At 43.2% G+C, this 57,671-nt stretch carries 47 protein-coding genes and 3 tRNA genes (1 of these 50 running past the window's edge); 16 read left to right on the forward strand and 34 right to left on the reverse strand.

Features of this window, described 5'->3' with window-relative positions; all coding sequences use genetic code 11:
• Nucleotides 1-77: 77 nt before the first annotated feature.
• Together ACRD7A_RS15775 and ACRD7A_RS15780 are read left to right on the forward strand one after the other, a co-directional pair.
• Nucleotides 78-1,241 (forward strand): RagB/SusD family nutrient uptake outer membrane protein, encoded by a 1,164-nt coding sequence (locus ACRD7A_RS15775; protein WP_430812232.1) that lies wholly within the window; start codon nucleotides 78-80, stop codon nucleotides 1,239-1,241.
• A gap of 205 nt (nucleotides 1,242-1,446) precedes the next feature.
• Nucleotides 1,447-2,577 (forward strand): Sb-PDE family phosphodiesterase, encoded by a 1,131-nt coding sequence (locus ACRD7A_RS15780; RefSeq protein WP_430812231.1) that lies wholly within the window; start codon nucleotides 1,447-1,449, stop codon nucleotides 2,575-2,577.
• 316 nt (nucleotides 2,578-2,893) lie between these two features.
• Here ACRD7A_RS15780 and ACRD7A_RS15785 read toward each other — a convergent pair whose 3' ends face one another.
• The 4 genes from ACRD7A_RS15785 to ACRD7A_RS15800 form a co-directional block, all read right to left on the reverse strand.
• Complete coding sequence (locus tag ACRD7A_RS15785) at nucleotides 2,894-3,148, reverse strand: IS66 family transposase (protein WP_430812230.1); 255 nt, start codon at nucleotides 3,146-3,148, stop codon at nucleotides 2,894-2,896.
• Nucleotides 3,149-3,166: 18 nt separating this feature from the next.
• Nucleotides 3,167-3,589 carry a hypothetical protein gene (locus tag ACRD7A_RS15790; protein ID WP_430812229.1) on the reverse strand — a complete coding sequence of 141 codons (423 nt, stop codon included), beginning with the start codon at nucleotides 3,587-3,589 and terminating at the stop codon, nucleotides 3,167-3,169.
• A 74-nt stretch (nucleotides 3,590-3,663) separates the two neighbouring features.
• A complete protein-coding gene (gene tnpB, locus ACRD7A_RS15795; RefSeq protein ID WP_430812228.1) occupies nucleotides 3,664-4,026 on the reverse strand; it encodes an IS66 family insertion sequence element accessory protein TnpB in 363 nt (120 codons plus the stop codon).
• A 246-nt stretch (nucleotides 4,027-4,272) separates the two neighbouring features.
• Nucleotides 4,273-4,632, reverse strand: coding sequence for a hypothetical protein (locus ACRD7A_RS15800; protein ID WP_430812227.1), 360 nt, complete (start codon nucleotides 4,630-4,632; stop codon nucleotides 4,273-4,275).
• Nucleotides 4,633-5,163: 531 nt separating this feature from the next.
• Here ACRD7A_RS15800 and ACRD7A_RS15805 point away from each other — a divergent pair.
• Both ACRD7A_RS15805 and ACRD7A_RS15810 read left to right on the forward strand, forming a co-directional pair.
• The gene (locus ACRD7A_RS15805; RefSeq protein WP_430812226.1) at nucleotides 5,164-5,868 is read left to right on the forward strand and encodes an ISAs1 family transposase; all 705 of its coding nucleotides are present in this window, start codon (nucleotides 5,164-5,166) and stop codon (nucleotides 5,866-5,868) included.
• 250 nt (nucleotides 5,869-6,118) lie between these two features.
• Nucleotides 6,119-6,919, forward strand: a complete 801-nt coding sequence (locus ACRD7A_RS15810; RefSeq protein ID WP_430812225.1) for an aspartate dehydrogenase domain-containing protein — start codon at nucleotides 6,119-6,121, stop codon at nucleotides 6,917-6,919.
• On the opposite strand, the gene ACRD7A_RS15815 is transcribed toward ACRD7A_RS15810, so the two are convergent.
• On the reverse strand, nucleotides 6,887-7,807 hold the full coding sequence (locus ACRD7A_RS15815) for an NAD(P)-dependent oxidoreductase (protein ID WP_430812224.1): 921 nt from the start codon (nucleotides 7,805-7,807) through the stop codon (nucleotides 6,887-6,889). The genes ACRD7A_RS15810 and ACRD7A_RS15815 overlap by 33 nt on opposite strands.
• A gap of 153 nt (nucleotides 7,808-7,960) precedes the next feature.
• Here ACRD7A_RS15815 and ACRD7A_RS15820 point away from each other — a divergent pair, with 153 nt between their 5' ends.
• A complete protein-coding gene (locus tag ACRD7A_RS15820; RefSeq protein ID WP_430812234.1) occupies nucleotides 7,961-8,221 on the forward strand; it encodes a transposase in 261 nt (86 codons plus the stop codon).
• 143 nt (nucleotides 8,222-8,364) lie between these two features.
• Here ACRD7A_RS15820 and ACRD7A_RS15825 read toward each other — a convergent pair.
• From ACRD7A_RS15825 to ACRD7A_RS15845, 5 genes are all read right to left on the reverse strand, one after another.
• Nucleotides 8,365-8,448: transfer RNA gene (locus ACRD7A_RS15825), tRNA-Leu, on the reverse strand.
• A 44-nt stretch (nucleotides 8,449-8,492) separates the two neighbouring features.
• Nucleotides 8,493-8,578: transfer RNA gene (locus ACRD7A_RS15830), tRNA-Leu, on the reverse strand.
• A 35-nt stretch (nucleotides 8,579-8,613) separates the two neighbouring features.
• A tRNA-Gly gene (locus tag ACRD7A_RS15835) sits at nucleotides 8,614-8,686 on the reverse strand.
• A 334-nt stretch (nucleotides 8,687-9,020) separates the two neighbouring features.
• On the reverse strand, nucleotides 9,021-10,070 hold the full coding sequence (locus ACRD7A_RS15840) for a CotH family protein (protein ID WP_430812223.1): 1,050 nt from the start codon (nucleotides 10,068-10,070) through the stop codon (nucleotides 9,021-9,023).
• A gap of 11 nt (nucleotides 10,071-10,081) precedes the next feature.
• Nucleotides 10,082-10,861, reverse strand: coding sequence for a polyphosphate polymerase domain-containing protein (locus tag ACRD7A_RS15845; protein WP_430812222.1), 780 nt, complete (start codon nucleotides 10,859-10,861; stop codon nucleotides 10,082-10,084).
• Nucleotides 10,862-11,386: 525 nt separating this feature from the next.
• Between ACRD7A_RS15845 and ACRD7A_RS15850 the strand changes: the two genes are divergently transcribed.
• On the forward strand, nucleotides 11,387-12,826 hold the full coding sequence (locus tag ACRD7A_RS15850) for a glycoside hydrolase family 16 protein (protein WP_430812221.1): 1,440 nt from the start codon (nucleotides 11,387-11,389) through the stop codon (nucleotides 12,824-12,826).
• 134 nt (nucleotides 12,827-12,960) lie between these two features.
• Here ACRD7A_RS15850 and ACRD7A_RS15855 read toward each other — a convergent pair whose 3' ends face one another.
• A complete protein-coding gene (locus ACRD7A_RS15855; RefSeq protein WP_430812220.1) occupies nucleotides 12,961-14,103 on the reverse strand; it encodes a carboxypeptidase-like regulatory domain-containing protein in 1,143 nt (380 codons plus the stop codon).
• A 311-nt stretch (nucleotides 14,104-14,414) separates the two neighbouring features.
• On the opposite strand from ACRD7A_RS15855, the gene ACRD7A_RS15860 reads away from it, so the two are divergent.
• A complete protein-coding gene (locus ACRD7A_RS15860; RefSeq protein WP_430812219.1) occupies nucleotides 14,415-15,131 on the forward strand; it encodes a hypothetical protein in 717 nt (238 codons plus the stop codon).
• A gap of 289 nt (nucleotides 15,132-15,420) precedes the next feature.
• On the opposite strand, the gene ACRD7A_RS15865 is transcribed toward ACRD7A_RS15860, so the two are convergent.
• Nucleotides 15,421-17,208, reverse strand: coding sequence for an SLC13 family permease (locus ACRD7A_RS15865; RefSeq protein ID WP_430812218.1), 1,788 nt, complete (start codon nucleotides 17,206-17,208; stop codon nucleotides 15,421-15,423).
• A gap of 122 nt (nucleotides 17,209-17,330) precedes the next feature.
• On the opposite strand from ACRD7A_RS15865, the gene ACRD7A_RS15870 reads away from it, so the two are divergent.
• The gene (locus ACRD7A_RS15870) at nucleotides 17,331-19,163 is read left to right on the forward strand and encodes a peptidase U32 family protein (protein WP_430812217.1); all 1,833 of its coding nucleotides are present in this window, start codon (nucleotides 17,331-17,333) and stop codon (nucleotides 19,161-19,163) included.
• 26 nt (nucleotides 19,164-19,189) lie between these two features.
• Here the strand turns inward: ACRD7A_RS15870 and ACRD7A_RS15875 are convergent, their stop codons facing one another.
• The gene (locus ACRD7A_RS15875; RefSeq protein WP_430812216.1) at nucleotides 19,190-21,988 is read right to left on the reverse strand and encodes an NPCBM/NEW2 domain-containing protein; all 2,799 of its coding nucleotides are present in this window, start codon (nucleotides 21,986-21,988) and stop codon (nucleotides 19,190-19,192) included.
• A 527-nt stretch (nucleotides 21,989-22,515) separates the two neighbouring features.
• Entirely contained in the window at nucleotides 22,516-24,567 is a 2,052-nt protein-coding gene (locus ACRD7A_RS15880) for a TonB-dependent receptor (RefSeq protein ID WP_430812215.1), read from the reverse strand.
• A gap of 230 nt (nucleotides 24,568-24,797) precedes the next feature.
• Here ACRD7A_RS15880 and ACRD7A_RS15885 point away from each other — a divergent pair, with 230 nt between their 5' ends.
• The 5 genes from ACRD7A_RS15885 to ACRD7A_RS15905 are packed head-to-tail and all read left to right on the forward strand — an operon-like array spanning nucleotide 24,798 to nucleotide 30,905.
• On the forward strand, nucleotides 24,798-25,844 hold the full coding sequence (locus tag ACRD7A_RS15885) for a hypothetical protein (protein ID WP_430812214.1): 1,047 nt from the start codon (nucleotides 24,798-24,800) through the stop codon (nucleotides 25,842-25,844).
• Between the two features lie 3 nt (nucleotides 25,845-25,847).
• A complete protein-coding gene (locus tag ACRD7A_RS15890; RefSeq protein WP_430812213.1) occupies nucleotides 25,848-27,626 on the forward strand; it encodes an aminopeptidase P family protein in 1,779 nt (592 codons plus the stop codon).
• Between the two features lie 4 nt (nucleotides 27,627-27,630).
• Nucleotides 27,631-28,527: a glycosyltransferase family 2 protein gene (locus ACRD7A_RS15895; RefSeq protein ID WP_430812212.1), complete on the forward strand. Its 897-nt coding sequence runs from the start codon at nucleotides 27,631-27,633 to the stop codon at nucleotides 28,525-28,527.
• A 1-nt stretch (nucleotide 28,528) separates the two neighbouring features.
• On the forward strand, nucleotides 28,529-29,941 hold the full coding sequence (locus ACRD7A_RS15900) for a redoxin domain-containing protein (RefSeq protein ID WP_430812211.1): 1,413 nt from the start codon (nucleotides 28,529-28,531) through the stop codon (nucleotides 29,939-29,941).
• A gap of 1 nt (nucleotide 29,942) precedes the next feature.
• Nucleotides 29,943-30,905, forward strand: coding sequence for a DUF4465 domain-containing protein (locus tag ACRD7A_RS15905; RefSeq protein ID WP_430812210.1), 963 nt, complete (start codon nucleotides 29,943-29,945; stop codon nucleotides 30,903-30,905).
• 106 nt (nucleotides 30,906-31,011) lie between these two features.
• Here the strand turns inward: ACRD7A_RS15905 and ACRD7A_RS15910 are convergent, their stop codons facing one another.
• The 10 genes from ACRD7A_RS15910 to ACRD7A_RS15955 all read right to left on the reverse strand — a co-directional run bounded on the left by ACRD7A_RS15910 (nucleotide 31,012) and on the right by ACRD7A_RS15955 (nucleotide 42,538).
• A complete protein-coding gene (locus tag ACRD7A_RS15910; protein WP_430812209.1) occupies nucleotides 31,012-33,153 on the reverse strand; it encodes a T9SS type A sorting domain-containing protein in 2,142 nt (713 codons plus the stop codon).
• A 41-nt stretch (nucleotides 33,154-33,194) separates the two neighbouring features.
• The gene (locus tag ACRD7A_RS15915; RefSeq protein ID WP_430812208.1) at nucleotides 33,195-34,460 is read right to left on the reverse strand and encodes a cation:proton antiporter domain-containing protein; all 1,266 of its coding nucleotides are present in this window, start codon (nucleotides 34,458-34,460) and stop codon (nucleotides 33,195-33,197) included.
• Nucleotides 34,461-34,644: 184 nt separating this feature from the next.
• Nucleotides 34,645-35,721: a butyrate kinase gene (gene buk, locus ACRD7A_RS15920; RefSeq protein WP_430812207.1), complete on the reverse strand. Its 1,077-nt coding sequence runs from the start codon at nucleotides 35,719-35,721 to the stop codon at nucleotides 34,645-34,647.
• Between the two features lie 129 nt (nucleotides 35,722-35,850).
• On the reverse strand, nucleotides 35,851-36,747 hold the full coding sequence (locus tag ACRD7A_RS15925) for a bifunctional enoyl-CoA hydratase/phosphate acetyltransferase (RefSeq protein ID WP_430812206.1): 897 nt from the start codon (nucleotides 36,745-36,747) through the stop codon (nucleotides 35,851-35,853).
• 34 nt (nucleotides 36,748-36,781) lie between these two features.
• Nucleotides 36,782-37,999 (reverse strand): acetate/propionate family kinase, encoded by a 1,218-nt coding sequence (locus ACRD7A_RS15930; RefSeq protein WP_430812205.1) that lies wholly within the window; start codon nucleotides 37,997-37,999, stop codon nucleotides 36,782-36,784.
• Nucleotides 38,000-38,060: 61 nt separating this feature from the next.
• Nucleotides 38,061-39,044: a 3-hydroxyacyl-CoA dehydrogenase family protein gene (locus ACRD7A_RS15935; RefSeq protein ID WP_430812204.1), complete on the reverse strand. Its 984-nt coding sequence runs from the start codon at nucleotides 39,042-39,044 to the stop codon at nucleotides 38,061-38,063.
• Nucleotides 39,045-39,127: 83 nt separating this feature from the next.
• A complete protein-coding gene (pta, locus tag ACRD7A_RS15940) occupies nucleotides 39,128-40,132 on the reverse strand; it encodes a phosphate acetyltransferase (RefSeq protein ID WP_430812203.1) in 1,005 nt (334 codons plus the stop codon).
• Nucleotides 40,133-40,675: 543 nt separating this feature from the next.
• On the reverse strand, nucleotides 40,676-41,308 hold the full coding sequence (locus ACRD7A_RS15945) for an energy transducer TonB (protein WP_430812202.1): 633 nt from the start codon (nucleotides 41,306-41,308) through the stop codon (nucleotides 40,676-40,678).
• A 107-nt stretch (nucleotides 41,309-41,415) separates the two neighbouring features.
• Nucleotides 41,416-41,667, reverse strand: coding sequence for a hypothetical protein (locus ACRD7A_RS15950; RefSeq protein ID WP_430812201.1), 252 nt, complete (start codon nucleotides 41,665-41,667; stop codon nucleotides 41,416-41,418).
• Nucleotides 41,668-41,764: 97 nt separating this feature from the next.
• Complete coding sequence (locus tag ACRD7A_RS15955) at nucleotides 41,765-42,538, reverse strand: amidohydrolase (RefSeq protein WP_430812200.1); 774 nt, start codon at nucleotides 42,536-42,538, stop codon at nucleotides 41,765-41,767.
• 194 nt (nucleotides 42,539-42,732) lie between these two features.
• Here ACRD7A_RS15955 and ACRD7A_RS15960 point away from each other — a divergent pair, with 194 nt between their 5' ends.
• Together ACRD7A_RS15960 and omp85 are read left to right on the forward strand one after the other, a co-directional pair.
• Nucleotides 42,733-43,644: a YitT family protein gene (locus ACRD7A_RS15960; RefSeq protein WP_430812199.1), complete on the forward strand. Its 912-nt coding sequence runs from the start codon at nucleotides 42,733-42,735 to the stop codon at nucleotides 43,642-43,644.
• A gap of 127 nt (nucleotides 43,645-43,771) precedes the next feature.
• Nucleotides 43,772-45,109, forward strand: coding sequence for an Omp85 family outer membrane protein (gene omp85, locus ACRD7A_RS15965; protein WP_430812198.1), 1,338 nt, complete (start codon nucleotides 43,772-43,774; stop codon nucleotides 45,107-45,109).
• Nucleotide 45,110: 1 nt separating this feature from the next.
• Here the strand turns inward: omp85 and ACRD7A_RS15970 are convergent, their stop codons facing one another.
• From ACRD7A_RS15970 to ACRD7A_RS16005, 8 genes are all read right to left on the reverse strand, one after another.
• A complete protein-coding gene (locus ACRD7A_RS15970) occupies nucleotides 45,111-46,253 on the reverse strand; it encodes a DUF819 family protein (protein WP_430812197.1) in 1,143 nt (380 codons plus the stop codon).
• A 33-nt stretch (nucleotides 46,254-46,286) separates the two neighbouring features.
• Complete coding sequence (gene dacB / locus ACRD7A_RS15975; RefSeq protein WP_430812196.1) at nucleotides 46,287-47,618, reverse strand: D-alanyl-D-alanine carboxypeptidase/D-alanyl-D-alanine endopeptidase; 1,332 nt, start codon at nucleotides 47,616-47,618, stop codon at nucleotides 46,287-46,289.
• Nucleotides 47,619-47,695: 77 nt separating this feature from the next.
• Nucleotides 47,696-48,733: a DUF6340 family protein gene (locus ACRD7A_RS15980; RefSeq protein WP_430812195.1), complete on the reverse strand. Its 1,038-nt coding sequence runs from the start codon at nucleotides 48,731-48,733 to the stop codon at nucleotides 47,696-47,698.
• Nucleotides 48,734-48,842: 109 nt separating this feature from the next.
• Complete coding sequence (gene fabG, locus ACRD7A_RS15985; RefSeq protein WP_430812194.1) at nucleotides 48,843-49,589, reverse strand: 3-oxoacyl-[acyl-carrier-protein] reductase; 747 nt, start codon at nucleotides 49,587-49,589, stop codon at nucleotides 48,843-48,845.
• Nucleotides 49,590-49,941: 352 nt separating this feature from the next.
• Nucleotides 49,942-51,099 carry an ABC transporter permease gene (locus tag ACRD7A_RS15990; protein ID WP_430812193.1) on the reverse strand — a complete coding sequence of 386 codons (1,158 nt, stop codon included), beginning with the start codon at nucleotides 51,097-51,099 and terminating at the stop codon, nucleotides 49,942-49,944.
• A 17-nt stretch (nucleotides 51,100-51,116) separates the two neighbouring features.
• Nucleotides 51,117-52,070, reverse strand: a complete 954-nt coding sequence (locus ACRD7A_RS15995; RefSeq protein ID WP_430812192.1) for an HlyD family secretion protein — start codon at nucleotides 52,068-52,070, stop codon at nucleotides 51,117-51,119.
• 120 nt (nucleotides 52,071-52,190) lie between these two features.
• Nucleotides 52,191-53,618, reverse strand: a complete 1,428-nt coding sequence (locus tag ACRD7A_RS16000) for a TolC family protein (RefSeq protein ID WP_430812191.1) — start codon at nucleotides 53,616-53,618, stop codon at nucleotides 52,191-52,193.
• A gap of 106 nt (nucleotides 53,619-53,724) precedes the next feature.
• Entirely contained in the window at nucleotides 53,725-54,300 is a 576-nt protein-coding gene (locus ACRD7A_RS16005) for a TetR/AcrR family transcriptional regulator (protein WP_430812190.1), read from the reverse strand.
• A 317-nt stretch (nucleotides 54,301-54,617) separates the two neighbouring features.
• On the opposite strand from ACRD7A_RS16005, the gene ACRD7A_RS16010 reads away from it, so the two are divergent.
• Nucleotides 54,618-54,785, forward strand: coding sequence for a hypothetical protein (locus tag ACRD7A_RS16010; RefSeq protein WP_430812189.1), 168 nt, complete (start codon nucleotides 54,618-54,620; stop codon nucleotides 54,783-54,785).
• A gap of 690 nt (nucleotides 54,786-55,475) precedes the next feature.
• Here ACRD7A_RS16010 and ACRD7A_RS16015 read toward each other — a convergent pair.
• Both ACRD7A_RS16015 and ACRD7A_RS16020 read right to left on the reverse strand, forming a co-directional pair.
• On the reverse strand, nucleotides 55,476-56,726 hold the full coding sequence (locus ACRD7A_RS16015; protein WP_430812188.1) for a hypothetical protein: 1,251 nt from the start codon (nucleotides 56,724-56,726) through the stop codon (nucleotides 55,476-55,478).
• Between the two features lie 88 nt (nucleotides 56,727-56,814).
• Nucleotides 56,815-57,671 carry the 3' portion of a retropepsin-like aspartic protease gene (locus ACRD7A_RS16020; RefSeq protein ID WP_430812187.1) on the reverse strand. It continues 358 nt past the right edge of the window, so only the last 857 of its 1,215 coding nucleotides appear in the window; the start codon falls outside the window, past its right edge; it ends in the stop codon at nucleotides 56,815-56,817.

Raw genomic sequence — 57,671 nt, forward strand, 5'->3', positions numbered from 1 at the left:
AGGAAAGGTTTTTGAAAATAGACCTATGTTATCAACAACTAATCGGTTTTACAACGCATTATTAAACTATAGCCTTTTTGAATTATAAGGCCATAGCTACCTGCGACTTCTTTCTAAGGAATATCGATAAGGTAGAAGGGTTAAATGAAGATGCTAAAAAGCAGTATATAGGAGAAGTGCGTTTCTTAAGGGCCTTGTTTTATTCGCGTCTGGTAAAAGTATATGGCGGAGTGATCATAACCCGGGAAATAGATGTCAATAATATGAACTTACCGAAAAGCACACGTGAAGAAGTTGTGGAGGAGGTGCTGAAAGATCTGGATTATGCAGCTGCCAATCTCCCAAATACTGCATATTCAGGACGAGCTGTTAGAGGTTCTGCTCTGGCACTTAAGGCTCGTGTTCTAATAACGGAGAGTCGATGGGCAGAGGCAGCTAAGGCAGCTAAGCAGGTTATTGATGAGAAGAAATTTACTTTATGTGACGATTATGCGGGTATGTTTAACGGGCAAAGTCAGGATAATAATCCTGAAATAATGTTTTCCTCGGTTTACCTGGCCCCCGATAAGGTGAGTCATTTAGATATTATGTATGGAAGCTGGCGCTCATGTTCGCCTTTGAAAGGTTTAGTGGATGCCTACGAGTGTATTGATGGAAAATCTATTGATGAATCTGATTTGTTCGATCCGCAAAATCCATATAAAAATAGAGATCCGCGTCTTGATTTATCTATTTATCTCCCTGGTGAACCATGGGAATACGGGAATGGTGTTGTTGACGAAACGTTTCTGTCAACAGGCTTTGCCTGGGAAAAATATATTGATCGCACACAAGCTCCGGTTACCAGTACCATCAAAAGTGCACAGGATGTGATTATTTTACGATATGCGGATGTGTTGCTCATGTACGCGGAAGCCCAAAATGAAGCGGAAGGTCCGGATCAATCTGTTTATGATGCATTAAATGCTGTACGGGCGAGGGTAGGTGTTAACATGCCACCCGTTTTGGGACTGACTAAAGAGGAATTAAGAGAGCGAATTCGTAATGAGAGAAGAGTAGAATTACCGATGGAAGGGATTCGTTACTTTGATCTGAAACGATGGGGTATTGCGCATATTGTCATCCCACAAGTTGAAGATCCTGGAGCAAAACGTATTTTTGAGCAAAAACATTACTTGTGGCCTTTCCCACAATCAGAAATTGATATTAACGATAAGTTAGTTCAAAACGAAGGATACTAATTCAAATCTTTATTTGTCGTAAAGGCAATAAGGTTTTATAGAGCAAAATTAAAATCCCGGGGAACCCCGGGATTTTAATTTTGCTAGTAGGCTAAAGAATAAGGATGATGATTTTTGAAAAATGGATCTTAGTTTACTATAATTACACGTTGTTTAAGCAAAAAGTGAATTTTGCTTGATGTTAAAAAAATATAAGCTATAAGTTATGAAAAAGTTGGTGTTGTTAATGTCTGTTTTACTAGGTGTCGGATCATCCTTGGTTTCGCAAAATGTTAACCGGGTTAAGAAACCAGAGATGCTGAGAAACCAGGGTAGAAAAGAAATACGTTTGCCACAGGTAGAGGGATACGAAATATTAAAGTGTGATTTTCATATTCATACGGTATTCTCCGATGGAAATGTTTGGCCTACAGTAAGGGTAAAAGAGGCCTGGCACGAAGGGCTGGATGCCATCGCCATAACAGACCATATTGAATATCGTCCGCACAAAAAATACTTAACGAAAGATTTCAACAGTTCGTATGAAATCGCAAAGCCGGAAGCGGAGCGATTAAATATACTGTTGGTGCGTGGCGGCGAAATAACCCGTAAGATGCCTCCTGGGCATATGAATGCTTTGTTTTTGAGTGATGTAAATAAGATTGATCAGTCTAATTTTATGAAGGCCATGGAAGAAGCCAACAAGCAAGGGGCTTTCGTTATATGGAATCATCCCGGATGGAAGGCTCAACAACCTGATACAACTAAATGGTGGCCAGTGCATGATGAGCTGTATGAAAAAGACTGGTTACATGGTATTGAAGTGTTTGGTTATGATGATTATTGCCCCATCGCCTCCGAATGGTGTATGCAAAAGCAATTATCTTATATTGGTTGCACGGATGTACATAATTCGACTGGCTATGCGTTTGATTTATCGAGGTATTACCGACCAATGACTTTGGTGTTTGCTAAGGAGCGCAGTATGGAAGGACTCCGGCAGGCTATGTTCGACCGTCGCTCGGTGGCTTTTTTTGGGGATGAACTGGCCGGACCTGAGGCATTGTTACGTCATTTGTTTGAAGCCTCAGTAGTAGTAAAAGCACCTTTTCGGGTTCATAAAGGAAAAATCTATTTTGAAATTAGTAATCCAACAGATTTGATGATTCGCCTGGAAAATAAGGTAGCAGGTCTGAATGCACCTGATGTTATCGATCTTATGCCGGGAAATACCGTGATTGTTTCATGTGATGATAAAAAGGGTGTGATTGAATTGCCTTATGAGGTTAGTAATTGGCATATTGGTATGCAGCAAAATTTAGAGGTTCAAATTGAAGTTTTAAATAATATCGATTGAGAAGCGGATTTTAATAATGATCATTTCCGTTTTTTATACCTGAAACGTAAAGGTCTCCGGGTTGCCATAACAAAAAAACACCCCATCAAATTGAGTGATCAACTTGATGGGGTATTTTTATCTTTTTTATTTCGCCCACCTATCGGGTAGCAAGTTACGCATTTGTTCGTTGGTCATTCTTGGGCATTCAGTCAGGCGCTGTATTACATCCTTGAAATAGGAAAATGTATTCACATTATTCAATCTGCAAGAAATAGCCCTTCCGGCTTCCTTTATCGCCACCTAATATCGTGTGATAGGTTTCATCAAAATGAATTTAGGAATCCTCTAAAATAGTATTCTTGAGCACTGGCATTAACCTGTCAAGTAACTCTGCTGATTTTTCAATTAGCCCGTGATTAGTTGCCTTGGGAATTTCAATTCCCATCTCATTTAGGTATTTCATGATGCGTTCAACAGGCAAGCCGTACACATATCTTTGCTGGATCAGGTGTACTAGCAATGAGCTGTCAAAATTAGAGTTCAGGAAAGGTGCTATAGGGGCTTTGCCTTCAAAAAAGTCATCGCCCATTCTGTATTTTTTACATCGTTAGATATGTTTGATCAGACGTGGTGGAATATACTCGTACCTTATCACATCGCGGTGAAAAAGATAAACGGCATTCTTTTCGTCAAAACTGGCATCGGAAGGCAAAGTATCTTCTATACACTCTTCAATATTATCGCAGACTTTTCTTTTGGCACCATTATTACCTCTTTGCTTGGGTGTGGGAGCCTGCGGTTTGTTTTCTGAAACAGAGGCGGTATTCGTACATTTCTCGGTCTTTTTGGGGAGATTGACATTCATAAAACACTTCAGCTTTTCAGCATCTTTATCCTTTTCTAGAATTGCTGCTTTCAATGCAGCCAACTCTTCTGTTAGCTCCTCCACGATTTGAGATAAAGATTCTATCGTGCCAATTAATTTAGTATTTTGCTCTCGTAAAAAGACTAATAACTCCCTGTCCGTCATGGCTTAAAGATGCAAAAATAGTAAGATTCCACCATGATAAAATCACACTATTCTTCCTCTTTTATTACTCTTTATCAGAGCGTTAACTGAGCTTTTAGCCGCAGTTCATTGGAACTACTTTTATGCTTTATGGCATTAACCATCTGATCAAGAATATCCCGCTCAAGCTCAAAAAAAGCCCCTTCACTTAACTGTTGTGGCAGGGTATAACAACCCAGTTCAAGCTTCTTGTTATAAAGAACAAATCCCTCCTTTTGCCATCGTAATACCTTGATCGATTTACGTGTCCTGCCGATGAATACATAACCATCACCGTTAAGTGCATCCATATTCCCTGAAGTTTGCACCAGGTGATAGAGCGAATGAATTCCTTTACGAATGTCAACAGGTTCCCTGAAAAAGTAGAGACAGGTATGGTCAGTAAAATTAAAAATCATAATGTATCCTTTGTTGTGAAATCATAGTGGATACAAAACTTCAAAGTTTTATCTCAATAAACTATACGTTATTGTGGAGACTATTGCAACATGGCGCCCTTGCACTGAGCAAACGAGCAATCTTTACTTTCCGGTGTTCCGGTGGAGAGATAGAGGATGCAGCTGAAATACTAAAAAAGAACTTAATATCTAGTCACTTATCTATCGAATGCTTGTTACTTCTAATATCCGTTATTCAATACTTCGTTAAACTTTTAAGCGGCAATAGTGCCATAATATAATGGCACTATGTATTACAGCCTGCTTATCTTCTGACACAGGCTCAAAGTGCTTTAAGTCTATATTGTTGTTATCAACTTTGCCATCGTATTTTTTTTGGTCTTCCTGGTTTGCCTGTTGGCTCGCCTTGATACAGTACCGCAAATTGGCATCATCTCTTAACCTGCTAATTAAATGCATATCGGTATCCATTACCTGATCAACAAACATGCATTTTGCAAACCATGCATCAGCCACCAAATACGAAGACAGCCCTAGCAACTGTGTTTTACGCTCGGTAATTATATCTGCATACCAGTCTGAAGGTGACTGATCTTTGCCAGTCATCGGTTGGCCAGCTTCTAAATGAAAAGCCGTATGGTTGTCAATGGAGGTCAAACCTCTAATTTCTAGCCCCCATTTGGCACGGCTGGCACATCAAGACCAAAAATAACTGGCACCTGGTGTATGTTTACCTGACTTGCAAATATAGGAAGGATCAAATGCAATGACATACCGACCGCTTCCTTGATCAAGTATCAATTCTTTATTGAAAGTTAGAAAGTCAAATGGTTTTTCAAATTGTTGTCGGTATCTTTGTTCCTTGTGCTTACCAAAGCGGCCCAACTGCAAAAAGTTAATGCGCCCTTTTATGCACAAGAACAGGATAAGAGTCTCTGTTACAAACTCTTTTCTCCAACTGTTGATATTTGATATTTTTGATAACACGCTATCTATGTGTGTTTTATAAATATTACTTCCCTTGATAATCACTCTTTCTGACGTTGTCGATATTCTCCATTAAAATATTGATTATTATGGTTTTAAACAAAAATCATCCTGCTTATTTTATTGATTATGTGATACTTTATCGAACTATTGACAGATTGGATCAATTCATTATCTAAACTCACAGATGGAGAGGTGGTTGCAATTGATGGAAAGACGATATGTAAATCAAATAACAAGAATACAGCAAAGCCCGCCATTCATATGGTTTCAGCATATGCATCGCAAAATAAAGTTTGCCTAGGACAAGAAGTTGTTGATGACAAACACAATGAAATAACAGCGATTCCTAAACTACTTGATATGTTAGCTATTAAGGGATGTTTGGTCACATGTGATGCAATGGGCTATCAATCCAAAATAGGTGAGAAAATAATTAAGAAAAAAACAGATTATCTACTGGCAGTTAAGGGAAATCAAAAAGAGTTAAAGGCACAAACTCTCAAAATATTTGACCAAAATACACCCACATCAACTGATACTACGGTAGATGCAGGACATAGGCGTGTCGAAACAAGAACTTGTGAAGTAATTGATAACCTGACATTTCTCGATGAAAATGAGAAGTGGACAAAATTAAAGAGTATAGTTAAAATTGCATCCGAGAGATTCAATAAATCAACGAAAAAAACTAACACAGGGACAAGGTATTACATCACTTCATTAGCAGCTGATGCTCAAAAGATAAATAATGCTGTTCGCAAACACTTAACCGTTGAGAATAACTTACATTGGACATTAGATGTTCTCTTTAAAGAAGATGAATCGTTAAAAAGAAGGATGCTTCGCCTGTAAATTTCGACATAGTACGGAAGATTGCTCTTGCTATGATTGAAAAAGAAAATCTATTAAAAAGTCAAAGAACGTCAAGCGTTTAAAAGCTGCGCTCGATGACAAATATAGAGCGAAGATTCTTAATCTTTAAACGCGTATTCCCTGCCAAAAAGTACTTCCTTAACCAAAGGATTAAAACTTTTAATATATTTGTTGCATTTAGCCGTATAATTTATTTGATGAAATTCATATAGCAAAATTGCAAATTACTATGAAAACAAAAAGACTTGCTATTGTCGGTTGTGGTAAGTTGACCAAAATTGTGGTCAATGCACTAACAGATGGATATTTACCAGATTACAAGCTTGTCGGCGTTATGTCACGTTCTCAAGAAAAGGCCAACGCCATAGCGAAGAGCATTGAAAATTCAGAATGCCATTACACCTGTAAAGTTTGCTCTTCGCTGGACGAACTATTAGCACTTAAGCCAAACTATTTGATTGAATCTGCATCACCATCAGCTTTAAAAATGCTAGCAATACCTGTTCTGAAAAATGGTACATCGCTCGTTGTTTTATCGATTGGTGCATTTGCCGATACTGAATTTTATAAAAAAGTGGAAGACGTGGCACGTCAACACAACCAACGAGTACATATCGTATCCGGAGCAACCGGGGGATTTGATGTGTTACGAACTGTCTCGCTAATGGGTAACACCAACGTATCTTTTGATACAGAAAAAGGACCAAATTCATTAAAAAATACTCCTAAATACAACGATAGCTTAAAGCTTGAAAAGAGCAAAGTATTTGAAGGAAATGCTCAGGAGGCCATTGCACTGTTCCCCACAAAAGTCAATGTATCTGTTGCCGCCTCACTAGCATCAGTCGGACCGGAAAATATAAAGGTATCGGTCACCTCGATACCTGAATTCATTGGAGATAATCACCGCATTGAAATCAATAATGATCAAGTTCATGCGGTGATCAGTGTTCATAGCAAAACGGCAGAAATAGCTGCTTGGTCGGTTGTGAATACTTTACGTAACATCACATCTCCCATTGTATTTTGATAAATTATCCAGAACCTTTTTGCTTAAACGCTCGAAGGCTTGGCGGGTACGACCTGCGGATGCCTGCACACATCTCACGTTAGGGTGATGCAAAAAAAATTCATTTCCCAAAGCTCCGAGTGTGTCACAAAAACAACGATTATCTTCGTCGAGCCATTGCGAAAAGGCAGATTCATCCCACGCCGGTGAAAGACCTGTGTTAAATAAAATTTTATGATTACCTAGTTTCATAAATTCCTCTTCATGAAGCAAAATGGTGTTTTTATTTAAACAACAAAACACCGCTTCGCTTTGTGAGAGCAAATCGCTTAATGGCAAAAACTGATAGCCTTTCATTTTAGCTTCTTCTTTTTCGCAGCGAGCGAAATATGAAACCTCAGCTCCCAAATAGTTCAGGGCATCAGCAATCATCCCCCCCGATTTTCCCAAACCCACAATACCAACCTTAAGCCCGGTAATTTCACGTGGTACGCCATCCCAAGGCAAAGCTTCACTTCCATCCGGGTTAGTACCAAAACCATGTAAACATCGAATAAGTTCGCTTAAAACATATTCCACTACACCCTCATCTCCATAATCACGAATTCCTGTTACCGTTATTCCTTTCTGATTAGCATATTCAATATCAACATTGGCACTTTCAGGAGAATATAATGAGCAACACATTCCAATATACTTTAAATTATGGCATTGCTTAATTACATCACGACTAATTGTTGATGTATAACTTAATAATACAGCATCTGCATCTGCAATACGTAACCTAATTTCATTCTCACTTTTGGGGATGTCTTGATAAAATATCACCTCTTTTGCAAAACGGAATAATTCTTTCTCAGCAGATGGAATTAAGCTCACTGGCTCTATTGCCACAAGTTTTTTAAACATGATAAATATCTGATTTAATTATTTTTCTTCCTTATTAATTAATAATTATAAGCTTTATAATCGCCCGTTTTTTTTCTGAATAATTCTTTAAAAAGGGGTAAATGATTCTTGAATACACGCACAAAACCCCTTTTGTACAATAATAAAAAATAAATTAGAAAGCACTACGACACCTTACGAACAAAGCTAGCGCAATGGTTTAATGAGATTGAAAAATCAGGATTTGACGCCTTTGCTATCATACGCCGCACCTTTGAAACGCATCATGAAACAATCATCAACTACTTCAATGGAAGAAGCACCAATGCGGCGGCCGAATCATTTAATGCTAAAATCAAAGTCTTCAGAAGACAATTCAGAGGTGTTAAGGATGTCAACTTTTTCCTCTACCGTCTCTGTAAAATTTATGCTTAGACCCAGAGTTTGCTCCTGATCCATAACAGCTTGCCAGAGAAGCGAAGGTTAACATCAAACTGCTTCTGCAAAACTATTAAGTCCAGCTTATCAAATCATTTAAAAGCAAAAGCCTCCTAAACATTAATGCTTAGGAGGCTTTGTGCCCAGAACAGGACTCGAACCTGCACGTCATTGCTGACACTGGTCCCTGAAACCAGCGCGTCTACCAATTTCGCCATCTGGGCAGTTGTGGTATAATACACCCGAAACGTCCGTTGCTTCGCTTGGGTGCCCAAGACTGGACTCGAACCAGCACGGACTAAATCGTCCACAAGGCCCTCAACCTTGCGTGTCTACCAATTTCACCACTTGGGCTTTATAGCCAGAGAAAAGCGTTTCTTTCTCATCTGAGCGAAAAACGGGACTCGAACCCGCGACCCCGACCTTGGCAAGGTCGTGCTCTACCAACTGAGCTATTTTCGCAATTCGTATTTTACCACATGGTATCCTACTTTCAGTGTCACTTGCCCTCGCTGCGTATCAGCGTTTGTTTCTCAAATGCGGATGCAAATATAGAGGCTTTTTCAATAATTACAAATAAAATATTTGTCGTTTTTTGAGGGAAAACGCCCTGCTCGTTATATTTTCCTTGTCATCAATAAGTTCGGGGAAATGTTTTTTTTCACTATTTTCCCACCTTTTTATCATTGCAGGGAAATAGTCTGTCAATAATGTATATTTTTAAAAAAGTAGCTTAGAAAACAAGCTACGGTCTGTCCCCTGATTATGGATGTAAGCAAAGATTTCCCTCATTCCTTCACTTCAGCGCTTCAGCAATAAAGACACGTCTCCATACCTGCTTATTGGCCAAAACATCGTAAAAGGTATCGATAATGGTAAGACACTCCTGCTTATGTTGAAGATCGAGATACGGAAAGTTCAGAATAACATTCTGCAAATCTTTTTTTACAGACTCATAATGTGCAATGGCCTGCTCAAGGGCATCTTTGGTCACACGCTTACCTTTGTAACGACATTCATGCAATTCGCGCCCCATATAAAACTGCATATAACAGGCACCCACGAACTCCGACATATCAAAATCATAAGGCACTGCAATGGGAGGATTGTGACGGTTGGAACGAAATAACTTTACATTGTGCAGCTTGGGTATGGACCAATCGGTATTGCCAATCATATAATTAAACAATGCCAGCGACACCGCATTATTTTGCAGAAGTTGTTGCTGAGTTAAGTTAGCCATCTCAACCTCCTCAACACCCATACGCTGTGCCATTTGATCAACCGATTCAATAAAAAAGGCATATTTCTCCAGCTCCCAGCCATAGTTAATATCCACATAGCGTACCTTTACCAAACGCACGCGCAAACTATAATCACTGATCTGGTTGTACAGTTTATACACCAGATATTCTCGCAACATCGTCTGCTGCATGGCAGCACTCGTATCCCGACAGTGGGTTACCAGCTTTAATTTATCCTGACCTTCAAATACTGTATTCAGCACATCGCGCTTCTTAAAATTAAAACGCAAAGGCGGAAAATCACAATGCTCGGCTTTCAGTCTGAAATTACCACGTGTTTTAATCTTCACAGGAAGTACAATGCTATCATTACCCTCCTTCACAATAACGGTGGCCGGATGATAATCGTTGCTAACCCGGTCGCGCTCGTGGCGCAAAGCAGTGAAATCGGTTTTCACCGTTAGGGCCAACACCTTCTCTTCTTCAAAAAAACGCTTAGCACTTTCTTTCACCCGCGCCCGTAACGCTGCGTCCAGGTTATTACTACTGGCCACTGCAGAAATGGCAAACCCAATGCAGCCGATTAGTGTTATTAATCTCATCTCCAGAATAATTAAACCACCATTGCCAGCTGATTACCAGCACGCTCCATCACCCCTTCCACAACACGCAGACGAGGCTTAAAACGATTGTATTTCACCTTGTTATTAAGAGCAATGGTACCCAGGCAATACTTACTTACTGATAAGGGCAATACACCCTCGCTCTTCAGCGATCGGGCAAGTGGCGAATACACCCCTTCCTTATCTCGCTTAATTTCTACAATGGCACAATTACCCAAGGAATAAGTCTTATCCTGATCATTACTAAAACGAATATTCAAATCGATGGTGATGCGCTCGCAAGCCTGCTTATTAATGAGTGTAATGCGATTGAAATCTGTTGTCATTTTAGGCTCCAGGTCACACGCCTCATAGGGTGTACAATCCTTCACCAGGCTCGCCAGACGCTGTGTGATAGGATATGTAAAATTATCAACACGTAAGCGGTGCTTTACGGTTCGATTCTTCACCTTCTCCTTCACCTCAAGAAACCTATCTCCCGTCTCCTGATACTGGCGGTAACGCACTTTATAACGATGGGTTCTGCCATTATGATGTTCCTTGTACATGGCCAAATCGTCGGTATCAAAATAAATAGTACTATAAGCCAGACTCATCTTATCATTGATGGATAAAACCTCGTATTCATCAACATGCTGTGCCAAAGCATTTATCAATACAGCCGGTGACACAACATACTTTGTATCCACCCTGTTCAATAACTTTGCCCTGTTCATCTCACATAAAGAGGTGGTATCAAAAAAGCTAACCAACTGTAACAAATCGTTCATAATACACCAATATTTTCAAGTCTTAAATACAAGTGGTTTAAATTTTCACTGCAAAAGACTCATTTTTAAAAATCATTATTCATGACCGAAATCATGTTTATTGAAAGCCCATGAAAATTAATAGCCATAAAGGCTTAAAAAAGCATTTAAACTACGTACAACTCTGGTTGATAACTACTTATAGTTCCTTATGATTTTACCTAAACAAGCTTAAGGAATGTTAATATAACTAAACCAGATTTTTCAAAATAAGCACAAGCTTTCAATTTAAAAGCCATAATCAATCATTATTGATCTGTCGCATTAGAGTACATCAACAACCAAACCAACAGTCACTAACAGTTAATTAACAGCACTTTATAAAGTCAACCCATAATAAAAACTACCGTAAGATGTTCTATACCGAACACCGAAAAACACAAATACGAACACCCCATTGCTGTCAAAAAAAAATAACAAAAGATTAAACCTTATTCGTTAATCATCGTATCATACATTCATAAAACGCCTAAAACTTAATAATTGATGGCACTATTTACCTTACGCAAATACCCCGTTACAGCTAAATATGAAGCTGAGCAAGAGGATATTAAAACTAACTACCAACGCTTTATAGCCTATACCCATTCGGATGAACTCAAGCGCATAAAGGAGCTGGAGATACTTATTAATACGTCTGATTTTAAAAAGAAAGTTGAAACACTCAAGAAAGAGCGATTTAAGGACACGGCTGCATACCGACAGCTGAAAAAATACCATACTCAAAAAAAATCGAGCGAACTAAAACGCTACTTCAAGTATCAGGCATCGGGCATGGCTCAGAAGGTTGAAGAAATAGCCAAATCTGACAAATTGAAGGAGCTAGCAGATCTAAACGAATATATACGCAGCAGCGAATTTAATAGTGCTAAACAACAAAAAGGCTTTAAAAAAACCGAAGCCTTCCAAAAGCTTAAACGCCACAAAGCACTTAAAAAGGATAAGGATATTAAACTCTATAACAAGCAGGTCAACTCTTCGAATTATAAAAACTATCAACACATCCATAACTCAGAGCGCCTAAAGCAATTCCACGAACTGGAAAAGGAGGTGAGCGCTGAGAAATTTATCGCCTTCAAAAAGGAGATGGAAGACAAAAAGCGCTTTCAGAAATCGGAGGAATACAGCCTAATACAGGAATACCAGAAGCTACTTAAGTCGCCCGACTACAACTGGTACCTAAAGACAGAAAAACGCAATAATTTCGGTGATATAGCTCAATGGGAGTTATGCTTCGACGATAATTTTGAGACAAAGCAGCTAAACAAGGAAAAATGGATTACCGCTTATTACTGGGGTAAAGCACTTTTAAATAAGACCTACGTACTGGATAATGAGCGACAGTTTTTCAAAGACACCAACATCTGCATCAACGGCGGTGGTGCTCAAATTAGTACGAAGAATGAAAAAGTAGCCGGCCTGGCATGGACGACGCAGCACGGTTTTGTACCCAAAGAATTTGATTTCACCTCAGGCTTAATCAGCACGGGTCAGAGCCATCGCCAGTTATACGGTAAATTCGAGGCCAAGGTAAAAGTGAATCAGGTACAGCCTGTACAGCACGCCTTTTGGATGGTGGGAGAAAAAATGGCGCCACAGATCGACATCTTCCGTTTTGAAGACGCCAATGCCAAAAGCTTTACTGCGGGGACTCAACTTCTTAATGGAAAGGGTGCCGAGCGCATTTCCAAAACCGTTACAGGTGCCAGTTTCGACAAAGGCTACTATATCTACTCATTGGAATGGACGCAGGATAGAATAAGCTGGTTTATCAATGGGGTTAAGGTAAATGAGCAGACACAAAATATCCCCTCATCTCCCATGTACATTGTATTTAGCTCGCACCTCACCGAAGACGTGGAGCAACTAAAAGACGATCCTTCCATGACATTGGAGTGGGTACGGTGTTACCGAATAAAAAATTAAAGATCATCTATCAACATGTAAAAAAGGGGAGCTGCTCAAGTACTGGCAAATCCCCTTTTTTATTGATATAAATCGATTAAGATTCGTTTTTCTACACGATTAGAAAAGATCTTCTCACCTCCCCCAGACCAGCATTAGCGGTCAGCAGGTAGCGCAAAGCGACTCCAGAAATCCTTATCCGCTTCCCGATTGCTGAAATAAGATCGCTGTGCAGCCTTCTGATAAGGCTCATAATCATATACAATCCACTCAATTGTACGCTTACCATTAACACCATCGCCACTGTACACCACTTTACTCAGAGCATATTTACCATCCTCGGTAAGGCGATAATCCGATACCACATGCCCCTTGTACAAGGCATCGCCCACCTCATTGCGATAGGCATCGCGCCCGGCATGAAAAAAGCCGTTCGACACAAACTCCAGCTCATTGCGCAATACAGCGTAATCATTCTGCCGAATAAATATCAGCCCTTTGTATTCCTTACAGTAGGCATCGCCCGTTTTGGCTACATCAGGTTCATTCAGCTTATATCGAATCACCCATACTGAGTCCCCCCCTACAACAGTCTCATCTGCCAACTCCAAGCTATAATCATTCACAAAGGCCACATCCAGCACATTGCCCCGCTGCCTCACAATATCAAAAGCCAACACATCATTGGCATAGAGCATTCCTCCCTCAATAGGCGTAGGAGAATAGTTACGGCGCAGCTCCTGCACTTCAAAGCCCCGGCTGCTGTGTGCCGCAGCCAAACTACGTATTCCATAACCTTGTGCATCGGTATAATATATCACTGCCTCGCTTGTCTGCTCCTTAAAGGATTGCTGCATATATACCCGGGCACCATAGGATCCCTTATAGGAATCCCCAATTACATTAGCCGCGGTTTTCAGTATGCCATACAAACGTTTGGAATCTGCCTTTACATCCACCTCCTCCAGTCCGTAAGTCTGAGTAAAAAGTTTGATAGCCTCCCCTTTTAGCACGTGCAGCTCATCTACCGTAAACTCCTTTACCTTATAGCCCACAGCTGATATCTGCACCTTGTAATTGGCATAACTCTCATTGACGCTTAGCTCATAATAACCATCAAAATCAGAGGCTGTACCCATGTAAGTACTTACCACACCAATATTGGCAAACTCAACAGGTTTATTGGTTTCCGCATCAACAATGCGTCCCTTCAGGTCTATATTCTGAGCCTGCACCATTGCACCAATACACATTAACAATCCACTTATAACAGTCACTGCATTCCTTTTATTCAGCATATTATTTCCTTTTATCGATCCGCTAATACTACTTGAAGACGTTAAGATAATACTTTTTTTGGCACACCCACACCCTGCCACCACTGAAAGGCCTACTCCAAAAGATTAGGTTTTCTCCTCTCACCACCTCATTCAAACACCCTATCTACCTGATCATTACAATCCATAACAAAGAATTATACAACCAATAAAGCACAAGACTTACACACTAACACCCACAAGGCTTTTTTCCATTATTGGGGTAATTCCTTACTTTTAGTATATATTTAAGGCTTGAAGCTTTTCAAACATTGAATCAAAAACGATTAAATATGGCTAGAGTAACTATCTTCTTAAGCATCGCCCTTTTACTTAGTAGCTGCGTAGTATCAAAAAAGAAATACGAGGCACTACTACTTGAAAACACCAAACTTGAAACAGGTCTCGAGTTAAAAACAGCTGAGAGCAATAAGCTGCAAGACGATCTTGATCATGCCATTGCCGACTATGAGCGCATGAAGGAAGATTTCAACCAGAGTAACGCCCTCAAATCGGATGAAATATCGGATATGATGATTCGGGTTACCCGCCTGAAAGATGAGAGTGAGGCACTGAGTGCTAAGCTAGAGGAAACCGTTAGTAAATTCAAAGCCAACCAGGCAGACGCATACACCACCCACGAAGCACTGAATAAGGCTACCCGCCGCCTCACCATATTACAGCGCGATACCGCCAGCCTAAACTATTCGCTTCGACAGGCCAAAGAACGCAATAAACTATTGCAGGACGAGCTGCGCACATCGCGCGAGAAAACCAACAGCAGCAACCTGAAACGTGTTGAACTGCAAAAAGAACTTGAAGCACAATCAAACCAATTGAAGGATATGGAGAAGCGACTTGTTAGGAGTCAGCAGAATATGTCGGAGGTATCAAAAGCCTTTATAGCCTTGCGTAAAGAAATGCTAAAGGCCAAGAGCAGTAATCAATCCATTGATCCCAACAAAAGCCAGCATGTTGATAAAGTAGCCAAGCTGCTTGGACACTACTAAGGCAACATCACCTCATCAATAAAGCCCCATTTCTACTAAAAAGATTGGGGCTTTTTCTTATCCTTATCAGATATTGTTTTTACTACACTTCCTAACATGACAAGCCAGAAAGTACAAAAGTATCAAGATTTGAGTATTAAGACTATTGACAACTTGTGGTTATTTTCCGCCAAAAAAATACACGAACGCGAACTACCGAAAACTAACTAATTCAATTAATGATCATTACACTAAAACCAAACACAAACCTCTCTCCCTCTTACGACTCACCTCTCTCGTCTCACAATACTTATCCACCCGGAAAATACATATAGCTGAGAATACCAATGGTAACCAGCATATAAATAACGGTCAAGGGCAATCCTATCTTAAAGAAATCCTTAAAGTTATACCCACCGGGACCGTAGACCATCAGGTTAGTCTGATAGCCAATAGGAGTAATAAAATTAGCTGCCGCCGCAAAAGAAACCACCAACACAAAAGGCATGGGATCAAGGGGCAGATTTTTGGCCGCTGTAATGGCAATGGGAAACATAATGGCCACAGCTGCTTTATTGGTAATATAAGCAGCCAGCACCGAGGTAATCAAATAAATACCCACTAACAGTGAGATACGCCCAAAGGGCAGAAAGGTGCGAATGACCGTATTGGCAATCATATCCGCCACACCTGTTTTAATCATAGCCGTGCCCAGTGCCATGGACAACGCAATAATAACACCCAGGTTATAATCGATACTCTTGGGCAAATCTTTGGCCGACACCACCTTAAGGATATTAATCATGGCCAACACAATAAGCAGACCTAAAAATAGTGGTACCAACTTAATAGCTGCCAGAAAAATCGCCAGCAACGTACCTCCAAACAGAGCCCATATTTTATAGCGTTCGGGCTTGCGTAATTCCTTCACGCGCGATATCACATAAAAATCAATCTCATTTTCCAGGTGACTTGTAAAGTTATCACCGGCCAACAACAGAAGCACATCGCCGGCTTTCAACTTCACATCATCAATACCTCCGCGCAGGCGTTCACCATTACGATGGATAGCGAGCAATGCCGAGTCGTAGTTACCACGGAAATAAATATCTTTCACTAGTTTGGTAATCAGCGAGCTATTATGTGAAATAACAATCTCAACAATCTGCGAACGCTTCAGCTTCGACATCATGCCCACGGAAGGCACTGTCAGGTCACTGTTATCAGACAGCAAACGGGCAATATTGGTATGATCGCCGGCAAAACGCAACACATCACCTTCTCGCAAAACAAAATTACCCTCACGTATCTGAATCACCTGTTTGCCACGGCATATCTCTACCACTAACAATCCGTACTTACCCTTAAAATCGACCTCTTTCACCACCTTACCAATCAGCCCTGAGTTACTGCGGATCTCGGCCTCTACCAAATATTTACGATCAGCCCCTTTAAAATCCGCCAAGGCCGTGGCACGATCAGGCAATAGCCGATAGCTGAAAAAGTAGAGATAAAGAAAACCAATAACCAGCATGGGCAAACCTACCCACACAAAATCAAACATTTCCAAGGGTCGCATGTTCGGTATGATCTCCTGATCGACCACCATACCACTAACGATAAGATTGGTAGAAGTACCAATTAAGGTAACACAGCCCCCCAGAATGGCCGCATACGACAGAGGTATCAGAAGTTTTGACGAAGAGATGTTGTTACGGCGACTCCATTGATGCACATAAGGCATCATCACGGCCACCAACGGAGTATTATTCAAAAAAGCAGAAAAGCCCCCTACCCACAGCATCATACGTGCTAAGAAGCCTTTATAGCTGGAGGAAGCCGGAAATATTTTGGCAAAGAAAATCTCGATCACAGAAGTTTGACGAATGGCATCGCCCAGCAGCAACAGCATAATAATAACAGCAATCTGCTCATTGGCAAATCCCTCCAATATTTCGGCCGGCGTTAAAATTTTAAAGATACCCAACACCATCACCGCCACAAAAAAGGTGAAGGCTGCCCCCATCCATTCGCGATACAATGATAGCAGTATAAAAGCAATTACAGCAAAAACGACTATTACGTCAATACTCGGCATCTGTTTAAGGTCAAATAAATATATTACTTTTGCTCCCGATTACGACGAATGGAAGAGAAACAAAAATATAAATTAAATATAAAATAACTAATCGGCCATGCCAATTAGCTAAATAAAAATTAATGAACAGTCAGGCACTTAAAGCAATAGAATTACTTTCTCCGGCAAAGGACTTACAATGCGGACTCGCCGCCATTGCCCATGGTGCCGATGCTGTTTATATCGGCGGGCCGGGTTTTGGCGCCCGCAAAAATGCCGGCAATTCACTCGATGATATAGAACAGCTGATTAATACTGCTCACCTGTTTGGTGCCAAAGTGTACATAACACTTAATACCTTGCTTTTCGACCACGAGCTAAAAGCGGCCAATACCCTTATCCATCAACTATACCAGCTGGGCGCCGACGCCCTTATTATACAGGACATGGGACTGCTGGAGACAGACCTGCCTCCCATACCCATTCATGCCAGCACACAAACCGACAACCGCAGTCCGGAGAAAGTCAAATTCCTGCAGGATGTGGGCTTCGATCAGGTTGTATTGGCGCGCGAGCTATCACTCAACCAGATAAAAGCCATTAGCAAGCACAGCACTGTACCTCTGGAATATTTTATACACGGCGCCTTGTGCGTGTGCTACAGCGGACAGTGCTATATGAGCGCTGCCATTAATAAGCGCAGTGCCAACCGCGGCGAATGTGCTCAACCCTGCCGCCTCAAGTACAACCTGAAAAGCCAAGATGGCACACTGCTTTACAAGGATAAACACCTGCTTTCACTGAAAGACCTCAACCTCTCGTCGTACCTGGAGCAACTGATTGATGCCGGCATCTCCTCCTTTAAAATTGAGGGACGACTGAAAGACAAAGACTATGTAGCTAATGTTACGGCTCATTACCGACAACTTCTCGATAAAATAATAGCCGGACGCACCGACCTGAGGCCTGCCTCATCGGGACAAAGCCGTTCAGGTTTTTCACCCGATGTGAACAAAAGCTTTAACCGCGGTTTCACCACCTATTTTGTAAATGGTCGCGAGGCAGACATAGCCTCCATCAACACACCCAAGAATATGGGCGAAGCACTGGGTAAAGTAAGGCAAACGGCCAAGGATTATTTTGTACTTAACACCTCTAAAGAGCTTTCCAACGGCGACGGACTGTGCTTCTTCTACAATAAAGATACGCTCAACGGCCTGAAGGTTAATAAAGTCGTGAATAAAAAGATTTACCCCAACAGCATGAAAGGCATCAAGCCGGGCATGGCGCTATATCGCAATTTCGATAAGTCCTTCACCGACACCATCAGCAGCAGTACCAGCATGCGTAAGATTGATGCCGAACTGTATTTTACCGAAAAAGATGGAGGCTTTGAGCTGAGCATTATTGACAGCGATAAGCTGCACTCATCCCTGCAGGCCGACCTGCATCCCGATGCGGCCAGCCATCCCGAACGAGCTCTGGAACAGATACAAAAACAGATTTCAAAGCTGGGGGCAACAGTCTTTCATCCCAAACAAGTAGTTATTGATTTAAAAAGCGACTGGTTCTTTCAGGCTAAAGCGCTCAACGCCCTGCGACGCGAACTCATTGAGCAGCATGAAGCCAAACGCCGACAGCATTTCAGGGCAAAAGAACGTAAGCTGAACCCTAATAACATTGAGTTCCCAAAAACCGAACTCAACTACACTGCCAATATTATCAATGAGAAAGCCCAGTCGTTTTACCGCAGACATGGGGTTAAAAAAGCAGACTGGGGCTTTGAGAAACAGCCGAAGGGAGCCGGCACAGAGCTGATGCGTACCAAACACTGCCTGCTTTACATGAACAATCAGTGCCTGAAAGAGCATCCTGAAGCAAAAAAGTTATTACCACTAACCCTTTATAATGCAAAAGACAGTTACGAGCTGGCTTTTGACTGTAAAAAATGTGAGATGATTATCAAGAAAGCCTGACAAACACGCTTCCTTGGCCTGGTCGTTTATTCAATCACAATCCAGTTATAGGATTGGGCCGGTATACTAATTTCAAGGGTCACTTTATAATCGCGCGTCAACCGGTAAGAGCGGGGCTTCCCCTCTTTTACACGGATTTGGGCCGTACGACTTAAACCAGTATAGTAAAGGGGTATGGTTATCTGGCGCACTATAGCCTCATCAGTCGGGTTAAAAAACATGGCCAGCCCCTTTTCCTTAAGTTGCGGATTGACGTGTAAAAAGCCATCCCAGTCCTTGCCGGAAGGACGGCGCAAATGAATAAGGTCGCTATTCAAAATAGCCCGGTATCTCTTATACCACTGAATAACCCGCATAACAAGCGCCTTGGTTGCCGGTGTATCGTACAGGCGAGGTCCCCGGTAGCACGATTGCACCCCGGCCCCGTAATTCTGCATCATCTGGTTTTCATAAGCATCCAAATGATCGTTAAGCGGTTCAATGGTGGCTGCTGCCCCACCACCATGGTATTGCGTTAGTGGCGTAAAGGTCCAGCACATGCTGGGCATGCGATCCCATAACCCATCGTAAATATTCTGACGTCCGAGCACCAACTGGCGTTCGCGCGGAAGTGACCAGTTAACTTCGCGATAGCCAATACCCGTTTTATTACTACCCGAGAGAATATAAAAATCCGGAATATTCATATAGATACCCTCACGGCGCATCCATTTGTATAAACCCTGAATCTGCGCATACTGCTTCCACTGCGAATCACCCAATCCGCTATGATGTGCATGCGTCGTTGACGCGCACACATTACCCGGGTAGGAACCATCATTTTCAAAAACTCGCATACCTGTCTGCTCATAAAACCTTCTGATCTTACGAAAATAATGGTGGCCCCACTCACTGCTGAGGCACGGTGAGGAACCAAAAATCATACCCCCACGCTGACCCGTTTCAGGATTGATCACATCAACCTCTTCGCTGATCCAGCGACTCGACAGTAAACTGTAACCACCCAGCTCAATGCCTCGTGCCCTGGCATAATCCACCAAACTCTTAAAATAGCGATAATTGGCCTCTGATTCATCTTCCATATTAACCCCACTGCCAAAGCTGAGTATCACCATCTCATACCCCACTTCCGCACACTGATCGATGGCCCGTTTAACCACATCGGCATTCGAGTTGGTGAGGTGCATAAAAATAGGATTTTCGGTAGCCCAGGGTGAGATGGTTCGATACATCCGGCGGATAAACAACCCTCGGCGTTCCCGCTCCCGCGTATCCATGGGTGTTTCCCACACTCTGAATGTCTTAAATGTTTCGCCGGCTTGAATAGCACATTCCGGTCCTAAGGGCGGCTTTACCTCCAGCAGGCAAGGCGTTTGCATCGGGTAATTCGCTTGTGAGGTGTAACGGGCATCCGCTTCCCAATGGGTCGTAACATCGGCATTACGCTGCTGCATGCCACCAAAGGCATAATCCGATTCGATATGAATATTAGGCTTAATCCACTCGCGGGGCGTACCAACGAGACTCTCGCCTTCCACCATAGCTAGTTGCTCAAGTTTAAAGGCATTAAGCTGAACAAGCATATCGCCTTCGTTAATCACCTCCATCCATTTACTGATGGTGGGTATACCATCGTAAAGGGCAAAATGGACCTTCACCAGCAGCTTATCCTTCTTTAGTGTAAACACCACTTCTTTACCGCTTGGCAGGGTAGTATTGCCGGCCCATCGCACCTGTTGCCATGGCATACGACTAACCAGGTCCTTCACCTCGAAAGACTGGATACGAAACGAATTTCGATTGACCGCCAGCTGATCAACCCAATCCATCCGTGTATAGGCGTATTCTGGCTGTGGGCTAAGTCCGCCAATGGCATAGCTTTTACCATCGATGGTTAAAGTCCCTTCGTTAGAGACGGCCCGAAGCAGGCTCTCCCCAGTCATCTGATTAAAAAAATCAACCGTAGCCAGATTGGGCGAAAGTCGGAAAACACGAGCGATCAGGCCATTGCTTAATACCAGATCTTTATTATTGGCCGCCCTGTACACACCCGCCTTAGCCTTTGAATTGTCCAGGAGCCAATCATAATCCGGCTGCGGGAAGGGCCGTTCGATTAGGGGCAAGCGAGCCAAAGCCTTGTCAAGCTTCTGTTTAAGGGCATCATCCTGTACAGTGTGCTCCGTAAAACTTGGTGCTACCAGTTTGGGCGCTATTTCGAAATAGTCGATTTGCGGATTAATCCACACGGCATGATCGCCGCTTTCACCATCGCCTGCATCGTCTACCACAAGCTCTAAGACACCACCCCTCACTTTCTTATCAACAATCTTTGCCGTATCGCCCTGATGCATCACCCCACTGTTATAAATTTCCTGACCATTATGCAATAAACGAAAGACCACACTACCTGCCTCAGGCTGACCATGCCTGCCTTCTATACCAACAAACTGCTTTTGATTATTGGCAATATGATAAAAAACCCGTTTGCCATCGGCCAGTGGCACCGACGTAATACGGGGCGATTGGTAATCAATGCCTGTGTCGCACAGACCCACCTTAGCTGTAAAGCGACTTCCATTATTCAGTTTTAACTTGATGATAGACTTAGCGTGAACGCCAATTCCGTAACGAAATGACTCACCGCCCACCATAATTGCTTCGCCGGTAACTGAACGATTTTTCATTGGGGCGCCATAAGTCTGCTGGGCCAGTGAAATATCCAGCTCCTGTAACTTAACAATTGTCTGAGCAAATAGTGAAGTACTCGATAATAAAAAGCTAAATAAGATAATTGTAAACTGTCTGAATATGGTAAGACGCATCATAAATCGGAGTACTTAGAGGGATTTGTAATCTGCTTAATAAAATAATAATAACGCAATATTAAACATTTTATATTAAGCAAACACATTTAATCTTAGCTAAACCTACCCACCTATCGGCACCAAAAATTCATGAAGGGACGGATTTAGGTCGCGCCCCTCTTTTTAAATATTGGCCTCAATAGACTTTTAATTAGGATATTGCCAAATGACTGCCGGAAACTATCAGCTGACAAGTGGAAATAAGTAGCTGACCAATGTCGTGTACAAACCGGGCTTTGGCTTACAGAATAGTTGATGCTTAGACGTTGTGCGCTTGTTAAGATCATTTAAATCTCAGATGCATCTATGATCCCCATCTCCGCACCTTCAGCACGGTACTTCGCCTTTTGCCCTGGCAAAAAGGGGAAGTACCGTGCCAACCTGGAATGTAAACCTATTATTGGGATCGCTTTTACGCCATACGACAAGCGGTAAATAATCTTCCCCATTTCAGGGGGAAAGTTATTAATGCATTGAAGCAACAGGTATTACAGATTAAGATTTAGCTGTACGCCAGCCTTAATCCAACAACCCGGCTGTGCAATATTGCCCAGATCGTAATATTTCACGTCGAACAGATTGGTGGCATCCGCAAATACCTTATAGTTATTGGCCGACCACTGCAAGCGCAAATCACACAACCAAAAGGGCGGATAAGGCGTGGGAATCTCCTCCAGCGAGTTATCCTTATAAGCCAGATATCCTCCTTCCCGATCCTGATAAATCACATTTACAACGGCACCCAGGTGCTTGTATAAGCGAAGGTTGACCGCCGCATTAAACTTATGCTTCAGATAATCGAGCACATACACCGACTCATAATCATCGGGAGTATTCTTATCCTGATCGATGTACGCATAACCCAGGTCTATACTTTGCACAGGATTCTGCCCCAGTAACTTGTTAATATTAACATTACCCTGCACCTGCAAACCCCATGAATTCATGTCGGACAGGTTGCGGGTTTGATATTTGGCCTCTCCGGGCAGTCGCCCCCAGTCAATCAAATTGCTCGCCGTACGGTAGTAAACACTGGCCTGTCCCTTTAGCCAGGGCTTCAGCACCTTCACTCCCCCTTCATAGGTAAGCGCCTCTTCGGGCTTCAGGTTTTCATTTCCAATATTAGTGGGGCCAGCATAAAATAAATCTGTAAAAGTAGGCATCCTCAGCGACTTATTAACACTTCCAAAAACCTTAAGTGCATCGTTGGCCCAATAACTAAGGTCTATGCCCGGAAAAAAATCAACACCAATGCCCAGGGCTGAATTCCAATTAATGAGCACACCAGCAGACACCGAGAACTTCTGAAAAGAATACACATGCTCAATAAAGGTAGATACATTAGTGCGCTTGTAGGTATGGGTAAAAAGAGCCTCTTCGCCCGGCACTTTAATAAAGGCACTTGAATCAACTGGAAGACCTAAGACATTACTCCACACGCTCTCGCTGCGCACCTCTCCACCAAAAGATGTTTTACCCAGGCGCCAGGGTACTACCGCATTAAGTCCCCCACCAAACACATCGGTTAAATGATGGTTATGATTAGTGTACCACGATGCCGGGTTACTACGAAACAGCTCAAAGCGATCCTGATGACGACGCCAATAAAAAGCCGGTGTCACTTTTATTCTATTCCCCGTACTTAACTTAACAGAGGCAAAAGTGGTTTTATTTTGCTCAAACTGATTGGGATAGGCCGGCGTATAAAAGGAGTTGGCGCCGAAGGCCTTGTTATTATGTCCCACCTGAACACTGAGCTGTTCCTCACCTAGCTTCAATTGCCCCTGATAGAATAGGCTGTGATTTTTAAAATCGGTATTGGCGATATAGCCATCGCTGGCACCCTTACTGGCTGCCACGTAATTTTTAAGCGACCCTGCATTAATGGTGGCATTAGCCGCCGCATTGTATAGGCCGTGCTGGCCGCCCAACACATTTAACGTTACATTATCCTGCTCCTTGGTGCCCGTTACAAAGTTAATGGCGCCACTAAACGCACCCGGCCCATAGACCCTGGCTCCCGGCCCCTCCAGTATCTCCACTCGCTCAATACTCTGCATATCAACGGGTAGATTAAGGCTTAAATGGCCGGTTTGCGGATCTGTAACATTAATGCCATTAAAAAGTATCATTACCTGATCGAATGAACCGCCACGGATACTTACATCGGCCTGTATACCCAAAGGGCCCCGCTGTCGCACATCCACATTCATGGCATACTTCAACAGATCCTGAACACTATAAACAGGCAGTGACTCAATCTCCTGACGGGTGATCACATGCAACACACGCCCCACTTCGGAATACACCGTAGTGCTGCGTCGTGCCGAGACTTCGACCTCTTCCAGATTTATTTTTTTATTGAGGGAAGCTGAATCAATCTGAGCGAAGGTTTGCTGGTAGCCTAAAATACTAAAGTAAGCAGCAGTTAAGGCACCAATTTTCACCACCCTGTGCATACTGTTAAAAGCAGCATAACTATGCCGGTTCCAATGCTTAAAACAAAGATCTTTAACCTTGAAAAAATGTTTTGTCTTCATGTACTTATCGTGTTATTAAAAATTAAGTGCTGCAAAGGTAAAAAGAAATATACCCCTAGGGATTTGTTGAGTCCTTTAAAAACAAACTTTTCAGGATTTTTATAGCCGTCCATTTTTACTTATTTTAGCCCCTTCTATATCATTGATTACATAGCGACAAGCAAAGGGCAGATGAAACAAACAACACTGCTGATTGTCAAAGAAATATAAGCAACCAAAAAGAGATAAACATGAAATTTTTATACAGTGTCTTTATTTGCTGCCTGCTCAGCCTCTTACCGGCCGGGGCACAGGTAATTGAAAGCCGGGTGAAGAGTACCGAACGCTTTATGAGAGAGTTTGAAGCAGCCAATATCGAACATCTGAAGATAGCTAATCAGCACGGTAATATTTTTATCAGTGCGTGGGACGAAGACCTTGTAGAGGTGGAAACATTGATCACCTTGGGCACGCGCAACGAAACAGCACGCGAAGAGATTCTGGAGATGATCAGCATCAACCAGCGCAACTACAGTGGCATACTGGATTATATGACTACCTTCAGCGAAGATTTCTTCTCCAATTACCCCTTTTCCATCGACTATCATGTGAAGATGCCGGCTCGACTTAACCTAATTATAGATAACAGTATGGGCGATGTAAGTATCGACAGCATCATGGGGGTGATAAAACTAACACAGAGCTATGGAAAGCTGCAACTACAGGATATAGCCCCCAACAAAAAACATCACTTTGACCTTACTTTTGTGGATGGACGCATGGATAATATTGGTGATGGCGAATTCACCTTTAGCAACTGCAACTTGCAGCTGACACAAGGAGGCAGTATGAAAGGGCAAACACAATATGGCATGCTGAACTTCGAGAATTTCGGGGCACTGAACATCACCAGCAATACCGACCGCATCGCAATAGCTAATATTGACAGCATTCAGCTCAGCGGAAATCGATGCATAGCAAAGCTTGAACAGGTTTCCACATCGTTGTTCTGTGAGTTAATAAAAGGACAGCTGAACATCGATGCTGCTCCCTCGATAAAAGAAATCACCATTTCCAACCAGGCCGTTAACACTACCATCAAGCTGCCCTTAGGGCTTGCATACATCATCAATGGCGAAGTGAGTAACGGACGCTTCACCCACCCTACACCGCAACACCTTCAGTTGTTTAAAGAGAATAATCGTATCAGTTTCTCGGGCAATATTGGAGGCGAAGCAAGCCGACCCGCCAATGTCATACTATTTAACAAAGATGCATTCATCACGATAAAAAATTAATCTATGTCAACATCCGATCGATTGTTTAAGTTAAGAAGTTATATGGCGACGCTTGGCGTTGATGCCCTGATTATTACCAGTGCCGACCCCCACTTGAGTGAATATCCTTCTGAGCACTGGAAATTTCGCGAATGGATTTCGGGCTTTACCGGCTCCGCCGGCACCGTGGTGATCACCAGCGAAGAAGCAGGCTTATGGACCGACTCGCGCTACTTCCTGCAGGCCGAAGAAGAGCTGGCCGACTCGGGGATCGAGCTGTTTCGTATGGGTGAGGCAGGAGTGCCCGATTACCGCGAATGGATCAGCGTTCACCTCAATGCCGGTTGTGTGGTAGGCATCAACGGAAAAACCATTACAGTAAATGAATATCGTCAGCTGGCTACCAAGCTGAAGAAAGTAGATATTCGTCTGGATGGTAAAGTATCGCTCGACGAAGATATTTGGGAGGGACGTCCGCCTATGCCCGATGATGGCATCTTTGAGTTATCAACGCAATATTGTGGACTGAGCCGCACGGAAAAGATCAAACTGATACGCCAAAAAATGCGTGAACAGGGCGCCACCCATTACATCATTGCAGCGCTGGATGAAATTGCCTGGGCGCTTAACTTTCGGGGCACCGACATACCCTATAACCCCTTGTTCCATGCCTACCTGATCATCACTGAAAATCAAGTTTTCTTCTTTATCGATCCGCATAAACTTACCTCGACCATTGGTAAGCAACTGGCCAAGGAAGATATCAAGGTAAACCTGTACAAAGATTTTTATAATTTCCTCAAGGATATGCTGCCCGACAGCATCATACTCATCGACCCCGACAGAACCAATAGCACCATACTGAGTAACCTGCCAACACAATCTGCACGTATTGAGCAGGTCAGCATCATCACCAATCTGAAAGCCAGAAAAAACCAGGTGGAGATTGAGAATTTCAGAAAAGCCATGGTGAAAGATGGAGTGGCCATGACACGTTTCTTATACTGGCTGGATAATAACATTGGTAAAGAAACTATTACCGAACTGAGCGCTGCTGAAAAACTAAGTTTCTTCAGAGCCGAGCAGAATAACTACCATGGAGATTCATTCAACACCATCAGTGGCTATGCGGCCAATGGCGCCATAGTGCATTATGCAGTAACGCCCGAGAGTGCGCAAGTGCTGGCACCCAAAGGCTTGTACCTGGTGGATTCGGGGGGTCAGTACGACGAGGGGACTACTGATATCACACGTACCATAGCCCTTGGACCGCTAACAGATGAGGAAAAAATCGATTTTACGCTGGTGCTTAAAGGACATATTGGCCTGGACAAGGCCGTTTTCCCCACCGGTACACGTGGGGTGCATCTCGACATACTGGCGCGTCAGGCCATGTGGCAGCGCGGCATTAACTACGGACACGGCACAGGCCATGGAATAGGACATTTCTTGTGTGTACACGAAGGCCCCCAAAGTATTCGTCCACAAGACAATGGCGTAGAGATACAGGAAGGCATGATATCGTCCAACGAACCGGGTATTTATAAGGCTGGCAAGCATGGCATACGCATCGAAAACCTGATACTGACCGTGAAGGATCAGGAGACCACCTTCGGCACCTTCATGAAATTTGAGACGCTGACGCTGTGTCCCATCGACCGACGTGCCATTGATGTTTCGTTGCTGAATGAGGAAGAAAAAGACTGGCTGAATCGCTATCACAAGCGGGTTTACGAACAGCTGTCGCCGGCCCTTGATGACGCAGAGAAAGCTTGGTTGAAAAACAGTACACAAGCCCTGTAGGCAAATGCTTAGTATTTGTATACCGGTTTATAATGTTGATGTAAGAGCGCTGGCAGCTGCCTTAAATAAACAATTTGAGCAGTCGGGCATTACGGGCGAAGTTATCGTACTGGACGATGGCTCAGCGGATAATATTCGCACGGTCAACCGCCCCCTGAAGCAACTGCCCTATGTGCGTTATTACGAACAGGAGAATAAGGGACGGGCAGCCACACGCAACCGACTGGGGCATTATGCCCGCTACCAAAAGATTTTGTTTATCGATGGCGACTGTATGGTGTCCAACGGATTTGTGCAAAGCTATGCGCAGCCCAATGTTATTAAGCTGCCCCTCGTTATCGGGAGGCTTGCTTACGGCGAACGACCTCAAAAACGCAGTCTTCGCCTCCGATGGAACTATGGACGAAAAAGAGAGGCACGCATTAAATACGACCGCCACTCTGTAAGTTTTCTGTCGTCTAACTTTATGATAGATGCCGAACTATTCAGACGCATACAGTTTGATGAGCGCATAAAAGGCTACGGCAACGAAGACACACTTTTTGGCATTCAGCTGCGCCTCCGACAAATCGTCTTTCAGCAAATTGATAACAAAGTGATTCATCTGGGACTGGAGCCGGCACCTGTATTTCTGGCAAAAACCCGCGAATCGTTAAATAACTTATGGAACATCTATTGCTTTACCAACTCAAAAGCATTGGAAAAGCACAAAGCCATAAAACTATTGAAGGCAAGCATGCCTGCCCCTGTAATACATTCGATGGCCGCCCTGTTTATTATTTTTAACAAAGCCCTGGCCTACTTCCTTGAGGCTATTTACCCTTCAATACTTCTATTTGATCTTTATAAATTACTTTATTTATTTCGACTCAAGACACAGATTGTAAATAAAAAACAGTAAAATGAGATACCTCCACACCATCACAGCTTTATTATGTATATCTCTTTCCGGAGTCCAGGCACAGGGACATCGCATCCATGTCAATATCAATAATTACAGCGATTCAACACTCATACTGGGTTATTATTTTAACAAAAAGATGCTGGTGAAGGATACCACCTTTATCAACGAAAAAGGCAACTTTGTATTTGAGGGAGAAGATAAATTGGACGAAGGCCTATACGTGCTGTTTCTGGAAGATAAAAGCTATTTCGACCTATTGATTGGCAGCGACCAAAGCATGAACATCAGTACTTCGAAAGATGATCTACTGAACAACATGAAGCTGGAAGGAGCACCTGAAAGCACCGATTTTTTAGGCTACCAACAATATATGATAAGCAAGCAGCGGGAGGCAGCCCCCATTCAGGAGCAGCTGAAGGCAGCGCCCGATGCAGCCCGTAAAAAAATGCTGCAAGAGCAAATGGCCACTTTATCGGAAGATGTGAATAAAAAATATGAAACACTGGTGAAGAAATATCCCAACAGTTTCCTAAGCCTCTTTTTAAAGGCCACCCAAGAAGTTGAAGTACCAAGAATGCAGGCACCCCAAGGCTCCCTTAACCCGGACTCTGTGGTTCAGCGCATGCGCTATGATTATTACAAAGCGCATTACTTCGATAACATCCAAATGAACGATGCCCGCATGCTGCGTACTCCTTTTTTTACCAATAAGCTGGATACCTATTTTGACAAAGTGGTGCTGCAAGTGCCCGACACGCTTATTAAAGAGTCGCATCGTGTTATTGCCATGGCCCAAGGCAATTACGAGATGGAGAAGTACCTGATTCAGCATTTATTCAACCGCGCCAACGAAAGCAAGATAATGGGCATGGATGCACTCCTGGTGGCACTGGGCGAAACGTATTACCTAAGCGGCCACGCCGACTGGGTAGATGAGGACTTTCTGACCAAGCTAAAGGAGCGGGTACATAAAATTAAACCTAACCTGTTGGGACAAAAAGCTGCTGACTTCAAAATGCAATCGCACAACGGTGAGTTCTTCCGACTAAGCGAAGTGAGTGCCGACATCAGTATACTGGTGTTCTGGGAACCCGAATGCGGACACTGTAGCAAGGAAGTGCCCAAACTGAATACGGATGTATGGCAAAAATATTCCGACCAACACATAAAAATAATCGCCGTGTACACACAGTGGGAGAAAGAACCCTGGGTGGATTTTATTAACCAACACGGACTGCACGAATGGATTCATCTGTACGATCCGTACAACAAAAGCAACTTCAGGAATAACTATGACATATACAGTACCCCGGTAATTTACATACTGGACAAAGACAAAAAAATACTGGCCAAACGAATTAGTGCCGAACAGATTCCCGGCTTCCTGGATCATTACTTTAAACTGAATTAACATGTTAAAATACGGCTATATACTCTTTATCGCCCTCGGCTTTGCAGCTTGCAACAATAACGAAAAAGACATACCACCGCCAGAAATTTTTCTGAAGATGCCCAATGACGGCTTTGACTTTGACACAGATAGTGCCGTAGTGATAGAACCCAAAATAACCTACGACATTAACTCAGAATATGCCTGGTATGAGGAAGGAATTACCGAAGCCATCCACAATGATAAAGATTACACCTTTGAGAATCGTGCCCTGGGACTATACCGATTTATATTTTCTGTTGAAACACCCTATGGCAGCGACACGATGCACATAAAGGTTCATTCCCTTGATATCAATTCGTTTGAGGAGTTTGATGATTTCAACGAAAACGGCTATAACAACACGCCCGAAAACAACCTGCATCAGTTTAAATACGTGCAATATCCCTGCCTGCCGGGCACCCCGGACGCAGATGAGTGGAGTGGCTTTGCCGTGAGCAAAAATGCCAGTACATCCAATTCGGCCTCAAGAGGCGAGTTTAGTGCTTATGGAAGAACGGCGGCTGAAGAGTCGGATAATTTCATGATTTTCAAACAACAGGACGGATACAGCAATCGCATTTCTTTTGCCGATAATAAGGCGCACACCCTTAAAAGCATCGCCCTTAACAACTGCACACGTAGTTATCTTTACATGCAAAGCGGCTTTAACAAAAAGGAGGGAAAAGATTACTTCCTGCTCACCATAACGGGTTACGACAGTGCTGGCAACCCCATGGGTACTCCTGCTAAGTTTCTGCTGGCTGATTATCGCCCCCAAGCCACCGCCGATAAATTCATTGTGTCGGAATGGGAGGAACTGTCACTAAGCGAACTGGGCGCCGTTCACCAACTGGGCTTTCAGTTGAGCTCATCGCGCGATGACGATGCGGAATTTGAACTACCCATGTATTTCTGCCTCGACAACTTAAAAATAAGCAAGTAGCTGCTCTACTTAAAGAAAGAATTATGAGTATTTATCGGATGACCAAGGAATATACAATTGCTTGGTCATCCGATAAATGAAAAACTTAAAGTCATCAACTCTATACTTAATTAAGCAGCAATACTTTTTTAACCACAGAGTGGGTTTCTGTTTTAAACCGTACGAGGTAAATGCCGGGCGGCAAATCAGCCACATCAAAGCTGTCGCCCCTGGGGTTACGCACCCGAAAAGCTTTCATGCGACGCCCATTAAGCCCATAAACTTCAATTTGCCGAAGCGTATGATAATCCGAGGTAAATTTAAGCACCCCGTTGCGTATAGGATTAGGAGAGATACGAATTCCATCGTTAGCTATCTTCAAGCTGTCATCATCGGTTCCCACTTCACTATTCACGATTAACAAATCAATTAAGTAAGCGCCATTATCACCTTGAGGATGCAGAGTATTATAGGGCTTCCATTCCTGATTATCCAATATAAAAGCCGTATTATCGGCCGGAGCCTTGCCCTGCGGCAGCACCTGATAAAGGGCCAGTGTATCCACCGATACAGGGTCGTAACTCAGCTCTACACCTACAAAAACAGATCCTTCTGCCACCACCGGCTCATCCAGCACAAACAGCTGTTGAGCCGTTGAAATTTCACCCAGTGGCACATCGTTAAGCTTCCATAACTCCTCGCCGGGCAAGCCATCCACATCCTTCCATATCTTCAGGTTGAAAGTTTGGTTGCTACCGGCTGACTCTACCTGTGCGGGTCTCAGATATACACCGGCAATGGAGGCCTCGGCAAAGCCATCGTAGCGCTCGGCATAGGCCGTGTAGTGCAAGCTATTGTGCCCCGACAAGCTGCCATCGAACTGCACATCACGGTAAAGCGTTTTTACATCTCCTTCATGATAATGCGATAAGAGCAACTTATCGGCATAAAAATCGTAACCAGAAATGCTGTTAACACCCAGATCTGCATCATCCAACCAGTACTTTAACTGCTTGTTGATTGCCGTTTCGCTATCCCAGGCCTTATTCAAACGCCCGAAGTAATCATTAACAGGATTCCCACACCCGGCTTCACCACCTGATAAATAGCCAATCAGCTTGTGTGAATCGGTAAACAATCCGGCACCTGATGAGCCTCCCTCCGTGGTTCCCACCTGCCATTGCTCCACTAACCAGTGTGCATCCGAACGAAACAGCCCATAGAAATCAAAAGTAGTGGGGATGGGTGCGGCCTGCGATACCGATACCTTTTTAATATCCTTATTGGGATGATGAACCGTATAAACAACATTATCTATTTGTTTATCCAGCGTCCAGCCTACCCAGTAAGGATGATAATCGGCCGGCGGCATCTTATCCAGGCGCAGCAATGCAAAATCCAGATCATCCATATAGGCCTCCAGTTGCGCACCAGAAAGGGTCTGCACATCGGTACCAACCGTGGTAGGATCACAGGTTGATGACTCGAAACTGAAATAGAAAATCACATTTTGAGCCGTTAGATTGAGATACTTGAAACAGTGTGCCGCAGTAAGAAAATAGGGCTTGCCGTTTTTTTTGCTGTTGGCTACCATGGTACCGGAGCAAAACTCTGCGCCATCAATCATTATCTTACATACCGCACGATTCACCTCATCGGTATTAATGGGCTTACAAACGGCATTGACCTGCTCGTCGCAAGAGTAACCATAATCACGCCAGTCTTTCAGCACTTCCAATACCCCCACATAATCGTGGTTAACAGCACTCACCAGCAGATCATGTTCTGAATCGGGCGGATAGGGTGTTTGCAATTCCAGTATCAGCACATCACCTGCTACAGGGGCTATGGCAAATAAGCCGGAGGGATTATTATTGACGTTGGTAAAGGCTCCCAACACATGGCTCCGATCGGGATTATAGGCAAAAAGCTGCTCTCCATGTCTTAAGTTAAAACGATCAAATATGAGGTTCAGACTCTTTGCGCCCTCCGACTGCACCACCATACGCCAAATATATTTATCGCCTTGCCGGGACCATTCCCCGGAATTTTCAGGACTGAGCGCTGTATAAATAGGTTCTGCAAAACGAAAAGGTACTTTACCTAAAGCTTCTGGCTTACTTTGCTTCGCCAAGGGCTGTTGAATCGGTTTCAGCTTCAGCGCATTTGGAAAATTATCCATGGGAGCCGGATGTCCGCCTTGCGAAAGCTGAGCATTAGCTAGCACCCCCCACATCATTATCGATAGTATAAGTATATATCTCTTCATTACCGTTCTCCTAAAAATCATTTCATATTCCATACCAAGCCCTAAACATCGTGGCGCTTCACAATGTTTTTACCTCGTTTTAAAACCCTCACAATCACCATATAGCGTTTTATTCGACCTACACGCCCCACACTATTTAATACCAAAGCCCATGCCATTAACAAACTGGTTACCACAATAGATAACAAAAGAATGCCTAACTCAAAATCATTAATTCTAAACTCCTTGGGTATTGCAAAGAAAAGCAAAATAGAAATAAGACCACGGGGAGCTATTAGAAACTGTGGAAAATAGTCGCGTTTAAACATGATTTTAAACATCAGCCAACGAAAAGCAAAGAGCCCTACAATAAAATAGACAGTCAGCAATAAAATATGGGGCACGAACACACCGGCCAGCGTAATGGACATGCCCAGCACAAAGAAAAAGAAGGTGCGCACCACAAAAGCACTCTCACGCGTAAGCAGCTTAAAATCCACCAAAATACGGCGCACATTATCTTCCATCAGGTACTTGCGCATAAAACCACTGAAAAACAACATACGATTCTCGAGCACCATGCCAAATACAAGAATCATAAGAAGTGACGACAGATGAAAGAGCTTGCCAATGGCATAAAATAAGATGAGTACTGCAAAAAACAAAAACAACTTAACATCCGACTTAATGCGCTGAAAAAGAAGAATCATGGCATAAGAGAGGGTGATACTGAGCAACAGCGTACCTCCAATGCTAATCAACACATTTAAGCCCACCATAGTGGCTCCGTTGGTATTCAGGTTTTCCACCAAAAGATAGAAAAACATGATCCCCAGGATATCGGAAATCGTACTTTCGTATATCATAAACTCGCGCTTGGCGCGCGGCAGTTTCCCCACACTGGGTATTACTATGGCACTGCTGGTGATAGACAGAGGAATGGCGTAGATAATGGCGGTGAGCCAGTCGAGGTTGCCAATAAAATAACGGATACCAATGGCCAGAAAGAAGGTATTGAAAAAAAGCGATAGAGCCGCCACAAAGGTAGAAAGGCCGATTAAGGGCAGTCGATCCTTGCGTAACTGCAAATCCAATGCTGCCTCCAGTACAATCAGTATTAAGCCCACAATTCCCAGCACCTCTAAAGGCAGAAACCACTCTTCTTCGTTAAAGGTAACGCCCAAAAACTCCTTAGCCAGATAGCCACTGGCAATCAACAGTATTACACTGGGTATATGCGTTTTTTGAGCCACCAGGTTATACACATAAGAAATAATGATGATAATGGCGGCGCCAATAACCCATGAATAAGCATTAAATTCTTCCATATTTTATCTTCAGTTTTTGTAAGACCTGACCGATGACCTTCTAAGGAGGCAACAACTCAAGCAATTCATAAGTTGTAGTTACCCTTTATCCATCTTCAAGTACCAGACAGGTTTCAACCGCCTCCAAGATAAAAAAATCCCGCCTTTTACAGAGCGGGATTCCTGTATTTTAAATGAAGACACACTACTCATAAGTTTTACAACTCACTTCGCCATTGAGCACGGCCAGTCCGTTTTCGGCCAGGGCCCACATCTCATCTTCACCCGGATACACTTTCACAGGTGCCAACCACCCTATCATATCCTTCAGGTATTCAACCAATATCTTGTCGTAAGCGATACCGCCGGTAATAATAATACCATCGACTTGTCCTTTTAACACGGCGGCACAACCACCAATGGTTTTACCGATTTGATAAGCCATGGCCGAATGGATCAGTTTATGATGTGGATCACCCTCAGCTGCTTTTTTCTCCACTTCACTCGCCATATTAGTACCCAGGTGGGCCACTAATCCACCTTTACCATTCACAAACTTACGCATCTCCTCATAGGAATATTTACCGCTAAAACAGGCATCAATTAAAGCCCCGGTAGGCAATGTACCTGCACGCTCGGGAGAGAAAGGGCCGTAGCCATCCAATGCGTTATTCACATCTACAACTTTTCCTTTTAGGTGGGCTCCCACAGAGATACCTCCACCTAAATGCGCCACTATCACATTGAGGTCTTCATATTTTTTCTCTACCTCTTTGGCAAAACGCTTGGCTACTGCCTTTTGATTAAGCGCATGAAAAATAGAGCGACGTGGCATATCGGGGTGTCCGGTGATGCGGGCCACATCCTGCAACTCGTCAACGACTACCGGGTCGGCTATAAAAGCACGGGCGCCTTCAATATTTTTGGCAATATCATCGGCAATTAAACCACCCAGGTTACTGGCGTGCTGCCCCAAAACACCTCTGCGCAGATCGGCTTTCAAGGCTTCATTTACTTCATAAACACCAGAGGCAATAGGCTTAACCATACCGCCTCGCCCTACAATGGCATCAAAGTCATCAATCTCAATATCAGCTTCCAGCAGCTCTTTAACAATGATCTCTTTACGAAACTCAAACTGCGAAGCAATGTTTTCAAAGCGACTGATCTCCTCTGCCGAATGGCGCAGTGTTTTTAAAAAAACAGATTTATCACCACAGTAAACAGCAATTTTTGTGGAGGTAGAACCCGGATTAACAACAAGGATTTTTTTCTTGTTCATAGCTAGTCATAAATTTAAGGGATTTTTATCGGATTTTTCATATCAGGGTATTGTTAAGTACCCTGCACTTATGGCTCACTAATGCTTTAATAAAAATCACCCGATCTGCCTTGCAGATCGGGTGAGTAACTAACCCATGGTAGCCAATAAAATACTATTATATTTCGACTCTTCTGAATCGCTGCGTGAAGTGAGTACGATGGGCGCTGAGGCACCCAATATGACCGAAGCCACCTTTGCTTTAGCAAAAAACACCAATGTTTTATACAGCACATTACCCACCTCAATATCGGGCATTAGCAACAGATCGGTATCGCCTGCCACCTCACTTTTAATACCCTTGTGTTTGGCACTCTCAAAACTAATGGCATTATCAAAGGCCAGAGGACCGTCAATAAGGCAGTTTTTGATCTGATCGCGTTGATTCATCTTGGACAGCAATGCAGCATCCAGGGTAGCCTGCATGCTCTCATTTACAATCTCGATGGCCCCCAACACTGCTACCTTGGGCTTGGCAATGCCCATTTTATTCATAAAACCCACCGAATTGTTCACAATAGCGATTTTATCCTGTAGGTTGGGTGCGATGTTCATTGCCACATCGGTAACGGCAATCAGCTTATGATAGGTATCCACCTCAAACAGGGCGAAATGCGACAGCAAGCTGCCGGTGCGCAGTCCCCACTCTTTATTGAGCACTCCCTTGAGTAATACCGGGGTCGGCACCTTACCTTTCATGAGTATATCGGCCTTTCCATCGTGCACCATGCGCACGGCCAACTCCACCGCTTTTACATTGTCGGGCTCGTGAATAAAAGTAGCACCGTTAAAATCAAAGCCTCTCTCCTCAACGATACGCTCGGTATCGGGTCGTGAACCGATTAAAACGGGCTCGATAATGCCAGACTGAAAGGCTGTATTAACAGCCTCCAGTGAGTGCGAATCTTGCGACACCGCAAGTACTAGCCTCTTCTTTACTTTACTATTCTCAACAAGCTTCTGAAGATCTGATAAGGATTTAAACATAGTATGAATAAGGATTTAGTTAGCTACTTAAGGATTAACGATTGGCCAGCTCTTCAACAATTTGCTTGGTATCTTGTGCAATTACCAGTTCTTCGTTAGTTGGCACTACCAATACCTTCACACGACTATCATTGGAGCTGATTGTCTGCTCTTCGGCATGGGTTGCTTTGTTTACTTCGGCATCCAGCTGTAAGCCTAAAAATTCAAGACCTTCACACACACCAGCTCTTACATAGTCGGCATTCTCGCCAATACCACCCGTAAATACAACCATGTCAACGCCACCCATGGCTGCTGCATATGATCCAATGTATTTACGAATGCGGTAGTTATAAACTTTCAGTCCCAGCAGGGCATTATCATTGCCTTCACCGGCTGCTGCATGAATCTCCCGCATATCCGAGGAGATACCTGTGAGCCCCAACAAGCCGCTATGCTTGTTAAAAAGCACACTGGCCGAACGTGTTCCGATCAGTTCTTTGTCCATAATGTAGGATACAGCACCCACATCCAGGTCACCGGCGCGCGTACCCATCACCAATCCTTCCAATGGAGTAAAACCCATGGATGTATCCACCGACTCACCCTTATTAATGGCACAGATGGAGGCTCCGTTACCCAGGTGACATACGATTACCTTCTGATTGTTGTAATCAACATCCAGCAGCTCACAAGCACGGCGGGATACATAGCGATGGCTGGTGCCATGAAAGCCGTAGCGGCGGATACCATATTTTTTATATAAAGACTGTGGAATGGCATACATATAGGCCTCTTTGGGCATAGTCTGGTGAAATGCCGTATCGAAAACCCCGCACTGCGGAACACTTGGAAGCAGTTGTGTAATAGCATCAATACCCTTTAGGTTGGGTGGGTTGTGCAGCGGTGCCAAATCAATACACTCCTCCATCTTGCGCACCACATCGTTGGTGATAAATACGCTGGAATTAAACTCCTCGCCACCATGCACCACGCGATGACCCACGGCATCAATCTCCTCAAGTGAAGCGATACAACCATGACGCTCGCTCACCAGCACGCCCAAAATGTAGTCAATACCGGTTTGATGATCTAAAATTTCACCTTCCAACAATACTTTTTCGTTATCTTCTTTTTGGTGCTTCAGGAATGAGCCCTTCAAACCGATTTTTTCAACCGCACCGGCAGCCAAAACATGCCAATCATCATTGGCCATGTTAAATAACTGATATTTAATGGATGAACTACCACAGTTCAATACTAAAATCTTCATTTCAAAAGTCGTTTTTTGATGATGACACCACCATCATGTTCGTTATTTTTATTCTACTCCACTAGTCGCGTTTCCCGGCATTCGTTTCTTCATCCAGGATATTACCCTCCTGATCGTAACGATAGAAACCAACCCCCACATGACTACCCAAACGCTTGGCACGCACCAAACGACGGATCATTGGGGAGGGAGCAAAACGTTGATTACCGAATTCTTCATGAAGGTTTTCCATCCAACGAACCACTTTATCCAAACCAATAATATCAGCAGCCTTAAAGGGACCTACGCGCATACCCAAACCAATCTCCATGGTCTTATCAATATCACGCATAGTAGCTACCCCTTCCATCAGCGTGGCACAAGCCTCGTTAAGCAGGGTAACGTACAAACGAACACTCACAATACCGGCTGATTCTTCCACAGGAATTACATCGCGATTAATCAACTTAACAAAGGTACAAACGCGCTCATACACATCGCTGGAAGTGTATAAACCCTTTACTACCTCGATGATGCGGGCTTCGGGTGATGTTACAAAAAAATGGAGGCTGGCACAACGCTCTGGGAATTGCAACTCAGAGGCCAATTCTGTTACGACAATGGTAGTTGCATTGGTGGCGATAATAGCATCGCGGCTTACCACTTCCTCTACCTTTCTAAACACTTCCTTGCGGGTATCAATGCTGCGCACACCTGTCTTCTCGTCGGCGCGTATGGCCTCAATCACAAAGTCACAATCGCCTAAATCGCTAAAGTTGGTAGAGCCCTTAATGCGACTCATTATGGCACGTTTCTCGCTTCCTGTCAAACCCCAGTTTTCAATTCGGCTATCCAACTCCTTACCGATATTATCCAACGCCTGAGATATTTTCTCTTCATTCAGCTCAATAAAAACGACTTCCATGCCATGCCAACTGGCAATACGGACAATACTTTGTCCTTCTTTTCCACATCCTATAACACCGACTTTCGAAAACAGTGTTTTCCCTTTTTTCTTTTGACCTAGAGCATACTGTTCAATAGGTTCCACAAGAATTTCAGCCATCTATCTGTCCTTTAAATTCCTAATGATTTTTATACTTATGTTATTGCCTTCAAATACAAAAGCCGGCGCTAACCGGCTTGCTATTACATATTTCCTGCTGCCTGATTTGCCGTGATTGCCACCAGGTTAACAATGTCACTCACGGAACAACCGCGCGACAGATCGTTGATGGGAGCCGCCATCCCCTGTAGCACGGGACCAATTGCTTCGGCCTGCGCCATTCGCTGCACCAGCTTATAGGCAATATTACCAGTCTCTAGTGTTGGGAACACCAACACATTGGCCTGCCCGGCAATTTCAGAACCCGGTGCCTTTTTCTGACCGATAGCCGGTACAATAGCAGCATCGGACTGGAGCTCGCCGTCAATTTTCATATCCGGAGCCATCTTCTGCGCCAGGGCAGTGGCTGTTGCCACCTTATCTACCATCTCATGCTTCGCCGATCCCTTTGTTGAGAAGCTTAACATGGCAATTTTGGGTTCAAAACCGGCAATGGCTTTGGTGGTGCGTCCGGTGGCCACGGCTATCTCAGCCAGCTCCTCGGCAGTGGGGTTAGGATGCACCGCGCAATCGGCAAACACCATCATACCTTCTTCACCAAAGCTCTTATCTTTTAATATCATAATGAAGGCTCCGGAAACAACACTAATGCCCGGCGCTGTTTTAACATATTGAAAAGCGGGTCGTAACACATCGCCGGTAGCATTATCAGCACCTGCCACCTCGCCATCGGCATCTCCGGCCTTAATCATCATCACTGCCAAAAACAACGGGTTTTTTATCAACTTAAGGGCTTCCTCTTTTGTTAATCCTTTGTTTTTTCTGATCTCCACCATCATGTCGGCATAAGCCTCCATCTTATCGTGCATCTCCGGATCAACAACTGTTGCCTTGCCAATCGCCTCCAAACCAAATTCACTCGCTGCTGCCTTCACCTTATCGGGGTTACCAATAAGGATAATATCAGCGAAGTCTTCTGTTAAAATCGTATTAGCGGCACGAAGCGTACGCTCCTCTAAACCTTCAGGCAGAACGATGCGTTTCTTATTCTCGCCTGCCCTCTGCTTAAGTTGTTCTATAAATTCCATTTGTTCTATAAAAAGTTATAATTATCAATAATGCTGCAAATTTACGCTGAAAATCGTATTATTCACATGCCTTTTATCATTTTAATAAGATGTTTAAAAACAGAAAACATCAAAGATAAAAATTTGACAATCAGCTACATTAAACTTCGTAAACATTTGCTGACTAGTCTCTTGTCGCGACTGCTTTCAAATTATAAATCCTGTGGCTTATCTTCCGCACTAAAGCTCAGCATTAGTGAGCTAACGCAGACTAAGTATTTCAAGTGCTCTAATAACTTATCGCTATCGCGCACTAAAGCTACAATCAAGAGCCACAAGGCCTTGGTAGCTTATAATTTTCCAAAAATAAATGCAGTTAGTTAAACCGATATTTTGAAGGGTTACTACAAAGAAAGGCTTTTTATCGGTTTAACAAAAATGTTTTCAAGGAGGTTCACTCTTCAACACTTCAAAAATTGTTGAGGCTGAACTTCATGATCATCCAAAAACGACGACCATATTACAAATACAATCAGGCTATCTTATTACTCATGAGATAACTCACTAATAAATAGGAGGCGTACCTCGCTTAGAAGTGATCACTACCACACCATCGGCAGCCTGTGTTCCATAAAGACGAATGGCTTTTTCCCCTTTGATAATTCGTATGGATGCCACATTATAGTCCGCTATCTCCATTAATCCATCCACAATTTTATTATCCAGTACAAACAAGGGTTGCTTTCCCATTGCATTCAGGGAGCGGATCTGCGTCGCCATCTGACGTTCATCGTTGGTCAGGGCAAAACGAACAGGGATACGCATGCGGGTATTAACGGCTTGCCGATTCACCGTACCGGGCTTCCACGGTCCCGAATCCTTTAGCATTGCCAGCACCTCGGCGTCCAACTTTTCATCAATACCTTTTTCCACTTCGGCCTGTTCCACAACTCCTTTGGAGGTCACCACAAAGCTAAGCCACACGTCACCCTCTATACCTTGTAACTTATAGGCGCTATCAAAATCAATCTGCTTCCGAAAATGCTGCCCAATATCCTTACCTGCTTTTTTAAGGCGTGGCAGCTTATCCACTACATCATAAACCTCTTTATCTAAGATAGTTTCCTGTGCCTCAAGCCCCACAACAACAAAACACAAAAAGAATAAAGTGCTGAAAAATTTGATGGTAACATTCATAATTCAAGTTTTAGACGGTTAGCTATTGAAGAAAATGGCGAATCCAGAAGATGACGCCGATTATCTAAATAACAATAACCATACCAAACACCAACACTAACGTGTGCTTACGACCTGCCTCTTCGCATCTTATCAAGGCGGCTGATGACGTCTTTCAAGCTATCTTCTCTCACTTTTGCTGCCTTTTTCCTTACCTCCTCATTTACCTCGTACGCCTTAGGAGGCGGTTCAGGTAATTCAGTGCTCTTTATTTTTCTACTTTCCATTGCCTTAGCCTCCCACTTTATATTGAGGCCATCGAGTAATTCACCAAAGAAATGCATCTTATCATCGGGCACAAATACATTGAAAGTCTTCATAATATTACAATTTGTTACTATTGAAAGTTGATAATTAAAGTTAATAGAATTCTGACAATGATTCAAGCCCACCAAAAAAAATATCACCTCTGAAAAATTAATCGGTAATTTTGTAATTATCAGCATCATTAAGCACTGGAAAAGCCTTACGGAAATCCCTTAATGCGGAATGATTGAGTACAACATAAGCAAAACCATTGTTATCTGCCATATCACAGATCACTTCTCCCCGCGCATTAATAACACGACTTTGACCAGCATACGACAGTTGCCCGTCATTACCTATGCGATTTAGTCCCACAACGTAACTCTGATTTTCCAATGCGCGCGCTGGCAGTAAGGTATTCCATACTTTTTTACGTGATGCAGGCCAGTTAGCCACATAAACAAGCACATCATAAGCTTCTCCCAGGTTACGACTCCACACCGGGAAACGCAGATCGTAGCAAATAAGCAGGCAAAAACGCCAGCCCTTAATGGTAACAACAAGCCGCAGACTACCGGCCGCGTAATGAAGATGCTCATCGCCCATAGTAAACAGATGCCGCTTGTCGTAGTAATGCAGCGAGTGTTCATCCACAACATATAAGCGATTAACGAAATCACCACCTGTTTCCACCACTACACTCCCCAGAACGGTTACACCATAGGTCACTGCCACATTCCGCATCCATTGCAATACCTCACCCCCCTCCTTTTGAGCATTTTTTGCGGGTGACATGCTGAATCCACAATGAAACATCTCTGGCAAAATAAGTACATCGGTATCCTCCTCCATTTGTGAAATATATTCATCGAGGCGGCTTAAGTTGCCGAAGGTATCCTCCCAAAGGATGTCATATTGAAGAAGTGCAATCTTTAGATCCTTCATAATTATCATTTTAGTTGAACACTACTCTGCACGCCGGCACCTTCAGCTTGCCCCTCGTACATTCTAAGCGTTTGTTTATTTTATAACAATCTTACTGATTTCTGTTTATTTTCTTTAAAATGTGATTAAAGTATTTAATTTTGCGCCCGCAAAAAATTAACACACTAACCATCACACTCAATTAACTCAAAAAAATGGAAAAATTAAAAATTACTGCCCAACTGTATGGCGAGAGTACCAAAAGAACCATACTAGACTATACTCTTATTGTAAGCGGTGCTTTTATTTTGGCTGCCGGATTTGTCTTTTTCATCAACCCTTATAACATCGTACCAGGCGGCGTCTATGGTATTGGCATTGTAGTACATCACCTGGTACCTGCCATTCCGGTGGGTACTTTCGGACTAGTGCTGAATATACCTTTAACCCTGCTGGGCATTAAGATACTGGGCGCACGCTTCGGCATTAAAACCATATTAGGAATGGTACTTACCACCATTTTTATGGATGGCCTCACTTACTTTATTGGTGCAAACGATCCATTGGGGCTAACTGATGACCTTTTACTATCGTGTGTGTTTGGCGGCATAGTAATCGGTCTCGGTTTAGGACTTATCTTCAAAGCTAAAGCCACCTCGGGCGGATCGGACATAGTGGCCATGATACTGGCCAAATACAGCCGAATATCTGTTGGACAGCTACTAATTATTGTCGACTCCGTTATTGTACTCATCGGTCTTATTGTATTTAAAGACTGGAAAATACCACTATACTCATGGATCGTCATTTTTATCACCGGCAAGGTAATTGACATTACCATTGATGGCTTGAATTATGAGCGGGCGCTATTGATTGTGTCCGACAAACACGCCCTGATTAAAGACAAAATATTGAACACCCTGGAGCGGGGTGGCACCTACCTAAATGGCGAAGGGATGTATAGCGGCGATGCTAAAAGGATAATATTCACAGTAGTAACACGTCGTGAGGTGTCGGCCTTACAGGCCATGATCAAAACCATAGACCCTGAGGCTTTTATGGCTATTATGGAAACATCAGAGATTATTGGCGAAGGCTTCAAGTCGCTGGAAGACAAAAGTGAGTAAATAACATACAAGTATATTAAAATCACGGGCCAGGCATATAATTTTGTCTGGCCTTTTCTATATTTCAGATGATAAGGGCATATTTCCACCGAATGGTATTAACTTTGAGCCTCCTAAAACCAAGACTATGATCAAATCGATATATCTGACTTGCCTGCTAACCATAACAGTAATCTGTGCAAGCGCGACACCTAATGACTCCACCTACATTAAAAAGGGCTTTACTTTTGGATTACTGCCTGCCATCTCCTTTGATGCCGACTTGGGCTTTCAATATGGCGGCCTTACAAATTTTTACTGGTATGGCGATGGCTCCAACTATCCGGATTATGAGCACTCCCTCTATCTGGAATTCTCAAAATACACAGCAGGCTCCACTCTGGCCCGCATCTATTATGACTCTCCTAAACTACTTCGTGGTATCAGGACAACCGCTGACATAACCTGGTTCAGAGATTTAGCGCTGGATTTTTATGGATTTAATGGTCGGGACGCCATCTACAACAGCGATTGGGAAGATGATGGCGCTGAAAATTACAAATCAAGAGTTTTTTACCGCCACCACCGGGGTATGTTTAGAATAATGACTAACCTAAAAGGGAAGATTATTGACAGCCAGGATGAATGGAACTGGATGGCCGGACTGGTATACTTCAATTTTGATATTGGTTCGGTAGATGTGGATCGCCTGAACCGCAAAAAAGATAAACAAGATCAATTGCCACAAATTGATGGCTTATACGATAAGTATCTGCAATGGGGAATCATAAGCCCCGAAGAAGCTAATGGCGGACAACATGCCTACCTGAAAGCAGGTATCTCATACGATACACGAGATATTATTGCGAACCCATCCAGTGGCACATGGACAGAACTGTTTATCTCCCACATGCCATCATTTTTATCCACCCAAAAAGGGAGCTATAGCCGCATCAGTTTTTTTCACCGTCAATACTTTAGCCTCACCCAGAACAGCAATCTTATTGCAGCCTACCGCATTGGCTATCAACACAAACTCCATGGAACTATTCCCTTTTACCTGCTCCCCCACATGACGACCAGTACATTAACCTCGGCAACTTCGCAGGGAATGGGCGGTGCCAAAACATTACGTGGCATCAATCGCAACAGAATAGTCGGAGATGGCGGTTTGCTCACCAATGTTGAGTTACGCTGGAAAATATGGAAAAGTAAACTCTTTCGCCAGGACTTTTACCTGGGCACGAACTATTTTGTTGACATGGGCTTAATCACGCAAGAATATAAAATCGATAAATCAAGGGTACCTGAAAGCGAATACAGCCGCTACTTCAACAACGTCCGGGATAAAGCACATTTTAGCTATGGTCTGGGCATCAAAGGGGCACTTAATGAGAACTTTGTAGTCTCGGCCGACTATGGTATGGCCACCAGCAAACAAGATGGCACTTCAGGACTTTACATTACCCTCAACTATTTGTTTTAAATCAGAAATAACTTAGCACAAAAGCCATCAAAAAACCCAGGTAATTACCCAATGCATACCCGATAAGGCCGATTGTAAGACCCGGCACCAGCACCGAATGGTTACGCAACGAACCTGCTACCACAGGAACAAAAGGAGGACTGCAAATAAGTGCTGCTGAGGTAATAATTACCGTATCGGCATCAATTTTCCGTGTTCGGGCTAAGAGCACATGCAATACCAGACTCACAAACACCACAAAGGTTATGTAAGCAAATATCACCGGATTAATATCGCTAAGATTGCCCAATCGTACTTTGGAGGCCACCACGATGCTAAAAATTAATATCAGATACATCCCCAGGCTAAATGTGCCAGGTGTTGAATTAATTTTCTTGATAGAGGAGCCGCCAATACCCATTGCTGTAATGAGGAAGATAAATACCACCATCTTTAAACTTGCGGGCATCAAAAGCATAACCCCACCGGCAAAAACCACCATTAGCAGGGTAATTAGCAACATTCTCAGCAATTTCAAACAATGGTGTTTGTGCTTCAGGTAGTCCCATAAACGCTCCTCACAATTACCCACTTCTGTGCCACACTTACTCTCCATGCTCAGTGGAAGAAACAGGCTAAAGAGACGCTGACCTACACTCATTAAAAAAAACAGGTAAACAGCTCCAATGGCCATATCGTATGAATGAACAGCCAGGTAAATTTCCTCGTTCACATCCAGAATCATTTTGAGGGAAGCCAAGTTAGGTGTTCCCCCACTATAAATCCCAACCAGCAGGCCACCTACCTTATGAAAATCATCAATTTCATTGCCATGAAACATTGCATAACCCACACCTACCGATGCAAATACAGCTACAAGGGCAAATAACAATGAGTAAAACGGCTGAGCAGCCAGCTTTTTCCAGGCACGAACATTTGATGAGAATAGCAACAACGGAATGGCCAACGGCACAGTAACAGACATCAACACCTCCTGAACCATTTCGAAACGCTCATCTATCAAACCCGATAAGCCCAGAAGCAAACCGAACATATAAGCCAGAATAACAGAGCCTATTTTATTTAGAAACTGGAATTTTTCACACAAAAAAAGCACCAACGCTGGTAGCGCGGTGTAGAGAATCACAACGAGTACCTGAATCATTCAGTCAAAATTTTACACAAAAATATTCAGATTTTAATTCTGAACAATAATTTGCTTCATCAGTGCTTCCATATTTGACCTAATTTCACTGTATGATTCGGTAAAATGGTTGGCCATTATACAAAAAGCGAGTGTTTTTCCGCGATTAGTAGTCAGATAACCGCAGTAAGCCAACACACCATTCATAGAACCACTCTTACCGATTACCCTGGCTTGATAGGCCTCATCTTTTAATATGCTCCGGAGGGTACCATCAACGCCAGCCACGGCCAGCGACTCCTTATAAACACCCTTGATATCATACTGATACAACCACTGCAGCACAGCCACCATATCCACGGCCGCCAATGCATTAAAAGGTGACAAACCGCTGCCATCATAAAAAGTGCCGGAAAAATCAGGTATCCTATCGCGCCAGAATTGCTCAAGGGCAGCCACGCCCTTATCCCAGTGGGCAGCTCCCTGTGTTTGCGCAAGGGAAAATAGCAGATGATCGGCAAATAAATTATGACTCTTTTTATTCACAACAGCTATCAGGCTCGACAAAGGTGGCGAGTAGTGCGTATAGAGCCATTGATGGTGATCGGCATGCATGCCCTTTCCCTTTTCGATGGTGCCTACCGTTATACCACTGTTGCTTAAGTAGGCTTTAAGCTCGCGTGCCAGCACTTGGCCGGGATGCGGCATGGCACCTTTTATGGTAAAAGAAGTACGATTACGGGGTATCGTACCACTTACCTGCCAGGTATCCATCAGTGGATGACCATAAATATATGCGCTGTCTTTCTTATTGTCGGCACTCAGCACCATGCAATCAAAGCCTACACCAACAGCAGGATTAACGCTAACAATGCGCACGGGGGCACCGCTTTGAGGCGGCGACTGTAACTCAAGATGAAAAGTATTCTCACGATAAGTTAGGCCATCGGGAGCAGCCCCATAATAATTGCCCATATCTTCCCACAATCGCTTCGACGGTTGTTGCATTCCTGTGTAGCAGGTATTGTCAATAACCAACTTATTGAGACTTTTGACCCCGGCCTTTTGCAGCGCACTCAGCAACTCCCGAAAGAGAACCTTCGACTTACTGCCTTCAAAACGTGATGAACCCAGTGTAGGGTCGCCGCCGCCTAACACATACAAACTGTATCCTGCGACATCTCTACGCAGATAAAAACGTGTTTGATAACGATAATCATCACCCAATATGTGCAATGCAGCTCCGGTGGTCATAATCTTAGTTAAGGAAGCCGGAGTCATGCGCTGACGCGGATGATGACTGAGCACTATATCGCCCGTATTGATATCAACAGCATAAAGCGATATAGCCCCTTGCTGAGTAATACTTGTAGGCGCTACGGACATGCCTCCATCACTACTTTTATGCTGCGAAGCAGGGGAACAAGCCAATAAAAAACTTAAAAAAAGGTAGTTTATTAGCTTCATGGAGTACCTCCCACCTGCTCATTCAGCTTTTTTTCATCACGATAACGAATGACCAAACCCTGATACAACTTTTTGGCATCCTCAACCTCCTGACGGCTTCCCACCACTCCTTTGGTACGAAAGGCCTCGTAACTTTTATAGGCCCATTGAACAGCCTGCTCCAGATCACCCCTCAGTTCCATGGATACAGCAATATTATAAGCTGCCTTTCCTTTCTCCCGCGAATTACCGTGAGCATACACATAGCCCCACATCTTCTCGGCCTCATAGCGATTATCCTTATTCAGCCATTCGATGGCCGACACAAAATGGGGGTTTCCATTGGTATACACCTTACGCTCAACAGGCTCCCAGTAGGGCGTTAACTTGTCTGCATAGGTGGCGCCCAAAAAACTGCCCAGCTCAATAGTGGCCTCCTTGAGTGATGGAAAGTACATCACGGAAGCATCAATACTAGCCCCAATACCGTCCCAGTACAAAGTGTCGCGCTGTAGCTCCTGATGCAACACAGTGGCCGAGTAGGCGTCCCACAGGCGCCAATAAACCGTACCCGCCACGTCCATCATGGCATAATACTCAACACTCATGTCTTCCACCTTAATATCAGTACCGTAGGAGGCGGCCGCCAAGGACAAGACAGCATCTGCCTGATGCCGGGTACCGATATCGATTATTTGAGCTGGTGTTAAGGCTCGCAGACTCTGCCCCTGATCCGCTGTATTATAAGATACTGTATCAATGTAGACCGTATCGAAGAAACGCCGGCGCAGCAATTCCTGCTGCAAATTACCGGCGATGACGGCAGCAAAGCTATCCACCCTTACGGTATCGAGTCTCACCTCTTCGCCCACAACATGGGCAATATGTGCATCATCAGGATTAAAAGGGTAGGCATTATCCACAATTACCAACGTTTTTATTTGCGGTGGCACCGAATAAGCAGCGGGTCGCAGCACCTCGAAATGCATAACATCATAGGTTTTGCATGACATAAAAACAAATATCAATAGGGTAATGGTTAAAAACTTGTACATAAGTGAGTTTTAACATTTATTTACAAAAACAATGCCGTTTTATCCTTGCATAAAAATAAGAAAGGGTGGTTAAAAAACCACCCTTTCTTCCATAAAATAATATTCTTGCTTACATATTCATTCCACCACATACATGAATGGTCTGACCGCTTACATAGGCTGAAAGATCTGAGCCCAGGAATACACAGATATTGGCCACATCGTCGGGTGTACCACCACGCTTCAATGGAATCTTAGCTTCCCACTCTTTCTTCACGTCCTCAGGTAACTGACCGGTCATTTCAGTAATAATGAAACCGGGAGCAATGGCGTTACTACGAATACCGCGCGAACCCAACTCCTTGGCCACCGACTTGGTAAAACCAATCATACCGGCTTTAGAGGCTGCATAGTTAGCCTGACCTGCATTACCACTCACACCTACCACCGAGCTCATATTAACGATAGAGCCTGAGCGCTGACGCAACATGGTTGGCTGCACGGCTTTGGTGAAGTTAAATACCGACTTCAGGTTAACATTAATAACTGCATCCCACTGCTCTTCGCTCATGCGCATCAGTAGGGTATCTTTAGTAATACCAGCATTATTTACCAGGATGTCGATTGAGTCAAAATCCTTTGCTATTTCGGCAACCACCTTTTGAGTATCCTCAAAATTACTGGCATCAGAGGCATATCCTTTGGCCTTCACACCCAACGCTTCAAGCTCCTTCTGCGTTTCTTCGGCTGCTTCATTAATTACCAGGTCTGTAAAAGCCACATTACAACCCTCTTGAGCAAAACGCAATGCAATAGCCTTGCCAATACCACGAGCGGCACCGGTAACAATGGCTGTTTTTCCTTCTAGTAACTTCATATCCTTATTCTATTTAGTTCCAATGGAGGTTTTTCAATGACCCATCCATTAAATATTAATTGTCTGTTACGCTATTATCAAATGCAAACCCTTGTTTGCAAGCGTAAAATTAATCGGACAAAAATAGAATATTTCTTAGCTTTTCGCTATTATTTTTGCTGAAATACCTGTTTCCCTGCTGAAACAGCAGCGGCAAAGGCAATGAAAAGATGAGCTAGCTATTAGCACACCTTATTGCCAGCCAACACAACTAGTAGAAGGATTAATAAATAACATGTGACTTATCTGATGACTAAATTATTGCTTATGTATTCAGTCATCCGATAAGTGATGCAATTTAATGAACGTACCACTAAGGCTTCACCTTTTTTAATCGTGGCAAAGTTTTAAACAATAAAATATTAAGCACCGTAAAGAAGAGCGTAATGTACAGTAAACCCTTAAGCTGCGGTAATATATCAACCAGATTGGCTCCGTAAAACATGAGCTTTCTTAAGCCTTCTAAAAAGTGCGTTAGCGGAATTGTTTCTGCCAATGTAACCACCCAACCGGGCATTTGCGACAAGGGCCAGGTAAAACCGCTTAAAATAAAACTGGGGGTTGCAATCACCATGAGTATTTCTGTAGCCTTTAACTGACTTGGTATGGCCAGACTTACTGAAATTCCCATCATGGTGACCGATAAAATAAGGGCTGATAATAGTGCTATCATGCCACAGGGGTGCACCTGCAAGGGTACTTTAAACAAGGGAAACATGGCCCACAAAGCGGCAATAACACCCATTCCCATCAACCAAAATGGCAATGATTTTATCAGCATGGCATACCAGGGATTTTTCACCCGCGGGTAAAACTCAGTGGCAAAGGTATTCTCCTCCTGTTCGCGAGCAAAACTAAGCGCCATGGCCAACATAAACACCTGCTGTATAATTACCCCCAATACGCCGGGCCACAGAAAAGTCATGTAATTGGCTGCCTTGTTAAAAAAGCGGGCATAATTAACGCTAAAAGCTTCGTAACTGGCTTTAGCGGTAGCGAGTGGCATGCCTGTTTTGGTTAGGCTCTGTATTTCGATGCCGGCATTGAAAGTTCCAAGGGCCACCTGAATGGCTTTGGCCGCGTAATTGGCCGGAAGAATATTAGCGGTATTAACCTCCACCTGTATCTCCGGATGGCGTTTCTGGATGATATCGGCTTCAAAACGATAAGGAATTGTAACTACGGCCTCGTAGCCCTCATCGATAATAGCCTGGTTAATATCCTGGTTATCGAACCGGACCGTAACGGCTAACACCTCGCTTTCATCCAGCATATCAATGGCCCGGTGACTCATGGGTGAATCATCCATATCGATCACTAATACCGGCAGATTATCGACCTTTCCCTTACTGTAAACCGCGCCAAGCAATAACCCATATAGCAAAGGAGCTCCGATAAAAATAGCCATCACCACCGAATTACTGGCAAACAGCCTGAACTCCCTTTTTAACAACTCAATGAAATTACGCATCTGTGTAAAATTTATTATCACTTAATAATTACAGAAATATTAGTCAATAGCTCACTAACATCCGTTCCCTTTTCAGGCACGGCCTTTAATTCATAAATTGACTCTCCCAATTGATACTCGGGAAACGCAGAGGTAACATCGGCATAACGGGTCAGTTGCTTAATCGCTACTATTGTGGCCCGATAGCTTTTACCATCGAAAGGTGAAAGAATGTCAACAGTTTCCCCCACCTTGTAGTTATGGATTTGCCCCTCGGCAATGGTGAAGCGGAAAAAGGCCTTATCCAGTTGGTAACCTGTGGCAATGCCATAGCCGGGTAATACCAGCTCGCCTTCGTGCAAGGCAATGGTTTCGATGGTCATGGCCTGCGGCGCCACAATGTAGCGTTCGGCGAAAGCCACCAAGCCCTCTTGGCGGGCACCTTTGGCCCGTTCATAATCGCCCAAAGCCATCTGCACCTTTTCATTACGCACGCCTTTTTTCACTTCTTCGTATTTGGCTTTAACGCCATTATATTGTGCTTTGGCCGCCTGATATTTCATATAAACCTCATCGTGCTGCTGCACAGATACCATGCTATCTTTAAACATGTTGTTAATTCGCTTATAAGACTTCTCAGCAAAGCGATACTGTTCACTCACGGCATCCAGTTTAGCCATTACCTGCTCCAACTGTTCGTTAGTAGCACCCTTTAAGGCCATTTCATACTGGGCTTTAGCAGCACTCACGGCACCTTCGGCCTGATTGAGCTTAGCTTCCACCTCAGGCATATCCAAAAGCATTAAAGTATCGCCCTTATTGACCCTTTGTCCCTCCTGAGCATAGATGCTAAGGATGCGCCCCGGATATTTGGATACCACCATCAGTGCATCGCGTTTAACTTTTCCTTGTGGCCCGTCTATTGTCTTATTCTGACAGGCTATTGCCATTAAAGCGACCAATCCTATTTGCCATTTTAAAAGTGCTTTCATATCTAAAAGTTTTTCCTGTTTCCTGTTTAGAAACTCACCCTCAAGTAAGGTGATTATGCGCTAATTATTACCCGTTTTTTTTCTTGTATTCTGTATTTCAATTCCAATATCAGTAATTGATTATTTACCCATGGCTCTTAGTGTAGACAGGTTTAACTGTCCACTGGCATTTAACAGCTGTATGGCACTCTGCCGCTGAGTGTAAACCGTTTGATAATAGTCGAGCACTGACTTTTCGTAATCGGCCTGTGCCTCCAAAAACTCACTAACTTTTATCAATCCGTTCTGATACTCTCTATAGGATATGTCCATACTGCGCCTAGACACCTCCTGCTGTTTGGCCCTCAGCACTTCCTGGGCTGTTGCCACCTGATAATTATTAAGGGCATTGTTATAATTCAACATCAGCATTTCAGCGGCCTCAGCGCGCTTGTTTTCTGTTTGCTGAATGCTAATTTTTGCCTTTTTTCGTTCGTGGCGGGTATGTAAACCATCAAACAGCTCCCATTTGAAACCCACGCCCACCATGTTTAGCGGATAGGCACTCATCTCATTAAAAGCCAGTGGCCCCAACTCACCATTGGTAAAACCAGCATATTGATGAGCTGCAAAAGCTTGTACTTTGGGTAAATAACCACTCGACTCACTTTTGAGCTTATACTCCGAGGCCAGCACCGCCTCATCCAGTGCTTTAATCTCCGGACGCTCCAAATAGCTGCCGGAACCTACTGCACCTGTCAAAGGGCTTAACTCCACCTTCAGGCTTATCAGGCTATCCAGCGGCAAGCCCGTTAACTGATGGAGCTTAAGGTGCAGCAACTGTTTCTTGCCACGAAGCTCTATTTGGCGGGAAGATAAATCCAGCCGAGCGATTTCTATCTTCTGGTAATCATGCTGAGTAATTAGGCCTTCAGACAGTGCTTTTTGGGCGACCTGAGCTTCCCTGTCCAGCCGGCGCTCACTCTCAGAAAGCACTCTTTCGGCCTGCATTATTAGCGCCACTCTATCGAAATAAGCAGAAACGTCTTCTATCAAGTCTGCCTCGCTTTGTTCCAGTAAATATTCGGCGGCCTTCATTTTGTGTTTCACAGCCTTACCCAAATAAGGCACTTTAAGACCGGTAAAAAGCGTCCACTTAGCAGTAAGGCCACCCATCCACAGGTTACCACTGTAATCCACCTCCTGGTTGATAGCCGGCACAGCCAGCTCCATTGGAGGCATGGTTAGCGGGGGCATCCCAGGGATTTGAATGGGCAAAGTAAGCTCGGGCGTTGTAAAGGGAATTGGCTCAGTATCGATATTCAATTGCCCTTTTGAATAGGCATAGCGGCCTCCCAGCTCGAGTGTTGGAATATAAGTATGGTATATTTGCTTTTGCGTAAGGCCCATTCTTTTAAGTTCGAGCTGCTGATTTTTTAGTGCTTTATTATGCTCCAGGGCGGCCTCAATCATATCGGGCAACTTATACCCTACATCTTTGCCATGCTCCTGAGCCTGTGTTGTAAACACCCCACATACTAGTATCAAAATGAATAGCTGTTTCTTCATTACCGTAACTCGTTTATATTATCCGCTATTAACCAACTGCTAATGTTCCACCATCAGCTTGTTAAACAACTGATTAATCTGCGATATTTATTTAATAATTACCATTTTATTTATTCAACCGTATGGCATCCCAACAGGCTTCGGCATACACCTGCACATCGAATTCTCCCGACAAAAGTGTGGTATTGCGCGACATACGCACCAACGCTGTTAAGGGACCATGAATCAGGGCAATTAAGCCCGCAATGGGAATGGCCTTGACAATGCCTTCCTTTTGGGCCTGCTCTAATAAAGTATAAACCGGACCCAACAGGCGCTCAGCGTCCGACCTTTGGTTATCGACCACAAAGGCATACTGGTTGATGAAGTCGGGCACTCGCTTATCGTCAATATAAGCCACCAAAACCTCCCGCCATATTCTGATAAAATTGTCTTTAAACGATTCTTGCTCCGTATAGCGGGCCTGCACTAACTGATTTATCTCTCCGGTAATCATTTCATATACCGAAGCCAGCATCTCCTCCTTATTTTTGAAATGCACGTAAATTGTTCCGGCAGCAATGTTTGCTTTTTCCGCAATCATCTTCATGCTGATGCCATGCAACCCATACTGCGTTACCAGCGTGAGGGCTGCGTCAAGTATGGCAGCTCTTTTATCTTTTACTTTACCTCTAACCTGCATGTCGTTTTATTTAAACTTCCACTAATGAATGAACGTTCATTTATTATGCAAATATAGTAGATTGTTTTAATGAATGAACATTCATTTATTTAAAAATGGTTAATTATCAGATATTGAAGTAAACTACCACTGCTAATCATCAACAATACTTGTATCTAAGTAATTATTAAGTATCCTTCTTTGATACTCACAGCTGCACCCCCGAAGGCGATAAGCTTAAGAAGCTAAGCGGACTGGGCAAAAGCGTCATCAGCTATTGGAAAATTGACCGCCTGAGCACTTTTGTGAACCTGGATGAGGAGAAATACCCCAGGTTGATGCAACTATTTACAGAGGCAGGCATGAAAGACCTGGCGCAATTAAAAAACAAAACCTTCGATATTGAAAGTATTCAGACGTCGAACCTTGATAAGCTAAAACAATACCTCGATAACAGCCGAACCTACAAAGCCGCTAAGGAAGAGGAGTTCACCATTCGTGTTTGATGGCTAACTCTTCTGGGTCAAACACTCGCTCGTATACGTTGCTTACTCCCTTTTGTATGATTTGCAGAAAGTCGTCTCCTTTTTTTATAAAACGGCCTGGCTTTGAAAGAGATTTTTCTGGCTCTTAGCCGGAATGCGCTCTCATTTTGCCAGAAGTGGCCCACATTTGTTTTACAATCATCTTCGAATTTCACAGATAGGTGACAGATTTTCGGAGAAAATTCTAACCAAAAGCTAAACGCAGGTCTGAATTTTATCAGCGATTGAGCAAAAAAGGCAGGTAAATGCATCAACAACGGAAAAAATGAAAGGCCAACAGTATCGGGATTAACACTTGCTCTAGCACCATAATAGCCTCATTCACTTGGGCTTGTTCTTCTTCGGTAAAGTTAAATTCAAGTCTGTTATCTTGCTTGGAATTAGGTTATTATGATTAAATGAATTGATTAGCAAGACGAGTATAGGAAAAGTCACTCCGATTTTTCCGGAGTGAATAAAAACTATTTCACATGCTCTTCCAAAATCGCTCTTAGTGGATAAATCATTCGTTGGGCCAGGGTCAGATCTTCGGTAATAATTTCGGCAACGCCCTGCATATTCTGCTTAAAGGGCAGTAGCTTGCCAACGTTCGAACCTGTTTGAACACTTCAAAACATCCATTAATAAAGTTACAGCTTCATTTATTTTCATTTAGTGCGCCTTAACTAACTCCATACCAGCTAATATCTTTTGCCATTGCCAATCACTATCAATCTTCATCTCAACATAATCATCTCTCATCAGAACTTTAGCTTTTTTATTGCCCTCAATCAGTAAAACACCTCCTCCTGGCTTAACAACTATTTTGCCCCATTGGTCAGTCAACTCCATAAAAGGAAAGAATATACCGAAATCGGGAATATTAAACATGTGATTGGGACTAAAGCCAAACTGCCTGTTTGACGACAGCGGTACAATGTACGACGGCGTATTTGCAAAAACAGTTTTAACCGAATCGTTAAAATGTTGTATTTGTTGCTGCCTTAATAGTTCCTGGTTATAATAATGAGTAAAAACCGAATCACTGCAGACATCTATCGTTAATCGGTTATCAGCACAAATAGCCTCTTTAAGCATGATAGCCATGTTGCTGTCTGAATTTAAACAGAGCTTCCACCCATGAACATAGCTATCGAGTAACAACGCATAAATCAAACCGGTTACGTATCCAAATCGACGATGTATCGATTTTGCTTCAAGCAATGCATCACTCTTTTCACGTATATAGGCCATACTGTTTGATTTAGAAGTATAAACAGCCTTAACTGCAGTATATTCAGCTAGTCCTTCTGTTAATTCAAAAGCAGCTTCATCATCGGCATAATCACTATATAGGTTCATTCGTTGTAAGCGACAAGCCAGAGCCCGACTTAATAACGAATCACGCTGATCATTTGTGCTTGCCAGGGCATTTGCCAGATAATGGCATTCTGTTTTTAATAACGCACAAGCTTCCGGTTCGTCCAAATGATTATTGTTGCATCCCTTGGTTTGAAAAATGGAATCCTGAATGCTATGGAACGACTCATGCAACACCAGCAGCAAAGCTCTTTCAAAATCATCCGGCACAGGCAATGCTACCAAAGCGGCGGGTACGCCATTCAGTATAATGTTAGTATTTGCAATAATAATACTATCGTGCAGCACACCTTGATACAGGCTTCCAAACACGTAGTCGTAAGACGAATCGACCTGCCAGGTACTATAAGTTGCTCGCGTTTGTCGATTGACGTACACAACATACTCGCCCAAAGGATGCTGCCATATATTGTATAATGCTGTTTGATTACTTTCAATCCAGTTACTGATTTGATACACTCGCTCTATGGATTGCTGAGCCCATAGCTGACTACTCAACAAAACAAGTGATAAGGAGAAGAAGTAGTTTTTATACTTTGGCATATTGCTATTTAGTATGAAGTATGTACTACCAATTACAATAATTGTCTTCAAACCAACTATTCAATGGTTAAAATATGAAATTCATTTTTTATTTTATAAAAAGAGATCTTCGCACCAGGTTAAACGTTTCCCGTCTCCTCCCATTGTTAATAGTGATTCTTATTTCATTATTTTTATTCAGTTCTTCATAAACTCTCTGATTTAGCTCACACCAATCCATATCTTGTCCTACTAAATATAATTCATTAATTTTCTCAACAATACTCCCCCGTTGGATTCCAATATCTTTGGCAATATCCCAAACAGCTGCAACAACAAACTTTTGCTCCAAATCAGGCATAATTACTATTCCAAAACTACCTTGATCGATGTATTCTTTATTGATTAATTTGGAATAAAAGTTTTTCTTGGGGAAATCAATAATAAAATTATAATATTCAAGCATTCCCGCGCCTAGTGAACGACTATATGGGGCATCTGCGTGTTCAACAGCAATAACAGGATTCACTAGCATTTGCTCCGTATTCTGCTTCTTCAAACCTCCTCCAAAGAATTGTTTTTTAACCTTTCCTAAATGAAAACAATGAGTCTTAATTTTAATGATTGAATCCCTACTTAAAACACCGGAACTAACAAAACCATTATTACCTTTTCCTATTACTTTCTGATCACTTTTAAAACTGCTTAAAGAACTAACTCCGATAGATAGATCTCCGTTAAATCCTAAATCAAACAACATATCAGCTGAATAATTGTCGAAATTTCCTAGAATATATGGAACCCCTTGTATAAATTTCATTGGCTGCTTGTAATAACCGATAATTTCTTTAGATTTTAATTTCTTTCGCAGTTTAATCTCCCCATTAACAAAGCTCCATATACAGGTTTTCATCAAATTAGCACCAATAATTCCATCAATATTACAATCGATAAATGATGCGCTTT

It is taken from the genome of Carboxylicivirga longa (genome assembly GCF_050589825.1).
Lineage (GTDB): Bacteria > Bacteroidota > Bacteroidia > Bacteroidales > Marinilabiliaceae > Carboxylicivirga > Carboxylicivirga longa.

Coding starts and splice junctions, on each gene's coding strand:
- ACRD7A_RS15780 (WP_430812231.1), top strand. CDS start 1,447: ATGAAAAAGTTGGTGTTGTTAATGTCTGTTTTACTAGGTGTCGGATCA.
- ACRD7A_RS15785 (WP_430812230.1), bottom strand. CDS start 3,148: ATGGGCGATGACTTTTTTGAAGGCAAAGCCCCTATAGCACCTTTCCTG.
- ACRD7A_RS15790 (WP_430812229.1), bottom strand. CDS start 3,589: ATGACGGACAGGGAGTTATTAGTCTTTTTACGAGAGCAAAATACTAAA.
- tnpB (WP_430812228.1), bottom strand. CDS start 4,026: ATGATTTTTAATTTTACTGACCATACCTGTCTCTACTTTTTCAGGGAA.
- ACRD7A_RS15800 (WP_430812227.1), bottom strand. CDS start 4,632: ATGACTGGCAAAGATCAGTCACCTTCAGACTGGTATGCAGATATAATT.
- ACRD7A_RS15810 (WP_430812225.1), top strand. CDS start 6,119: ATGAAAACAAAAAGACTTGCTATTGTCGGTTGTGGTAAGTTGACCAAA.
- ACRD7A_RS15815 (WP_430812224.1), bottom strand. CDS start 7,807: ATGTTTAAAAAACTTGTGGCAATAGAGCCAGTGAGCTTAATTCCATCT.
- ACRD7A_RS15840 (WP_430812223.1), bottom strand. CDS start 10,070: ATGAGATTAATAACACTAATCGGCTGCATTGGGTTTGCCATTTCTGCA.
- ACRD7A_RS15845 (WP_430812222.1), bottom strand. CDS start 10,861: ATGAACGATTTGTTACAGTTGGTTAGCTTTTTTGATACCACCTCTTTA.
- ACRD7A_RS15850 (WP_430812221.1), top strand. CDS start 11,387: ATGGCACTATTTACCTTACGCAAATACCCCGTTACAGCTAAATATGAA.
- ACRD7A_RS15855 (WP_430812220.1), bottom strand. CDS start 14,103: ATGCTGAATAAAAGGAATGCAGTGACTGTTATAAGTGGATTGTTAATG.
- ACRD7A_RS15860 (WP_430812219.1), top strand. CDS start 14,415: ATGGCTAGAGTAACTATCTTCTTAAGCATCGCCCTTTTACTTAGTAGC.
- ACRD7A_RS15865 (WP_430812218.1), bottom strand. CDS start 17,208: ATGCCGAGTATTGACGTAATAGTCGTTTTTGCTGTAATTGCTTTTATA.
- ACRD7A_RS15870 (WP_430812217.1), top strand. CDS start 17,331: ATGAACAGTCAGGCACTTAAAGCAATAGAATTACTTTCTCCGGCAAAG.
- ACRD7A_RS15875 (WP_430812216.1), bottom strand. CDS start 21,988: ATGATGCGTCTTACCATATTCAGACAGTTTACAATTATCTTATTTAGC.
- ACRD7A_RS15880 (WP_430812215.1), bottom strand. CDS start 24,567: ATGAAGACAAAACATTTTTTCAAGGTTAAAGATCTTTGTTTTAAGCAT.
- ACRD7A_RS15885 (WP_430812214.1), top strand. CDS start 24,798: ATGAAATTTTTATACAGTGTCTTTATTTGCTGCCTGCTCAGCCTCTTA.
- ACRD7A_RS15890 (WP_430812213.1), top strand. CDS start 25,848: ATGTCAACATCCGATCGATTGTTTAAGTTAAGAAGTTATATGGCGACG.
- ACRD7A_RS15895 (WP_430812212.1), top strand. CDS start 27,631: ATGCTTAGTATTTGTATACCGGTTTATAATGTTGATGTAAGAGCGCTG.
- ACRD7A_RS15900 (WP_430812211.1), top strand. CDS start 28,529: ATGAGATACCTCCACACCATCACAGCTTTATTATGTATATCTCTTTCC.
- ACRD7A_RS15905 (WP_430812210.1), top strand. CDS start 29,943: ATGTTAAAATACGGCTATATACTCTTTATCGCCCTCGGCTTTGCAGCT.
- ACRD7A_RS15910 (WP_430812209.1), bottom strand. CDS start 33,153: ATGAAGAGATATATACTTATACTATCGATAATGATGTGGGGGGTGCTA.
- ACRD7A_RS15915 (WP_430812208.1), bottom strand. CDS start 34,460: ATGGAAGAATTTAATGCTTATTCATGGGTTATTGGCGCCGCCATTATC.
- buk (WP_430812207.1), bottom strand. CDS start 35,721: ATGAACAAGAAAAAAATCCTTGTTGTTAATCCGGGTTCTACCTCCACA.
- ACRD7A_RS15925 (WP_430812206.1), bottom strand. CDS start 36,747: ATGTTTAAATCCTTATCAGATCTTCAGAAGCTTGTTGAGAATAGTAAA.
- ACRD7A_RS15930 (WP_430812205.1), bottom strand. CDS start 37,999: ATGAAGATTTTAGTATTGAACTGTGGTAGTTCATCCATTAAATATCAG.
- ACRD7A_RS15935 (WP_430812204.1), bottom strand. CDS start 39,044: ATGGCTGAAATTCTTGTGGAACCTATTGAACAGTATGCTCTAGGTCAA.
- pta (WP_430812203.1), bottom strand. CDS start 40,132: ATGGAATTTATAGAACAACTTAAGCAGAGGGCAGGCGAGAATAAGAAA.
- ACRD7A_RS15945 (WP_430812202.1), bottom strand. CDS start 41,308: ATGAATGTTACCATCAAATTTTTCAGCACTTTATTCTTTTTGTGTTTT.
- ACRD7A_RS15950 (WP_430812201.1), bottom strand. CDS start 41,667: ATGAAGACTTTCAATGTATTTGTGCCCGATGATAAGATGCATTTCTTT.
- ACRD7A_RS15955 (WP_430812200.1), bottom strand. CDS start 42,538: ATGAAGGATCTAAAGATTGCACTTCTTCAATATGACATCCTTTGGGAG.
- ACRD7A_RS15960 (WP_430812199.1), top strand. CDS start 42,733: ATGGAAAAATTAAAAATTACTGCCCAACTGTATGGCGAGAGTACCAAA.
- omp85 (WP_430812198.1), top strand. CDS start 43,772: ATGATCAAATCGATATATCTGACTTGCCTGCTAACCATAACAGTAATC.
- ACRD7A_RS15970 (WP_430812197.1), bottom strand. CDS start 46,253: ATGATTCAGGTACTCGTTGTGATTCTCTACACCGCGCTACCAGCGTTG.
- dacB (WP_430812196.1), bottom strand. CDS start 47,618: ATGTCCGTAGCGCCTACAAGTATTACTCAGCAAGGGGCTATATCGCTT.
- ACRD7A_RS15980 (WP_430812195.1), bottom strand. CDS start 48,733: ATGTACAAGTTTTTAACCATTACCCTATTGATATTTGTTTTTATGTCA.
- fabG (WP_430812194.1), bottom strand. CDS start 49,589: ATGAAGTTACTAGAAGGAAAAACAGCCATTGTTACCGGTGCCGCTCGT.
- ACRD7A_RS15990 (WP_430812193.1), bottom strand. CDS start 51,099: ATGCGTAATTTCATTGAGTTGTTAAAAAGGGAGTTCAGGCTGTTTGCC.
- ACRD7A_RS15995 (WP_430812192.1), bottom strand. CDS start 52,070: ATGAAAGCACTTTTAAAATGGCAAATAGGATTGGTCGCTTTAATGGCA.
- ACRD7A_RS16000 (WP_430812191.1), bottom strand. CDS start 53,618: ATGAAGAAACAGCTATTCATTTTGATACTAGTATGTGGGGTGTTTACA.
- ACRD7A_RS16005 (WP_430812190.1), bottom strand. CDS start 54,300: ATGCAGGTTAGAGGTAAAGTAAAAGATAAAAGAGCTGCCATACTTGAC.
- ACRD7A_RS16010 (WP_430812189.1), top strand. CDS start 54,618: ATGCAACTATTTACAGAGGCAGGCATGAAAGACCTGGCGCAATTAAAA.
- ACRD7A_RS16015 (WP_430812188.1), bottom strand. CDS start 56,726: ATGCCAAAGTATAAAAACTACTTCTTCTCCTTATCACTTGTTTTGTTG.